We start from the raw sequence: 40,562 nt of genomic DNA, 5'->3' as shown, positions 1-40,562 counted from the left end.
AAGGGCGCGAAGCGCCGCATTTTTTGACTGGTTTGTCAAGTGTTTTTGAGAAAAAAGTGGGTGATTTTTGAAAAATAGGTTCTGAAAGCACCATGAAATAAGGGCTGAAGATTCCGAGAAGTTATTTATGAGGAAAGGAGGAAAATGCGAAGTGGATGTCTCCCCCTTTGCAGTATTCCTGAAAAATGACAGATGGAATTATGTGGAGCCGGATGTAATTGTCACCTGCAACAGAGATAAACTGGATGATCAGGGCTGTCATGGTGCGCCGGACTGGGTCATGGAAGTGCTGTCACCTTCCAGTGTTGTCATGGACTGCCGCAGAAAGCTGGAGGCTTACAGAAGCGCCGGAGTCAGAGAGTACTGGATTATTGACCCCGGGCGGGAGACGGTTACAATATATGATTTTGAAAGGGAGGAAGGGGAACCGAAGGTATATGACTTTACGGAGGTTATCAGATCAGAGATTGTGGAAGATCTGGAGCTGGATTTCACGCAGCTTCAGGAGTATCTCAGATGACAGCATACTCTGAACCGTTACAGGTGTGGAAAGTCGAACGGTGACTGTCCGGCTAAATCAGTATTGACAATACACAGCGGGAGGAGTAACGTAACTGTTGATACATGCTTTTGCCGGGTAACAGTTCTGGCAGGCAGCTGAAATTTATGGTTTACACTGCCGCACTGTTGTGCAAAGCAGGATAGAAGATATCGAAATGCAGTTTCGTGGGTGTAATTGCTATGCTCCCACGTGCACAAAAGGAGAAAAAATGAGAGCTTTTAGTTTGTTTTCGGCTGAGCAGGCCCAACAGATTCGCTATGTGCTGTGTGATATTGATGACACCATCACAACCGAAGGAAAGCTGACCGCCGCCGCATATGCGGCTATGTGGAAGCTGCACGACAGCGGGATACAGGTTATCCCGGTGACGGGAAGGCCTGCGGGATGGTGTGATATGATTGTACGACAATGGCCGGTGCGCGCTGTTGTAGGTGAAAATGGTGCATTTGTCTATTATTTTGAGGATAAACATCTGAAAAGCTTTCTGCATCCTGCCGTATCCGGCGGCGATGTCCGGGAGAAACTGCAGGCTGTGACCAAAGCATGTCTGGAGGGGGTGCCGGGCTGCCGTCCGGCCAGAGACCAGTTTGCACGGATTTATGACGTGGCCATTGATTTCAATGAGGACCCTCCATATCTGGGATTTGAGGCGGCGGAGAAAATCAAGGCCATATGTGAAAGTATGGGCGCCGTGGCAAAGGTAAGTTCTATTCATGTGAACACATGGTTCGGAGATTACAACAAAGTGAGTATGACCCGGCTGTTTTTTGAGACTGTGCTGGGAGTGACGGAAGAAGAAATGAAGCGCAGTGTGGTGTTTTTTGGGGATTCTCCCAATGATGAGCCGATGTTTGCATATTTTCCCCAGTCTGTTGCCGTGGCAAATATTCAGCCTTTTGTGGACAAACTGCAGCATTTGCCGGCCTACAGAACGCAGCTGTGCTCCGGAGAGGGCTTTGCGGATGCGGTGGAATATCTGCTGAGCCTTCGAAGCAGAGACCGCTGACTGGAAATTGCAGACTGGGAAGAGCGTATTTCAGTGATAAAGGAAATGCGTGAATTGCCCAGGCGCTGCTTTGGGGGGAGGGAAGAAAGAAGCTGTGAAGAGCTGAAAATATAATGATTAAAGAGGGAAAAATAAAAATGACAGAGGGCTGCCGGAAACGGGCAGTCCCCCTGTCAAGTCAGGTACAGTCTGAATTTAATCCCGATATGCTGTCCGAAAATATCAGCTTTTTACCAGAGCTTTTTCCCTGCGTCTCTGCCGTCGGCAAAGGGACCAGGCAATGCCGCAATGCCTCTGTGCTCACCGAAATAATCTTCGTTAAAGAGAATAGCGGTTCCGTCCGGATTCTCGAATCGCTGTTCCGGTTCAAAGGCGCATCCCAGAATATCACTGTTAATGATTCCCGTCTCGAAATCTTTCAGGAAATCATACAGATTGGTTTTCAGGGAATAACTGCCGTTCTTTTCTTCCAGTTCCACATAAACTTTGTCAGTCTGATTCACCAGATTTTCTGCTTCTTTTTTCCAGGGTTTGGCTCCGTTAAAGTAGGCATTTCCATTTGCCCAGACCGGAAGATGGGAGAAGTGATATTTCTCCAGCGCTCCCATATCCGCAGGCTTGTCCAGCTCAAAATGACTGATCCATTCCTCATAGGTGGGATATTCGTCGAATACGTGGGTGCCAACCTCCTGATTCTCCTGCTCTTTTGCGTCAGGTTCCACAGGCCAGTTCTGGACGAATATGTTGTTATAAAAACGGTCGTCTCCGTGGAGAATGGTCATAAAGCCTGCCACTTCCGTGCGGTGGTGAATATGATAGGGCGTGTAGCGCGCCCGATTGACACCTTCCACTATACTGTCAGTGCCTTTGCCCACCAACGCAAATTTACCCAGCATCAGGTTGTGAACGAGAGCCACACCCTCTGTGGCAAGCGTGACACTCACTTTGGAAAGCATGATATTGTTGTCAATCAGCGTCGGTCCGTGTCCCACCTCTATAAAGATGTCCTGACTGAACATGGAACCGGCGGCTCTGGGCGTATTGTCCGGCACATGATTGTCATGCAGAAGATTCTGGGTAATGCGTGTTCCCTGGGCCTGCCAGTCGCACCAGATTCCCATGGTGGAATGGTGGATATGATTGCGGCGCATTACCACATCTATGGCTGCATGCAGTTTAATACCGGCTATTTCAGCGCCGCCCAGCTGCTGCATGTTGTTGATATGGTGGATGTGGTTATCCTCGATGAGGCTGAACACAGCGCCCATGCGCCCCACGATACCAGTCTGTTCACAGTGATGAATATGACAGCGACGGACAATATGACTTCCTATCTTTTCCTTGGTCCATCCGTGATACTGGCCACGGCATACGGCGTCACGCTCCATCTGGGTAGGACTTTTTACGTGTTTTCTGGTAAAATAATGGTCATTTTCCGGGTCATAATATTTTCCCAGAGAGATACCGCAGCATTTGCTGTTGCTGATATCACAGTCCTCGATAATCCATCCCTTTGACCAGTGCGGACCGATCATTCCGTCCTGATAAGCCGCGGGAGGAGCCCAGGTAGTCGCTGCTTTTTCCACGGTGAAACCGCTGAATGTAATGTAGTTCACGCCTGTCCTGGAAGGCATAAAGCAGTTTCTGCGCACATTGATTTCCACAGTTTCTTCATTTGGATTTTTCCCCTGGAAATTGGCGTAGATTACAGTTTCGTCTCCATCCTGCTCTGTATACCATTTGTATACGGACCATTCCGGCTCCCAGGACGGTGCATAGACTTCTCCTTTGACACATTCCTCCAGAGACTCTGCTTCGTACAGCTGACGGCCGTTGAGATAAACGGCACCGGTGTGACGCACTACCGGCGCGAAGTACCAGTCTCCGCCTATCATTGTGGTGTAAGGGTTGTAGCTTCCGAATACGCCGTTATTGACACGGCAGACCCATACACTGCCTTCATAATGCTTCCAGTCTTTCATGTCTTCCGCACCGGTAATCACCGCGCCCAGCGGTTTCTCACTGCGGTACACGATTCTGGAATCTTCGGTTCCTCCGTTTACCGGGTCCACATACTCATGATACACGCCGGGCGCCACGAGAATCTCGTCTCCGGGCACCGCGATTTTTGCCGCATCATTGATATGCCTGAAGGGCATTTCTTTGCTGCCGTTTCCGTTTTTCGGCGCGGCATTGCTGACATAGATAACCATAGTCTGACCTCCTGTTTTGTTTCTCTTTTATTAAGTATAGTACAGCCTCGGGGAAAGAACCAGTTACTTTTTGACTTATGTCACTCAAATATTGCGCTATCTGGAAAAGGACCGCTGAGGCTTTCTCGAAGGAAGCACTGGCACAGGAGAATCTTCTATGATAATATATAGGAAATACAGGCTGTCTGCCGAGGTGAAAGGAACATAAAATGAAAGCAGTTTATGAGGATGCGGGCAAAATATTTGCGGAGCTGGTAGAGATTGATTCTCCTTCTTTAAAAGAAAAAAAGATGGCGGAGCATATCAGAGAAATGTTCCGCAGGCTGGGAGTAGAGCTGACAGAAGATGACAGCGCAGAGGTGACAGGTTCCGATGCAGGTAATCTTTACGGCTGTGTTAAGGGTGGAAAAGAAGGAAAGCCGATCCTTCTGTCCGCGCATATGGATACGGTTATGCCGGCTTATGGGAAGAAGGCGATTTTCGGGGCCAACGGGGAGGTGCGCAGCGACGGGACAACTGTGTTGGGTGCGGATGACCTGGCCGGCGTTACAGCTATTTATGAGGCGGTAAAATATCTGAGAGAAAATCAGATAACTCACTGTGACATAGAGCTTCTGTTTACCACAGGAGAAGAGATTTACGGCAAAGGAGCAAAGGCATTTGACTACGGCAGACTGAACGCAGACAGGGCGTATGTTCTGGATTTAAGCGGGAGGATAGGGGACGCGGCATATGCGGCTCCCTCCATTCTTTCCTTCACTGCCTGTATGGAGGGAAAAGCAGCTCATGCGGGATTCTGTCCGGAGGAAGGGGTCAATGCCATTGCGGCGGCTTCGCGGGTCATAGCTTCTCTCCGGCAGGGGAGAATTGACGAGGAGACCACGGCTAATATTGGTATGATTTCCGGGGGCAGGGGAATTAATATTGTGTCGCCGGAGTGTGTGGTGAGAGGGGAGGTACGCAGCCTGAAGCATGAAAAGGCTGTGGAATTTCTCAGGGAATATCGGGAAGCCTTTGAAAAGGCGGCGGAGGAATCCGGGGGCAGGCTGTATTGGGAAGAGTCTGTGGACATCCGGGCCTATGAGACAGGACTTGACAGCCAGACTGTGACAGCCTATCGGAAAGCGGCGGAAAAAGCAGGTATAGAGGCCAGGATGGTGAAGACTTTCGGAGGAAGTGACGAGAATGTGTACTTTCAATATGGAATAGAGGGAATTGTAATGGCCACCTCCATGAACTGTGTCCACAGCTGCCGGGAATATACGAATATCCATGAAATCGTGTCCGTAACGGAAATCCTGATTCATCTGCTGACAGGGGAAAATGAATGAAACCGTTTGTACGGTCGCGTTTTGGCTCCGCAACAGGAAGATATCCCCTTTAACAGGCGGCAGGTTGCGGGAATGCGGCATGTCTGCAGGGGATATCAGGTATAAATGACCGCGGAACCAAATTATTCCAGCGCCATTTTTTTGACTCTTGCGAAGGCATTCTGCACATAGGGAACAGCCAGAATGACCAAAGTGACGGCGGCCTCTGTGTAGATATAAATGCCATTGTAGACCAGGGAATAGGGCAGAGGTGCCCAGCCCTCCCAGGCATATTCGGCAAAGAAAATCCAGCCGGATACTGTGGCAAAGATCCATCGTCCCACAACACCTGCCAGGTAGCCTTTGATCAGCCCTCTTTTTTGAGCGGAGAACAGACCGGAGAGACCGAAGGCGCCAAACGCCAGAATATAGTCTACCAGCAGCTGGGCAGGATGAATCACAAAAGGGTCCATGAGCAGCTGCAGAATACCGTAGGCAACGGCGGTAATCAGACCGGCTCCGAGACCGAACCAATAGCCGGGAAGGCAGACGAACAGCATGGAGAGCAATGTGACTGACCCTCCGAAGGGAAAGCGGTAAAGCTTTACATTGGACAGCACTGTGCCCAGAGCGATGGAAACGGCACAGAAGGCCAGCTGTTTGGCACTCAGCTTCAGAGAGCCTTTTCCGGAGGCTTTTTTCCCGGCAAAGGCCACAGCGGCGGCCAGAAGGGCGACAAAGACGATAATGAGCATTGCACTGCCCAGGGTGGTGGGGATATAACTGATGTTATTCCCCTCTGAAATGACATTGTACAACATAAAAAATCCTCCTTACCTTTGGCTAAGGAGGAACGACATCGGCAACTGCAGTGTACAGAAGCTGTGGGAAATCCGTTTGTTCTGTATGGTCCTGGCGCGATTCATATACGCGTTTTCGTTGCTCTGCTTCCTTACGCCGGTATTATCCGGTTCAAGTAGTGAGGGTTAGAAGCGATGCGCGGCATCGTTTCAATCTCAGCGATGTGCTCCCCTAGCGGTTATTATTTTATTTATGTTTTAATATAGGGTATTTCAGCTGCCGTGTCAAGTCATTTTTATGGCGGTTTCAGTGACCTGTCTGAACTGTCCCTGTCACGCAGATCTAAATTGCAGGGAATGGGCATTGGCAAAATGACGGAAAGCTGTCGTTGCCTTGGAGAGCAGAGACCTGTATAATAGGTTTCAGATCACAGAATCCTGATTCTGGAAAATAATACGCTTCGGCTGCCGGGGCGGAGCACTGTGGAAAACAGTGAGGGATTACGACTGAAAACAGAGAGGAATCAATATATGCACGGTAACAAATTAGTTGTGGGTATCCTGGCCCATGTGGACGCGGGCAAGACCACTCTTGCGGAAGGGCTTTTGTACACCTGTGGCCGTATCAGAAAGCTGGGCAGAGTGGACCATAAAGATGCATTTCTGGATAATTTTTCTCTGGAAAGGGAGAGAGGCATTACAATTTTCTCCAAACAGGCGCAGATTCAGTGGGAAGGGCTGGACATTACTCTGCTGGACACACCGGGACATGTGGACTTCAGCGCGGAGATGGAGCGTACCCTGCAGGTGCTGGATTATGCGTTGCTGGTAATCAGCGGCTCGGACGGCGTGCAGAGCCATGTGCAGACACTCTGGCGCCTTCTGGGGCAGTATGGAATTCCGGTATTCCTTTTTGTCAACAAGATGGACCAGCCGGGAACGGACAGGGAGAAACTGCTGGAAGAGCTGCAGACAAAGTTGGAAGGCGGCTGTCAGGCATTTGGACCGAAGGCGGAGGAGAAAGGAGAGAATTTTTGGGAGGAGCTTTCCCTGTGCGATGAAAGTCTGCTGGAGGAATATCTGGAAACGGGGTGTCTGGAGGAGCATTCTCTGGCGGAAGCAATCAGAAAGAGACATCTGTTTCCCTGCTATTTCGGTTCGGCGCTGCATTTGGACGGTGTGGAGGAGTTGCTGCGGGGAATGCACAGATATGCTGTCTGCCCCGGGTATCCCGAGGCATTCGGGGCCAGAGTCTATAAAATTTCCAGAGATGCTTCCGGAAATCGGCTGACTCATCTGAAGGTTACAGGGGGAAAACTGAGGGTAAAAATGCCTGTGAGCAATTCCGGCAGTGCGGGAACAGAGTCGGAAATCTGGGAGGAGAAGGCGGATCAGCTGCGCATTTACGGCGGCGCCCAGTATACAACAGCGGAATGTGTGGAGGCCGGGGGAATTTGTGCCGTGACGGGATTGGACAGAACTTTTGCCGGACAGGGGCTGGGCCGGGAAAAGCACAACGAACTTCCGATTCTGGAACCTGTGCTGACCTATGGACTGATATTGCCGGAGGGCAGCGACGCCGTGAAGGTGCTGGGACAGCTGCGCAGACTGGAAGAAGAGGAGCCCCAGCTTCATGTAGTCTGGCAGGAGGCGTCAGGAGGAAGCAGGCGGGTTCCGGAGATCCATCTGCAGGTTATGGGAGAGGTGCAGATTGAAATCCTGAAAAGGCTGATACTGGAACGTTTTGACCTGGAAGTTGAATTTACAGACGGACAGATAGTATATAAGGAGACCATCAGAAACGCTGTGGAGGGAATCGGACATTTTGAACCGCTGCGTCACTATGCGGAGGTGCATCTGCTGATGGAACCGGGGGAGCCGGGCAGCGGGCTGGAGTTTGCCTCTGCATGCAGTGAGGACATTCTGGACAGGAACTGGCAGCGGCTGATTCTCACGCATTTGGAAGAGCGCACACATCCGGGAGTGCTGACAGGTTCTCCTGTGACAGATATGAAGATTACACTGCTCACAGGGCGGGCGCATCTCAAGCATACGGAAGGAGGAGATTTCAGACAGGCTACTTACCGGGCATTGCGCCAGGGACTGATGCAAAGTGAAAGTGTACTTCTGGAACCGGTATTTTCTTTTATACTGGAGGTGCCCACAGCACAGATGGGCAGAGCCATGTCGGACATCCGGAGGATGTACGGCAGTTTTGACACTCCCCGGACCCAGGGGGAGTATACGACGATTACCGGCAGTGCTCCGGCGGCAACCATGAGAAGCTATCAGAAGGAAGTGAATGCCTACACCAGAGGTCTGGGGAGGCTGAGCTGTGTACTGAAAGGATATGAACCCTGCCACAATACGGAGGAAGTACTGGAACAGTCCGGCTATGAGCCGGAGGCAGATACGGAGAATCCGGCTTCCTCGGTATTCTGTGCCCATGGGGCAGGCTTTATGGTACCGTGGGACAGGGTGTCCGAGTACGCCCATCTGGAAAGCGGATGGGATCCGGAAGAGTGGGAGTGCAGAAAAAGAGAAGCAGGTGCGTTCCACAGGGGAGACGCCTGTAGGGGGAATGAAGACGGTCACATGGATGCTGGTACCGGGAGTGCGACAGGAGGCGGGCGCAGAGGACACAGAAACGGTACGGACAGCAGGGAATCGGGATCGGATTACATTACACAGGAAGAAATTGAAGAGATTTTTCTGCGCACTTACGGCAAGGCAAAGCGGGATTATGAGCCCTACCGGTATCATCAGCGGAATACGGGAAGCGGAGGCGGCCGGGAGGAGAGCATGGGATCGGAGAAGAATGCGACGGAACAGTCTGCTTCGCAGGAGACCGGAAAGGACCGGGGAGGATCTGCAGCCGGAAGGTCTGCCTGGTCTGCCGCACAGAAGGCTGGTGGTAAAAAGGAAGAATATCTTCTGGTGGATGGCTACAATATCATATTTGCCTGGGAGGATCTGCATGAGTTGGCCGAGCTGAACATTGACAGCGCCAGGGACAGGCTTATGGATATCTGCAGCAATTATCAGGGGTTTACAGGCTGTACGCTGATTCTGGTCTTTGATGCCTATAAGGTGAAAGGCAATCCCGGTTCCGTGCAGCGGTATCACAATATTTATGTGGTTTATACAAAAGAGGCGGAGACCGCGGATCAGTATATCGAGAAGACAGTCCATGAAATCGGCAGAAAACACCTTGTGACAGTGGCTACTTCGGATCGAATGGAGCAGATGATTATCTGGGGAGACGGGGCGGTGCGCCTGTCCGCACAGGGCTTTCGGGAGGCTGTGGACAGAACATCCCGGCAGATACGGGAGCAGTATACACAGGAGAATATGCGGCAGCGGAAAGAGGCGGGAAACCGGCCGTTTGAGGGTCTTGCGGATTTAACGGAAAATCCGGATTGACAAATGCGACATGTCATGATAGAATAAGTACATTCTGATGAGAGAGGTGAAAAAATGCGGAATTAGTCTACTTTTGATTACATGAAGGTTTCGACAGTGGGAAGAAATCAGCTGCTGTTTTGTCATGTTGCCAAAAGTGGATTATGTTCTCATAGCCTCTCTTTTTGTGTGCAAATCCGCCGTACTTTGGCATGGGCTGCAGTATTTGCTCTGAATTTATGAGGCTATGGTATGTAATGGAACTGTTTGGCGACAGACAGTTCTTTTTTTATGCTGTTGGACTGGAACCTGGGAGAACATGAAAATGGAAAAAGAGAAGGAGAGAGCTGTGTACAACATTTTTATAGAGGGAATACAGGGAACGGGAAAGTCAACTCTCCTGCAGGCAATTGCAGAAAAGAGGCCGGATATGCATGTGTGCCGGGAAGGAGACTATTCCCCTGTGGAGCTTGCATGGTGCAGCTGGATGACGGAAGAAGAATACCGTGCCGCAGGAGAGAGATACCCTTCTCTGAAAAAGGAGCTGGAGGCCAACGCGTTCAGAGAAGGTGACCGCCGCATTGTCACCTACACCAGAATTCTGACCGAGATTCCGGGCTTTCATAAGGACCTGGAGCGGTTTGAAATCTACAATGGCAGAAAGTCGGTGGAGGAGCTGGAGGAGATTGTGCGCATGAGGTATCGCCGGTTTTCGGAGACAGGATATCTGTTTGAATGTGCATTTCTGCAGAATATTGTGGAAGATCTGATTTTATATCACCGGTTGTCCGAGGATGAAATTGTGGCCTTTTACCGAAGGCTGTACGGTCAGGTCCAAAAGGAGAATTTTCGCCTGCTGTATCTGTATGGTGACAAACTGGAGGAAAGCACGGAAATCATCAGAAAGGAACGCTGTGACAGCGGGGGAAGAGAAATGTGGTATCCCCTGATGCTGAAGTATCTCACAGAATCTCCTTATGGAAGGGAGCGGGGCTGTTCGGGTTTTGAAGATCTGGTTATGCATTTCAGGCACAGGCAGCAGGTGGAACTGCGTATTCTGAGAGAGGTAGTTGGAGAACAGGCGGTGATTCTGCCCTCCAAAGGCTGGAAGAAAGAAGAGCTTACAGGGCTCCTCTCCGGGCGGTAATAAGCCGTTGGGTGAGGGAGCGGGCCGAAACTGGCTGAAAGGAAAGGAGATGAGGGATTATGCTGCAGATAAAAGAGCTGACAGTGACACATAAAAAAGATCTGAGAACTATTGTGGAGAAATTCAGCTTTGTGCTGAATGCCGGCCAAAAGGCTGTGCTGATCGGCGAGGAGGGCAACGGGAAATCTACTATCCTGAAATGGATTTACAGCCCGGATGCCATAGAGACGTATGCGGAGGCAGAGGGCAGCTGTATTCATACAGGGGAAAAACTGGGGTATCTGCCTCAGGAGCTGGAGCCGGAAGCACGGGGAAAGAGTGTCTGTGAATTTTTTGCAGAAGAGGAGCTGTTCTGGGAATATGATCCGAAGGAATTGAATGATCTGGCCAGAAAGCTGCATTTTTCGCCTGAATTATTTTACAGTGAACAGAAGATGGGAACGCTGTCCGGTGGGGAAAGGGTGAAAGTACAGCTGGCAAGAATACTGACAGGAAGGCCCACGATCCTGCTGCTGGACGAACCGTCCAATGACATTGACATTGAGACCCTGGAATGGCTGGAAGAATTTATCCGGGAATCCCCACTGCCGGTTTTGTATGTTTCCCACGACGAGATCCTGATTGAACGGACGGCCAATACGGTCATTCACCTGGAACAGATCAGGCGGAAAACCGTGTGCCGTTATACTGTGGCACATATGTCCTACAGAGAATATATGGAGCAGAGAGAGACGGGGATGGAGAAACAGCTGCAGGAGGCGCAAAACGACAGAAGACAGGAGAATATCAGGCAGGAGAAGCTGCGCAGGATTATGGATAAGGTAGACCATGATCAGGAGAATATTACCAGGCAGAATCCCAGCGGAGGCCGTCTGCTGAAGAAAAAAATGAAGGCAGTGAAATCCATGGAGAGGAGATTTGACAGGGAAGCGGAAAATATGACGCAGATGCCGGAAAAAGAGGAGGCTATTTTCCTGAAATTCGGACAGGATATCCGGATGCCTGCGGGAAAGGTGGTTCTGGATTTTCATTGTGATAGACTGACAGCCGGAGGGGCGGCAGAAGGGTATGACAGGGACACAGGCCGGAGGGGCGGCGAGAGCGGCAGTGACGGGAAGGAGCCCCGGGGAAATGGAAGCGGCGGCTCCGGGGGAGGCCTGGAGGAGAATGGACAGGAAGCGCCGGAAAGTGAGGAAAAAATTCTGGCGGAACAGATTGATCTGTTTGTGAAAGGTGCGGAGAAGGTCTGCATTACAGGAAGAAACGGCGCGGGCAAGACCACTCTGCTGCGGCGGATTGCGGCGGAACTTCTGGCCAGAGATGATATTCATGCCGCTTATATGCCCCAGAACTATGAGGAACTTATGGATATGTCCCGGACACCGGTGGAGTATTTATGTACCACCGGTGAGAAAGAGGAGCTGACACGGATACGGACATATCTGGGTTCCATGAAATATACCGCAGATGAAATGAGCCATCCGACGGCGGAACTGTCCGGAGGGCAGAAGGCGAAAGTATTTTTGCTGAAATTGAGTCTGTCAGGGGCGGATGTGCTGATTCTGGATGAGCCCACCCGGAATTTTTCACCCTTGTCCAACCCGGTGATCCGCAGTGTCCTTAAGGCGTACGGCGGAACGATTATCAGTGTCTCCCACGACAGAAAATATATTGAGGAAGTGTGTGATACCGTGTATGAACTGACGCCCCGGGGATTGCTGAGAACGTGATGCTTCTGTTGCCGTTTCCGCCTCTCCCGGCAACAGGGGCAGTATATTAGTGCGACAGAACTGGTATTTGATTGCATTTACGATTTTTTTGTGATAAAATCGTAATATTCGTACAAGCTCTATAAGAAAAGAAACAGCACAATGGTGCGGATGGGAGTCATATGTTATACGCTGTTGTATCGGAAAAGTATTCGTCTCTGCTTGCGCTGGGAGGTATCCTGTTTGCGTTTGTGGCCACGGTAGTTGCCACGGTGAAGCTGGAATCGCATCTGCCGAAAGATGCCGGGCGTGAATTTGCCCATGACGGCAAGCTCTCGGCCGGCAAACCCAGGGGAGCCGGAATTATCTTTGTACTGGCTTTTACGGCGGCGGCGTTGCTTTTTACCCCATTGAAGGCGGAGATTATCATCTATCTGATTCTGATTGTCATCTGCATGATGACAGGATTTCTGGATGATGCCTCGAAAATGCCCTGGGGCGAATTCAGAAAGGGATTTCTGGATTTATGTGTGGCGGCATTGACGGCCATGACTTTTCTGAAATATAATTCCAATGCCATAGAACTGGCCTTTTTTCATATGGGAATTGTGATACCGAAGGGACTGTTCGCCGTGCTGGCGGTGATTCTGGTGTGGGTGTCTGTGAATGTGACCAACTGCTCCGACGGGGTGGACGGGCTTTCCGGTACCCTGGCGATTATTTCCATGACAACTATTTATCTGGTGGACCGGATTCTGGAGGCAGGGCAGGACTTTTCATTTCTGATATTGCTTTTTGCGGCCTGTATCCTGGGCTATCTGTGGTATAATGCCACTCCCAGCCGGCTGCTGATGGGAGATGCGGGATCCCGGGCCATGGGACTTTTTATCAGCATTGCCGTGCTGAAAACGGGCAGACCCCTTCTGTATATTCCGGTGGCGCTGGTGCTGATTCTGGACGGCGGTCTGGGGCTGATTAAGGTGTCGCTGCTTCGTATGGGGAAGATCCGCATTCTGAAGAAAGTGCGTACGCCCCTTCATGATCATGTGCGGAAGATATGGGGCTGGTCCAATACGCAGACGGTATTCCGTTTTGCCATTATTCAGATTATACTGGCCGTGGCGGTTGTGTACGGCATCGGAATGTAGAAAGGGAAAGAAGGAAAGGAATCGCGGGAATTTACTCCGGAAAGACAGAAGAATGCAGAAGCGGACATAGAAGCGCAGGGGGAAGAAAAAGGGAGCGCGGTTCCGGAAGAGGAGCGGGAGACTGAATTATGTATGATGAACTGACACCCGGTGATATCAGGAAGATGGAAGAGGAGATAGAGCACCGGAAGCTGGTGGTGCGTCCCAAAGCGCTGGAGGATGTAAAAGAGGCAAGGGCCCAGGGAGACCTGAGCGAAAATTTTGAATATTATGCGGCGAAGAAATTCAAGAACCAGAATGAGAGCCGGATTCGCTATCTGGAGAGAATGATCAGGACGGCAAAGGTGATTTCCGAGGAGTCCGCGGAGGATGAGGTTGGCATCAACAATACTGTCACGGTGGAATTCGCAGACGATGGTTCCGTGGAGACCTATAAAATTGTAACCACAGTCAGAGGAAATTCTCTGGAAAATCTGATCAGCAATGAAAGTCCTCTGGGCAAGGCGCTGTTGGGGAAAAAGGAAGGAGATACCGTTTCTGTGCAGGTAAACGCGTCCACTGGCTATGAGGTGAAAATAATCCGTATCGATAAATCCACAGATGACGGAAATGATAAGATTAGGAGTTTTTAAATGAAAAATTATCTTTTATTTGACCTGGATGGAACATTGACAGACCCCAAAGAAGGGATCTGTACCTGTGTACAGTATGCGCTGTCTTCTTTTGGAATTGATGAGCCTGATCTGGACAGGCTGGAGCCTTTTATCGGGCCGCCCCTGAAGGACAGTTTTATGGAATTTTATCAGATGGACGAAGTGCAGGCGGAAGCTGCAATCGAGAAATACAGGGAGCGTTTCCGGGATAAGGGGATTTTCGAGAATGAATTGTATACCTGGGTCCCCGAGATGCTGCGGGCGCTGAATTCCAAAGGAATGTTTATGGCGGTTGCCTCCAGTAAACCCACTGTGTTTGTGCAGCAGATTCTGGAGCATTTCAACATTGCCAAATACTTTAAAGTCGTGGTGGGAAGCGAGCTGGACGGAACCAGAACGGATAAGGCTGAAGTGGTGGAGGAAGCCGTGCGTCAGCTGTTTGGTGAGAAGCCGGTGGACAAGAGCAAAGTATACATGATCGGCGACCGCCGCCATGATGTGGAAGGCGCTCATGCTTACGGTGTGGAAGCAGTGGGTGTCGCCTACGGTTATGGCAGTATGGATGAGCTGAAGGAGGCCAGAGCCGATTACATTGTCCGTTCTGTGGGAGAGCTGCAGAAATTCCTTCTGCGGGGAACGGAAGAGACGGAGAAGCTTACGACTTTTCAGCGGATATGGCAGCTGGCGCTTCCGTTTCTGCTGTTTGTCATGGTGAGAAATATTGGTCTGAATATCGGTGTCGTGATTCTGGCCACGCTGGGCAACAGCATTTCAGGAGGAGATTTTCTGTTTATACGCAATGCGGAAGGGGCGTTGGAGCAGGTGACGGGAAACGGTTCTGCGATTATCTCGACGATCGGGATCCTGGCCGGTGCGGCAGCTGTCTTCGGTATTGCGAAAAAGACGCTTGCCAGAACAGCCAATGACATGAAGCTGACCCACATCAAGGAGGAGCCGGGGAAAAGCTATCTGTTTATGGGGATTGCGTCCGTGGGACTGGCAGTGGGTCTGAATGCACTTCTGGAACTGACAGGGGTTATCAACAGTTCGGAGACCTATCAGACGGTAGCGGAGAAGCAATATGCGGTGGCGCTTCCTCTGGGGCTGATCTGCTTCGGCATTATTGCCCCCATTGCCGAGGAGCTTCTGTTTCGGGGGATTATTTACAGCTGTGTGAGGCGGTATATGAAGCCCATTGCGGCCATGGTTATGTCAGCCGCTTTTTTTGCCATGTACCACGGCAATTCAGTGCAGGGGATTTATGCTTTTGCCATGGGGTGCCTCATGGTGTATGCATTTGAATACTTTGGAGATTTCCGGATGCCGGTAGCCGTACATATTATCTCCAATGTGCTGATTTACAGTATCAGCTATCAGCCGGGTACGGCAGCTGTGTTCGTGAACTGGCCGGTATGCCTTGTATGCCTGGCGTTCGGTGTGGGAGGCGTATGGCTGCTGAACAGGGAGAAGAAGATATACGGATAGCATGTGTGCTGTGGATATATGAAACAGTGCCGGCAATAGTTTGGAGGAAGACAGTGATGGATACAGGTAATGAAAGGATAGAAGCGGTATCATGAAATTTTCTGTGATTACAGTTTGTCTGAATCCGGGAGAAAAACTGAATGCCACATTGGAAAGCGTGTTGAGTCAGAGCTGTCCGGATGTGGAGATTGTGCTGAAGGACGGATGCAGCACGGATGGAAGCGTGGAAAACTGGCAGAGGGAAAACGCATCCCGCCCTGAGGCAGAGAGGGTAAAGGTCTATACGGAAAAGGATTCGGGGATTTATGACGCCATGAATCAGGCCGTGGCTCATGCGGAGGGAGAGTTCCTGCTTTTTCTGAACTGCGGGGATGTGCTGCCGGAGGATGAGGTCCTGGAGCGGACCCGGCAGGTATTGGAACAGGAGAAGAAGGCAGGGACAGATATGGATCGGCTGGTACTGTATGGGGATACCTGCAGCGGGAAAAATCATGTGACGATTGCCTCCGCTCCTGTCATCAGCGGTTTTACCTGTTATCGGAATATCCCCTGTCATCAGTCCTGCTTTTACAGCGCGGCTCTTTGCAGGGAGAAGCCGTACGATCTGCAGTATAAAATCCGTGCGGATTATGACCATTTTCTCTGGTGTTTTTATAAGGCAGGAGCGAAAATGCGTCATATGGATTTCCCGGTGGCCTTCTATGAGGGCCGGGGCTTTTCGGAAAGCCCGGAGAATCAGAAGCGGGATAAGCAGGAGCACAGACGGATTACATCGAATTATATGAGCAGGAGGGAGCTCTTCAAATATCGCGGGGCTATGATCGTGACTCTGGCGCCGCTGCGCAGAGCCATGGCGGAGAGTAAACTTTTTTCCGGGGTGTATCACTGGGTGAAAAAAAGAATTTATTCTGCATAAAAAAGATAATAATGGCGGAGAAGAGTACCGGCAGATTCCCATAGCCTTAAGTTCCGGCCGCCATACCCAGGAAGTATCTGTGAATCCGCAAATCCTCATCCAGTTCCGGGTGAAAGGCAGTGACCAGCTGATTCTTTTGTCTGGCGGCCACAATGCGGCCGTCCGCCCGGGCCAGGACTTTTGTGTCCTCACGGGCAGCGGCGATATAGGGAGCGCGGATGAACGTCATGGGAACAGTCCCAATGCCGGAGAAATTGTCTTCCGTATGGAAACTGCCAAGCTGCCTGCCGTAGGCATTTCTTTTTGCAGTGATATCCATGGTTCCAAAGTGGACCGCACCGCCGTCCACTTCTTTTGCCAGGAGTATCAGTCCGGCGCAGGTTCCGAAGACGGGCAGGCCGGACTGAATCATTTCTTTCAGGGGCTTGTAAAGCGCCAGTTCCCGCAGCAGCTTTCCCATGACAGTGCTTTCACCGCCGGGCAGAATGAGGCCGTCAAAAGGACGCTCCAAATCGGAAGGTCGGCGGATTTCAAAATGGGTCGTGTCTAATCTGTCCAGCATACGGGCATGCTCGGCAAAAGCGCCCTGCAGAGCAAGAATGGCAATGGTCATTTCTATTTCCCTCTCTCTTCCATAATCAGGGCGATCTCCTGTTCATTGATCCCTACCATGGCGTCTCCCAGATCTTCCGATAATTCTGCGATCAGTTTTGCATCGGTATAGTTTGTAACTGCCTGTACGATGGCGGCGGCACGTTTTGCCGGATCGCCGGATTTGAAGATGCCGGATCCCACGAAGACACCTTCCGCGCCCAGCTGCATCATTAAGGCTGCGTCTGCGGGGGTTGCCACACCTCCTGCGGCAAAGTTGACCACGGGCAGCTGCCCGGTTTCGTGAACCTGACGGAGCAGGTCACAGGGGACTTCCAGCTGTTTTGCCGCTTCAAAAAGCTCATCTTCCCTGAGATTCTGTACTCTTCTGATCTCTGCGTTCATGGCACGCATATGGCGGACGGCCTGAACAATGTCGCCGGTTCCGGGCTCGCCCTTCGTGCGGATCATGGAGGCGCCTTCGGCGATACGCCGCAGAGCCTCACCCAGATCTCTGGCGCCGCAGACAAAAGGGACTCTGAAGCGGGTTTTGTCAATATGGTATTTGTCGTCTGCAGGAGATAAGACTTCGCTCTCGTCAATATAGTCGATTTCAATGGCTTCCAGGATCTGAGCCTCCACAAAATGACCGATGCGGCATTTTGCCATGACAGGGATGGAGACTGCCTGCTGGATGCCTTTGATCATTTTGGGGTCGCTCATCCGGGAGACCCCGCCTGCCGCGCGGATGTCTGCCGGGATTCTCTCCAGTGCCATGACGGCGCAGGCCCCGGCATTCTGGGCGATTCTGGCCTGCTCCGGTGTGGTGACATCCATGATGACACCGCCTTTCAGCATCTGCGCCAACTGTTTATTCAGTTCATATCGGTTCTGATTTTCACTCATTTCCATACCTCTCTGTGATTCGAATTTTGGTGATAAAACAGGTCGGCCGGCCTGTATAGAGAATAATATAAATGTGGCATGATGGAAAGTGCCACTTTTTGAAAAAATAACCATGCCACAATTGCATCCACTCTCTGTACTGATGCGGAAGAGAAGCTTTTTACATTTTACACAGATACTGTTTTGACAGAAATATATAACTTTTTTAAAATAGTATATTGCAATATATAATACCATGTGATAAAATGAACTGGTCAAAAGGCAGTACTGATTAGAATTCAGAGATGTTAATTTTCAGGCAGAAAGGAAGGAGGATCTGGATGAATACACAATTTAAAAAAGGCGCACTGGAGCTCTGTGTGCTCTCACAGCTGGTGTGGGGTGACAAATATGGATATGAACTGACGGAAAAAATATCCGGTGAAATGTCCATTGCCAGCGGCACGCTGTACCCTATTCTCAGGAAGCTGAAGGAAGATGACTATGTAACCACTTATCTGGTGGAATCGGAATCCGGCCCGGCGAGAAAATATTACCAGCTGACGGAGAAGGGAAAGCAGTATCAGACATCGGTAAAGCAGGAATGGGAAGTATTTATCAATGCGGTAAACCAGCTGATCCTGGGATAAGGTAACGGCACAGTGCAGGAAAATGTGCAATGTGGGAGACGTGTGGTGCACATGGCAGAACTGAAACGGAAAGGAGAGGTTATGAATAAGCAGGAATATATGAAGAAGCTGCAGGAGAGGCTTGAAAGCTTTGGAAAAGAACTGCAGGAAGAGATTATGGAAGATTACAGGCAGCACTTTGCCGAAGGGGAGAATGAAGGAAAATCAGAGGAGGAAATCATAGAGGAGCTGGGGAATATCGAGGAGATGATCCGCGAGCTGTCAGAGGATGAACTGCCGGAGGGATTTGCCCAGAGGACACGGGAAGCCGCCGATGTATCCGAAGGCAATGGAAAAGAAGTGGCAGAGACAGAGGAAAATGATGATAAATTCGAAGAGACGGAGATGAAGAGGGCGTTTTCCTACTCCGGATATTATAAGGCTGTGGTACTGGAAGGAAAGGTGGCGGATATCTATGTGACCCAGTCCGAGAATGATCAGATTCATGTGGACTATGAGGCCAAAGGGCTGAGCAGCCAGCAGAATTACGAGTATTATCAGTATGAAGAGGATGGAGCTTTCTACGCAGGTGTGAAGCGCAAAAAGGGCATCCGGGAAGAGGGAGACAGCGACGAGAAGATGGTAAAGGTGACGCTCTTCGGACGGACGATTATTTCCTATGGCACTATCGGGAACGTCTGCAGTATGGGACAGAGCATTACGCTCACGGTGAGAGTGCCGAAGGGCATACCGAAGCTGACGGCAAAAGTGGGAAGTGGAAATGTGAGCATGTCCGGAATCGAACTGGAAGCGCTGGAGGCCACAAGCGGAAGCGGAAATGTAGGGCTGAAGGAGATTGTGGCGGACAGGATGAAAGCCCACACGGGAAGCGGTAATATAGCGGCACATCATACAGAGTTCATTTCCGGAGCACTGGAGACCGGAAGCGGTAATATCAAGGCGGAAGGGGTAAAGGGCAGAGAGCTGCGCTGCGGCACCGGAAGCGGCAATATCAAAGGGGAAGCCTCCGTGGGAGAATATCATCTGTCCAGCGGAAGCGGCAATATCAAGATAAAAGCCGACGGCAATGCGGAGAGAATCAGTATGTCAACCGGAAGCGGCAGCATTAAGCTGGAGCTGGAAGGCGTCAGAGGAATGGAGACCACCGTGCGGACAGGATCGGGCGGCGTGCGTGTGGCGTGGAATGACGATGAAGGACAGAAGGTGAAGAATGGCAATTACACCTATGGAAACGGTGCCTGCAAGATCAAGGCCAATACAGGAAGCGGCAGTATCAAGATCTGGGGCAGAGAAGAAGGATGATTTGAAAGTCAAAGCGGGAGAGGAGTACAGGAATACGAAAGAAATCCTGCAATCGGAATTGGTCTGGGTTGTCTGTGCAAGGGAAGCAGGTGGCCGCAGGCCTTTTCCTTTTATGGCAGGAAAGCCTTTCCTGACGAAAGGACAATAGCGGCTGGAGCGGGCGGTCTGGAGCCTGTTGCTGGCCAGCGGATATTTGAAAGTACTTTCCTATGAGGACTATTTTGAGATTCCGGAGGACGCACAGCCGGAGTATGAGCTGACTCTGACCAATCTGGAGGTAAGGCGGATGTTCCAGAGCATGATCCGGGAATGGTTCAGAGAGGCAGAGCCGGACTACAATGATTTTATCAAGGCGCTGCTGAGCGGGGATAAGAAGGCGATGAATGTCTATATGAACCGTGTGGCACTGAATGTATTCAGTATCATTACTTCCAACAGAGAAAGCGGCTTCGGAAGATATGATGTGGTGCTGGAGCCGAGGACATCCGGAGAGGACGGCGGCAGCCGGAAAAATTCCGGCAAAGATGCCGCCGGTAATCACAACGGATATGCGATCGCAAATATAGCCTGACGCATCCCTATTTTTTCACCACAGGTATCCATACTTCATACTGTGCGTTTTGAGGGTCCGGATTCAGGTAAACCTCCACATCGGGAGCATTGCCATATTCATATCCTGAAGTGGGCAGCCACTCTGTTACAATGCGCCGTTCCAGTTCCTGAATGGACTGATTCGTACCCTGCCCGGAAAAGATTGCCCAGGTGGCCGCCGGGACGGTATATTCTTCAAGGTCATCCTTTTCCTGTGAGGTAGAGACCGCAATATAATATCTCCAGGGCTCCGCATCATTACATGTGCTGATGCCAAGTACTCCCATAGGCGGCGTATCCATCAGGGCTATCAATCTCTGCAAGGTTCCGTTGGCAGGAAATATCCTTATCCGGGGGCACGGACACACCTACAATACGGAAAGCATCTTTTGTTTCGATTCGATAATTCATTTCTTCCACTCCTTTGACTGTGATTTTAAACAGGATCGGCGGGAAGGATTTTACGGACACGCCCTCATTTTTTACAGCAGAGGGGGCGATACCATGCACAGACTGAAAGGCTCTGTTATTTCTGCACAAAAAAGAGAGATCACATGTTCTGGGTTCTCCAGGGCCTGGCTTTGCCGAGCCAGCCCTGTCGGGCCCAATACGCTCCGTCCAGATATGCAGGGTCGTTTTTATGGAGTGACTGCTGCATTCCGCGGCAAACGAAAAATTTCATTTTGGTCATGAGATTCGTATGGGCAGGCTTTGTGTAATCTATCTGTGCAAATTTATGAGACAGCTTTCTCACCTTTCCGGTCAGTTCCATCTGCTTCTTCCCGGAAAGCTTTTCCCACACAATATCCCCCATCAAAGCGCCGGTGAATACCCCGATTTTGGAAATGCCCCACCAGGACAAACTGTGCCTGATATCCTTCGCCGCAGATTTTGCGCCTGCCCCCAGGCACTGGGTAAGAATCACAGCCCGTTTCCCAAACATTTCGGGAGCAGGACGGTGGGGCAGCCAGCGGTAAGCAAAATGGTCGAGAAATGCTTTCATTGCACCCGTAGCGTGAAACACATAGGCCGGAGAAGTCATTACGATCAAATCCGCTTCCAAAAGCGACTGATCAATTCTGCCGATGTATTCTGCGTCTTTGCAGGTATTTTCGCCGTTTATCAGACAGCTTATACAGCCGCTGCAGAAATGGGGACAATCCTTTGGAAGATCGAATTCCGTAATGTTCGCCCGCTCCTTAAACTCTGCTAAAAACAGCTCTTTCAGGCGGCAGGTCACACCATGCTTTTCCGTGCCGTTTATGACAGTGATATTCATTCTCTACACCTCCAGAATGTCGTGGAGAATCTGCGAATGCCACGCTTTGCGGTTTTCCTTTTTCGTCAAATCAACTTCCATTACCCTTGACACCGTGCCAACCCGCAGAAACATCTGCTGCATAACCGTAATCAGGCAAAAGGTTTTTCTCCTGACACCGGATTCATCAAGGTCGGGGCGGCAGGCTGCAACCAGCGGCAGAAAGGCCAGATACGTCCGGTTTGTATTGTCATAGTCTTTCGGCACCCGCATATCGGTAAGAATGGAAATTCTGGACACCGCACAATGTTCAAACAGAAAATCAAGGGTCATATTGCCAAGGAACTCCAGTTTCTCAAAAGGCGTAAGGCTCTGTGTGTTCTCCTGGATATGCTGAAACCGTTCCACAATTCCATTTATCATACGCTCAATACATTGCTCCATGAGTCTGTCCTTATTTCCAAAATGATAATTTACGAGACCCAATCCGACCCCTGCTCTATTGCATATCTCACGGACTGTAATCTCTTCTGAATGCCCGTCGTTTTCCACAATGAGTTCTATCGCCGCCTGTATGATTGCCTCTTTATGATCCACACCCTGCCTCCTGCTGAACGTTGTTCAAATTCATTATACTGAACACTGTTCAAAAAGTCAAATAAATTTTCAGTGATTTTTTCGGTATCTCCATTCAGGGCTGTCTGCCTGAAGTCAAATGGAACTCTGTGTTTCATTTCTGAGAAGTTGACATATCATTTCAAATGATATATAATAGATATATCATTTGATTCTGAGGTACAGGAATGGAAAAGGAATATTTCTATCAGAAAATATACAGCGATCTTTTACAGGGAATAAGGACCGGAAGTTTTCCGTCCGGGAGCAGAGTGCCTTCCGAAAAAGAACTGGCGGAGCAGTATGGTGTGAGTCGTATCACCACCAAGAAAGCTCTGGAAATGCTGGCGGAGCAGAAGCTGATCGAGAGGATGCCGGGCAGGGGTTCCTTTGTGCTGGAGCATGATGGGGAAAGCCGGGAGAGCGAAAAAATGGAGAATTTACTTCGGGAAAATAATAAAACCATCCCTGACAATCCCGGAAACGGCAGAAGTGAGTACGGCAGAGAGGAAAGCAGTCAAAGAGAAAGCAGTCAAAAGGAAGGCAGCCAAAGGGAAAGCGGTCGAAGGGAAAGCAGTCAAAAAAAAGGCGGGCGGGAAGAAGGCCTTCCGGACAAAGGCGGCGTGGACAGCAGTAAAAGGCTGATAGGAGTGATTCTGGACAGCTTCGGCGTTTCGTATGGGTGCGGTCTGGTGAACGGCATGGAACGCGAGTGTGGGAAACGGGGATTCCATATGATTCTGAAATGTACCCGCGGAAGTATGGAGGAAGAAAGCAGGGCTGTTGACGATCTGATTGCCCTGGGAGTACAGGGAATTATTCTCATGTGTGTGCAGGGGGAAAATTACAATGCAAATGTGCTCAGACTGTCTCTGGAGCATTTTCCCATTGTCCTGGTGGACAGAGAGCTGACGGGACTTCCCATTCCCTGCGTGAGCACGGACCATTATCAGGCGTCCAGAGAGCTGATGGAAAGACTGATTGAGAAGGGACATACCGGAATATGCTTTCTCTCTCATCCCTTCATGCAGACATCGTCTGTGGCGGCTCGATTTTCCGGTTATCTGGATGCCATGCTGGAGCATGGACTGATGACCAATGAGGAGATCTGGCTGAAGAATCTGTGCGGTATGAACTCTGAGGCGGAGGCCAGGAAAAAGGAAGAAGCGGATATAGAGCAGATAGAGACGTTTATCCGAGAGCATCCCGAAATAACCGGTTTCTTTGCGGTGGACCAGCTGCTGGGTATCCTGGCTTACAAGATTCTGTGCAGAATGGGGCTGGAAAAGGAAAAAGAAGTAGTCTTTTTCGACGGTCCGGAGGATACAGGAGATTTTGGCTTCCGGCTGGACTATGTGGTACAGGATGAAGAGCTGATCGGCGTCAGGGCGGTGGGGATGCTGACAGATTTGATGGAAGGAAGAGAAGTCCCGAAAAAAAGCTTTGTTCCCCATAAGATTGTAGCCATGCGGGCAGGGTGCGTTATTCGGTCAAACGAAGAACCGTCATGAATCTGTGGGAGGAAGGAAGAGAAAAAGAAAGCTGGATATTCATATTGACATATCATTATATAATATATATAATATGCCATATGGAATGCGGAATCGGGTGAGCTGATTCAGGTCAGGAAAAGGCCGGATGGCCACCCAATGCTCAGAACAGACATAAGGGCAAGGAAGAGGCAGACAGAAAGGAGACAGACATGAAATTAATGCATTCAGAATGGCAGGGACGGCTTGAGCACTGGCTGCGTACCCTGAGAGACGATTTTTACGAATCCCTGGGGGAGATTTCCTGGGAGGCGTTTCGGACTATGGAACAGCTTTCCATGGAGGAGGCACAGACCAGGGAATTCGTGCCGGTACAGCCGGGATTTACCTGGGGAAATATCTGGGAATACTGCTGGTTCAGAGGCAGCATCACTTTGCCGGAGCAGGCAAAAGGACAGCGGATTGTGATGAATCTGAAGCCCGGAGGAGAGTCCGCTTTGTTTGTAAATGGGAAATCCTTTGGCACCTATCGGGCTGACTGGCTGGATGTGCCTCATCATTATATGGAAGACAATGTGCTGACCCCCTGTGCGGAGGGAAAGGAACATTTTGATATCCTGATGGAGACATATGCGGGACATTTCTATCCGGAGGCGCCTACGGGAGGCTGTGCCACAGGCCCGGTTCTGCCCGGCTCCTATGAGGACCCCGCGAAAGAGGGAGAGCGCAGAAAGCTGGAGAAATGTACTTATGGCATCTGGAATGAGGCGGCATATCAGCTGTATATGGATGTGGACACGCTGGCTCGTCTGCTGACCACGCTGGATGAAAAGTCTCTGCGGGCGGCAAAGATTGCAAAAGCCCTGGAGAAATTTACGCTGACAGTAGATTTCGAACAGCCAAAAGAGGCAAGAATTGCCTCCTATCTGAAAGCGAGAGAGGAACTGCGCCCTGTGATGGAGGCGAAGAACGGCTCCACCGCGCCTGTATTTTATGCCATCGGGAACGCCCATATCGACCTGGCCTGGCTGTGGCCCATGGCGGAAACCTACCGCAAGACGGAGCGGACCTTTGCGGCCCAGCTGCGGTTGATAGAGGAGTATCCGGAATACAAATTCATCCAGAGCCAGCCTGCGGCCTATGAGATGTGCCGGAAGTATTATCCGGAACTTTTTGAGAGAATCAGGGAAGCCGTAAAGGGCGGACAGTGGATTGCCGACGGCGCCATGTGGGTGGAGCCGGATACCAATGTGGCCGGAGGAGAAGCGCTGATTCGTCAGCTGGTGCACGGGAAACGGTACTATAAAGAAATGTTCGACGTGGACAGCCGGGTACTGTGGCTGCCGGATACCTTCGGCTATACAGCCGCGCTGCCTCAGATTCTGAAGGGCTGCGGCGTGGATTATCTGGTGACCCAGAAGATATTCTGGTCTTATAACGAGGGAGATCAGTTCCCCTATCACTATTTTACCTGGCAGGGAATGGACGGCTCTCAGATTGTTTCCTTCCTGCCCACCAGCTATACTTACCGTACGGATCCGGTGGAAGCCAACACCATCTGGAAGGAAAGGACACAGATGCAGGATCTGGACGCTTTCCTGATGCCTTACGGCTATGGAGACGGCGGCGGCGGTCCGGCCAGAGATTTTGTGGAGTATGCGAAGCGCCAGGAAGATCTGGAGGGCAGCGTGAAAATGAAGATGGCAGGCCCGCTGGAATTCTTCGAAGATATGGAAAAGCAGGGCGGTCCTGTGAACACCTATGTGGGAGAACTGTATTTCAGTGCTCACAGAGGAACTTATACCTCTCAGGCGGCTGTGAAGAAGAATAACCGCCGCAGCGAGCTGGCTATGCGGGAGCTGGAATTGTGGAGTTCTCTGGCTTTAAGTCATGGACTGGAATATGATCTGCCGGAAGCTGACGCACTGTGGAAAGAGATTCTGCTGCACCAGTTCCACGATATCCTTCCCGGTTCCTGCATCGGACGGGTGTACGAGGAAGCCAGGGAAGCCCACGGGAAGATTCTGGAGGGGGCTGAGAAGCTGCAAAGCAAAGCGTTGGAGGCGCTGACAGAACCCGGGGACACACCGGCGGTGACTGTCTGGAATTCCTTAAGCTTCGAGCGGGAAGCCCTGGTGGAACTGCCGGAGGCTTTTGCAGAAGGGGCACAGACCCTGGAAGGGGAGAAGGTTCCCGTACAGCAGACGGAAGGAAAGGTGAAGGCCCTGGTCCGCATTCCTTCCTGCGGCGCGGTGTCACTGATTCCCGGGGCCGGAGCGCAGAATTGTGCGGAGAACTGCACAGCTGGAAAGAATGCAGAAAAAGCAGTGCTTGTAAAGGAAACCGGAGAAAATTATCTGCTGGAAAATAATAAGGTGAAGGCCGTTATCAATGGCAAAGGCGAGATTACATCCTTTGTACTGAAGGAATCCGGCAGAGAATTCGCCGCAGGCCCGCTGAACAGACTCCGCCTGTATAAGGATGTTCCCCGCCTGTTTGACGCATGGGACATTGATTCCAACTATATTGAACAGGAAGTGGAAGCGCTGACAGACGCTCATGTGGAGGTCGTGACAGAGGGGCTGGAAGGCGTACTGAAGGTCAGCGGCAGAATCAGCGAATCCCCGTTTGTACAGTATATCCGCCTTGCGGCAGACAGCGAAAGGATTGTATTCGAGACGGAGATTGACTGGAAGGAACTGCACCGGCTGCTGAAAGCCGCCTTCCCGGTGAATGTATATGCGGAAAACGGAATCAATGAGATGCAGTTCGGCTATGTGGAACGCCCCGCTCATCGCTCCAGACTGTATGACAAGGACCGCTTTGAAGTGTGCAATCATCGTTACAGTGCATTCTGCGACGGCTCTCACGGAGCGGCAGTGCTCAATGACTGCAAATACGGCATCAGCATGAACGACAACGCGCTGGAACTGACCCTTCTGCGTGCGGCGGCCACACCGGAAATGCGCGCAGATAACGGTATGCAGACCTTCACCTATGCCTTTACAGCCTGGGAGGGAAGCTTTGCGGACTGCGACGTGGTGCGCCAGGGCTATGAACTGAATGTGACGCCGCCGGTGACAGCCGGTTCTGTAAACAGATTCAGCGGCCTGAACATAGACCGGGCCAATGTGATTCTGGATACCATGAAGCCTGCGGAGGATGGAAGCGGAGACGTTATCTTACGTCTGTATGAAGCCAAGAAGGCTGCCACAGATGCCGAAATCAGTTTTGGGTTCGATGTATCCGGTGCTTCTGCGTGCGACATGCTGGAAAATGTAACGGAAGAGCTTAAGGTGGTGGACGGAAAGCTGAAGCTGTCCTTCAGAGCCTTTGAGATTAAGACCATTCGGGTGAAACGCTGAATAAGCACAGACTCTCCGGCAATCGATCTGATCTGCCGGAGGGTACACTGTAAAGGAAAGTCTATGAGAAAGTGGTTCTGGAACTTAAATCTGAAAAAGAAGTTTTCTTTACTGATTTTCATGATGATAATTGTCACGATGACGCTGGAAACCCTGAATCGGCGGGCTGCATATGACACTTATAATCAACTGCTTTACGAGGACAATGCCCGGGTTCTGATGCTTTACATGGATTATGTTGAAAATGTCTTTGCCCGGATGGAAAATATCACTTATCTGATGATTGCGGACACAAATCTACAGGAAAATCTGATGTACCTGAGAGACCACTATGGGGAAGAGGAGTGGATATCGCGTAAGGCGGCAGTCAGTGGAAAAGTGAGCAGCTACGCATACAGAGAAAGGTATTTCAGTGCCTTTCTGCTGAAAACGGAATCTCTCATATTCGGATTCGGAGGCAGCGGCCTTGGAATGCAGGATGACCTGAGTCCCTTTATAGAGAAGGCGGCGGATGCAAACGGTCAGATGCGCCTGATTTCCGGAGAAGAGCAGCTGATTCTTGTGCGGGAAATCCGGCAGGCTGCAAAATTGGAATTATCTAACCTGGGATACATTGTGGCCCAGGTTAATTTTAATGGAATTTTAAATGATATGGGAAGAACTTTCCGACATGCAGATATGCCCATTGATATTTCTGTGTATGACGGGGGGGTCTGTCTGTATGCCAGCCGTCCGGATTTGACATTTGCGGGGGAGACGGAGAAGGGATGGTATATAGACGGAGACGAATTTATCACTGCCTATACCAGTGAAACGCTGGGATTTACCATGGTGATTCGGACGCCTTATGAAGGGATTGAGAAAACCATTCAGGGAGTGTATCGGCGTTCCCTTCTGCTGTCCCTTCTGATTGCACTGCTTGCACTGACATTCGGCAGTACCTGGGTGAAGATCGTGATTCGGGACATTTACGGATTGATCGACAAAATGGATGCGTTCGGCGCCGGGAAACCATTGAATCCGCAGGAAGAGAAGCAGTATCAGCACCGGTTGGATGAAGTCGGAAAAATGTATCGCCATTTTTACCGAATGGCATCGGATTATAAAAGGCTGATGGAGGAATACTATGACAACCAGCTGCTTTTGAAGGAAGCGGAGTTTTCCCGGATGCAGAAACAGATTCAGCCGCATTTCCTTTTCAATACCCTCACGGCGATCACATGGATGGCCTACAGCAATCAGGATACAGAGACCGCCAATATGGCCGAGACTCTGGGGAGAATGATGCGCATGGTCACAGACAGCAAGCAGGTGCTTACCTCTGTGGAAAGTGATTTACAGATGGCGGAAGATTATCTGTTTATCCAGCAGATTCGGTTTCAGAACCGGCTGCAGGTAAGGATAGAGATATCACCGGAAACGAAGGCTCTGTTGATTCCCAGAATATCCATACAGCCGCTGGTGGAAAATTCGGTTACCTATGCCATGGAAGAAAGGATTTCCTGTTGCGAGATCAGAATTTTTGACCGCATGGAACAAAACAGTACGGAAATTGTGGTGGAGGATAACGGACCGGGTTTTGCGGAGGACATTCTGCAGAGGCTGGAGAGCGGAGAACAGGAAGCCAGGGGAACCGGCACAGCGCTGCAGAATATTCAGAAGCGTCTTCAATATACTTTTTCAGCGGAATACGGACTTTCCTTTCATCGGCTGGAGGAAGGAATGCAGGTAATCATACGTCTGCCCAATGATTGGGAAGAAGCAGGGAGGAATGCGTATGGGGGAGAAGATAAAGCTGTTGCTGGTGGATGATGAGAGCTTTCTGTGCGAACAGATCTGTTCCAATATAAACTGGGACAGCTTTGGAGTGGAGCTGATCGGCAGCTGTGAGAATGCCATGGATGCACTGGAACAGATGATAGATGAAATGCCGGACATTCTGATTACTGACATTAAAATGCCGGTGATGACCGGATTGGAGCTGATTGCCAGGGCCAGGCAGATGAATCCGGCTCTGCAGTGTGTGATTTTGTCGGGATACGGGGAGTTCACGCTGGCTCAGGCGGCTATAGAGCAGGGCGTGCAGAGTTACCTTCTGAAACCGTTTTCCAAAGCTGAGTTTGAGAGTACTTTGGGAAAGTGCTGTGAACTGGTTGAGAGAGAACGTTCTGGAAAAAGTATGGAGCTGAAAGAGCGGACAGAAAATGTCTCCAGACTGTTCCAGGATCTGAGAGGACTGAAGGAGAATAATGTCGCTGTAGAACCGGAACAGATCCAGAAGATAATGCTGACTTATCCGGATTTGGTCATGCTGCGGGAAGCTATGGTTCTGGCCTCTGTCTATGAGGACGGGAGAAGTGAGTTCGGGAAGAAATGGATTCCGAGATTCTATGAGGAAGGGGATATCCTGAAGACAGCTGCGGAAGCATTGAATGACATGCTGCCCAAAAAGGAAAAAGAATCGGAACTGGTCCGAAAGATCAAGGCATATGTGCAGCAGCATTATATGGACGAGACATTGAATCTGCAGCTGATTGCGGAGCAGGTGGTGCATCTGGGGGTAAAGTATATCGGCAGATGCTTTTACAGAGAAACGGAAGTCAAATTCAGTCAGTACCTTCTGGAGATTCGTATGGAGAAGGCGAAAAAGATGTTAAAGGATACAGAGGATAACAAAATTGAGGAAATTGCGGAGGCCATTGGCCTGGGACATGATGTTCCCTATTTTTATCAGCTGTTTAAGAGATATACAGGTATGACGCCAAAAGAATATAAAAAGGTATAATTTTTATCTTTTTTCTAATAAATGTGATCCAAATTCAATTTTATTGTCTGATTTTATATGCTAACATTCTCTTATCAGGTTGTTGATTCTGCAGATTGACTAACATATGAGAAGAAAGTAAGGGAATGGAGTGAAAATGATGAAAAAGAAAATGGCATGGATGTTATGTGCGTTCCTTGTGGCAGGTCTGGCCGGCTGCGGCGACAACAATAACGGTTCTTCGACTGTTGAAAATCCGGGAGACAGTTCCGTGAATGAGACAGGTTCCCCGGCGGAAAACAATTCGGCAGAAGCGGATGGTTCCGGAAGCGGAACTGCCGGCACAGAAGAGGCAAAGGACTACAGCGATACGGAATTCCGGATTGCCTGGTGGGGAGGCGATGCCAGAAACACCCAGACAGTGGAAATCATTGAGAATTTTGAAAAGAAGTATCCAAATCTGAAGATTGACGTGGAATATGCCACTTACGGGGATTATTTTACCAATCTAACCACTCAGGCTACCGCGGGAAATCTGCCGGATGTCTACATGATGGATTATTCCAGAATCAATGAATTCGTGGACGCGGGACAGATGGAACAGCTGGATTCCTATATAGAAGCGGGAAGTATTAACCTGTCTGATGTGGATGATTCTCTGGTGGCGGGAGGTATCGTGAACGGAGGAATGTATGCCATAGCCACAGGAACCAACGCACCCTGCGGGTTTTACGATGCCACAGTGCTGGAAGAGCTTGATATTTCGCTGAGTCAGGTGCCCACATGGAGTGAATTCAGCGATGTAATCACGCAGGTTTATGAGAAGACGGGAAAACGTGCCTTCATCAATCCGAATACCGGAAATCTGCAGTCCTATATGCGCTCTGTCGGAAAGGACACTTATGCTGCGGACGGCGCAGGCTATGGGTTTGCGCCGGAAGATATGGTGGAGTATCTGACGTATATTTACGATCTGTATGAAAGCGGAGCGGCGGTGAGCAGCGCAGAGTACGAGGGCGAGGAGGGAGCCAGCCTGCGGGACGGCAATGATATCTGGCTGAAGCAGAACGGAGCCGAGTTCAGCAATCAGCTGATGGCTGAGGAGGACGGGGCAGGAAAAAGGCTTACCCTGGTTGCACACCCCTCTGCAGAGAACTCTGTGGTAAGCGGTACCTATCTGAAACCGGTTATGCTGTGGGGCATTTCCTCCACATCACTGAATAAGGAGATTGCAGCAGATTTTATCAATTATTTCGTGAATGAACCTTCTGTGTATGATGTGTGTGGCGCGGACAGAGGCATTCCCATCAGCGCGGCCATGCGGGATCACCTGGTGAAATCCATGAGCGAGAGCGAAGCCCATGTGCTGGAGTTCATCAGCTATCTGTCCGACGGAGTCGCCACAGCCATTTCCCCGGCAGCACCCACAGGCAGCGCGGAAGCTGATACCTATCTGAATGAGCTTATGGAACAGCTCCAGTACAAACAGTTGAAAAAAGAGCAGCTGCTGGATGCGGTGACCACAGCAGTGGAAGAAGGTGCGGCAGTTTTAAAACAGGCGGCCGCCGGCGAATAAGAAGCGGCAATCTGTAGAGAACGCAACGGGAAAGAGCAGGAATTTATCTGCTCTTTCTTTAAACCAGGAGACAGTTCAGTCAGAGGCCTGAACTGCTGTTACAATCGACATTGACAAGGAGGATATCCATGCAGGCTTTGAGAGCAGACAAAAAGACGCCGGCCGGCAGAAGGAAAGAATGGAAGAATATGGCAGTTGGATATGCCTTTATCTTTCCTGTGGTGGTTGGTCTGGTGGTTTTCACGGCAATTCCTTTTTTTTATTCTCTGTATCTTGCATTTACGGATTTTAACGGACTGAAACAGCCGAATTGGGTTGGAATCAGGAATTTTGCAACCATGTTTTTTCAGGACGATAAATTCTGGCTGTCTTTAAAAATTACGTTTAAATTTGCTTTCGTGCAGGTTCCGCTGAAGCTGGGATTTGCGCTGCTTGTGGCGGTACTTTTATCGAAAGCGTCAAAAGGCGTGGGCTTTTACCGTGTGGCGTATTATGTTCCGTCTGTTCTGGGAGGAAGCGTGGCGGTGGCTATGACCTGGAAAGTGCTCTGGGCAAATAACGGGGCCATCAACAGCCTGCTGAAAGTGTTCGGGATAGAGCCGGTATATTGGCTGAAGGATACCAGAACGGCTCTGTATGTGCTGGTTCTGCTGGGGGTGTGGCAGTTTGGTTCCTCCATGCTGATATTCCTGGCAGGTCTGAAGGACATTCCCCGGAGCTATTATGAAGCGGCTATTATGGATGGGGCAGGTCCCTGGCAGCGATTTCAGAAAATAACGCTGCCTCTGCTGACGCCCAGTATTTTCTTCAATCTGGTAAACGGAATCATCGGCTCTCTCCAGGCGTTTAATTCGGCTTATCTGGTTACTTCCGGCGGCCCTATGAATTCCACGCTGTATTATGGGCTCAATGTATATAATCAGGCGTTTAACTACAACAAATTCGGTTATGCAAGTGCCATGGCCTGGTTTATGCTCCTGATAATTACAGCGCTGACAGCGATTGTCTTCCGCTCTTCGTCCGGATGGGTTTATTATCAGAGCGAACAGAATTGAAAATGAGGAAGTATAACTGTTGACGACAGGAAAGGATACCAGTACAATGAAAAAAAGATTTATGACAGTGCTCTATCATACGGGTATGATAATGGGCAGCTTTATTATGCTCTATCCGCTGCTCTGGCTGTTGGGTTCCTCATTGAAAACCAATGAAGAGTATTTTGCGTCTCCTTACAGCCTGATACCGACCACATGGGCATTTTCGAATTACATAGAAGGCTGGGGCGGATTTGCCCGGCTGACATTTACTACTTTTTTCCGGAATTCCATATTGATTGCGGCAGTCTCCACACTGGGGACCGTAGTGTCCTGTTCCCTGGCTGCCTATGGCTTTTCCCGAATCCAATTCAGAACCAGGAAATTCTGGTTTGGAGCCATGCTTCTCACTATGTGCCTGCCCTCTCAGGTGCTGATGGTTCCGCAATATCTGCTGTACAATTCGCTGGGATGGGTGGGGACCTATCTTCCCCTGATGGTTCCCAGCTTTTGCGGCAATGCATTTAATGTCTTTCTGCTGATGCAGTTTATGAAAAATATTCCCGGGGAGATTGATGAGGCGGCTGTCATGGATGGGTGCAGTCGGCTTCAGCTGTTCGGACGTATAATGCTGCCCCTGGTAAAGCCGGCGGTGGCCACGGTGGCAGTGCTGAGCTTCATGGGTTCCTGGTCAGACTTTATGGGCACTTTGCTGTACCTGAACAAGCCGAGAATGTATCCTGTCTCTTTCGCTCTGCGGCTGTTCAGCGATGAGAGCGGGACGAATTACGGGCCTATGTTTGCCATGTCGGTGGCTTCCCTTGTGCCTGTGCTGGTTTTGTTTTTCATTTTTCAGAAGAGCCTGGTGGAAGGAATCAGCACCACGGGCGTAAAGGGGTGAGGCAGACGAAGATGAGAAGCGACTGTGAGAAAGTATCACTGTTATTGGTGGGAATCGGCGGCTTTGGCAATTTCTATATCAGGGAGCTGCTGTACGGTGCCAGAGCAGAAGTGTTTCAGATTGTGGGAGCTGTGGACCCGTATGCAGGTACAGGAGAGACGGCCCGGGAGCTTCATGACAGAGGAATTCCGGTTTTTGACACGTTGGAGGAGTTCTACCGGATACACAGGGCGGAGCTGGCTGTCCTTGTGACTCCCATCCATCTGCACGCCGGCCAGGCCTGCTATTGTATGGAACATGGCAGCGATGTTCTGTGTGAGAAACCGATCTGTGCTTTTCCGGGAGATGCCTGGGCTATGATAGAAGCCAGGAATCGTACCGGCCGTAAGCTGGCCATCGGTTTTCAGTGGTCCTTTGACGAGGCGATTCTGAGGTTGAAACAGGATATTATGGATGGCGTGTATGGCAAAATCCGCAGGATGCGCACCATAGTCTTTTTCCCCCGGGGGCTGACATATTATCGGCGGGGGAGCGGCTGGGCGGGGAGGAGAAAGCTGGATACAGGCCAGTGGATTCTGGACAGTGTGGCATCTAATGCCGCGGCCCATTACCTTCATAATATGCTGTTTCTGTGCGGCAGCCGGATTTCGGAGAGCGCGGAACCCAGGGTGATGGAAGCCGAGGTGTATCGCGCCAATCCCATTGAAATGTTTGACACCTGTGCGCTGCGTGTCAGTGTCACAGATGGCGCGGAGCTGTTGTTCTATGCCACCCATGCGGTTCCCGGGGCCCAGGCCCGTGAACCTGAGTTTGTCCTGGAGGGAGAAAAGGGGACAGTGACATTGGGATACCGGGAGGGAGAGACCGCTATGTGGGGATGCACTGCCGATGGACGGGTGACGGTGTATGAGAAGCCGGGAGCCGACGGGATGGGCAAGCTTTCCTGTATGGAGGGGGCCATCCGGAAGGGGGAACCGCTGTCCTGTGTGGCGGAGACTGCGCTGCCGCATCTGAAGTGTATCTGGGGACTGGCGGAAAGTTTTCCGGAGACACCCCGTTTTCCGGAGCGGTATATTGAGTATGAGGAAGACGGGGAGCAATATACCTGCAGGGGGCTGGGAGAAGCTCTGGACAATTGCTGGCAGAAGGGCAGTCTGCCTTATGAAGAAGAGATGGCCTGGGCACGGAAGCCCCATGAGATATTTTTGGGGAACACATTTTATCATGAATAAACAGGTTGTCAGGCGGAGACAACGGAATGGAGATGAGTATGGCTAAAATGTATCCGGAATTGGTATTTGACGACGGCATCTGCTGGGATGTACAGGAGAAGCCGTTTCTGACAGTGGAGTGCATGGCCACGGCAAAACTGGAGGACCTGATTGGACTGTGCAAATAAAAGAAAGACATAGGTAGAAAAAGCATGAAGCATGAGAGATTTACATACAAAAGCTTGGAGGAAATCAGGGCGAAGGCAGAGGAACTGCAGATTCACCTTCCCTTTGGGGCGGACACCCATGTGCTGAGGGAGAAGGTTTCTTTCGGGAATGTCACCCTGGAAAACCGCATGGGCATTGCTCCCATGGAAGGCGCGGACGGACTGCCCGACGGCTCACCCTCTGAGCTGACACTGCGGAGGTATGTGCGGGAGGCGGAAGGAGCCAGCGGCATGATCTGGTTCGAGGCCATTTCCATTGTGCCGGAAGGCCGTTCCGGCGCCCATCAGCTGATGCTGACCAGAGACAACCTTGAGAACTATAAAAAGCTTACTTCCGCTGTCAAAGAGGCGGGTATCCGGGCCAACGGCTTTGCGCCTTATCTGGTCATGCAGGCCAATCACAGCGGCCGCTACTCCAACCCTCAGGGCCGTCCGGCGCCCCTGATTGCCTACAGACATCCGGAGTATGAGAAGCTGCGTCCGGCGGACGATAGCTGCATTGTCTGTGACGATTATCTGAAAGGTCTGGAGGAAAAGTTCGGGGAGGCGGCTCTGCTGGCGAAAGAAGCCGGTTTCGATGCCGTGGACGTAAAAGCCTGTCACGGCTACCTTCTCATGGAGCTTTTATCTGCGTATCATCGGCCCGGTCTGTACGGCGGAAGCTTCGAGAACCGGACCCGCCTTCTGAGAAACGGCATAAGCGCCGCAAAAGTCCATGAGGACAGTGATTTTCTGGTGACAGCCAGAATCGGTATCTATGACGGCTTTGCCTGGCCCTATGGCTTTGGCGTGAAGGAAGGAGCAGGAGCCGCGCCGGATATGGAGGAACCCATCCGGCTGATTCGGCTGCTTCACGAAGCGTACGGCCTGCCCATGGTGAACCTGACTATGGGAAATCCTTACGTCAGCACCCATGTGACCCGTCCCTTTGACGGAGGCAAATACATTCCGGAGGAACACCCGCTGTACGGCGTGGCAAGAATCATTCGTGGCATAGGGGAAGTGAAGAAAGCGGTGCCGGGGATGTTCATCTCCGCTTCCGGTCCTTCCTATCTGCGCCAGTACTCTGATTTGTACGCGGCTGGAGCCGTGGAGGAAGGGCTGTGCGACAATATGCTGTTCGGCCGGATGTCCTTTGCCAATCCGGCATTTCCCAGGCAGATTCTGGAGAGCGGCCGGATAGACGCCCGGATGACATGTGTGGCCTGTGGAAAATGCGGAGATTTGATTCGGGCCGGGAAACCCACCGGTTGTATTGTGCGGGATGCGGGGACTTATCTGGAGTATTACAGGGAATATCAGAAGGAAATCCAATAAAGAGAAGGAACGGGGAGAAGACAAAATGGAAAAAGCAGCCATTGTCACAGGCGCAAGCAGAGGAATCGGTTATGCCATTGCCAGGAGGCTGGGGCTGGACGGATACAGCATTGTGATGCTGGCCACAGGCGCACAGGAAAAATATGAGGAAGCGTTAGGAGAACTGACGAAGCTGGGTATCCGCTGGCATTACGTGCAGGGCAGCATTGCCTCGGCCGAAGACAGGAAGAGGCTTCTGGAGGAGACGCTCAGGGTGTTCGGAAGGGTGGACGTGCTGGTGAACAACGCCGGGGTGGCCCCGCTGAAGCGGAAGGACCTGCTGGAAATGGAGGAGGAAAGCTTTGACCGGGTGATGGGAATCAACACGAAGGGGACTTTGTTCCTGACCCAGCTTGTGGCAAAACAAATGTTGAAGCAGGAGCAGACGGGGAAAAAGAGGGGCACCATTATCAATATCGGCTCCTGTTCTGCGGAGGTGTCTTCCATTTCCAGGGGAGAATACTGTATATCAAAAGCAGGCGTTGCCATGATTACCCGGCTTTTTGCGGACAGACTGGCGCCGGAGGGCATTCTGGTTCATGAGATCCGGCCGGGGGTGATTGCCACCGATATGACCGGGGCGGTAAAGGAAAAGTATGACGCCATGATAGAAGAGGGGGCCTTTCCCATCAGGCGCTGGGGAACGCCGGAGGATGTGGCCGATGCGGTGAGCGTGTTCTGCTCCGACCAGATTCTGTATACTACCGGAAGTTTCCTGGACGTGGATGGCGGATTTCATATCCGGCGGCTGTAGACTTTTGTCGGGAAAAGTGCAGGTGCATAATCTGTTGACAGCCGGGAATACGGTCATTCCCATTGAGGTAAAGTCCAAACGAGGGGCCACAATTTCCCTGAACCATTTCATGGATGAATTCATCCCGCCTTATGCCTATAAGCTGGTGGCGGGGAATGTGGAGGTCAGCGATACTAAAATCACACTGCCGCTGTATATGGCTATGTTCCTCTGAGGGCTGTTCTTTTAACGCCGGATCATGTCAGCGAATTTTTGTCCAGCCTCCTGACTTTGCTCTGTCAGATTGTGTTGCAGATGGATATGTTTAAGGGGATTTCTTTTATTACAACGGAACTGGAACAGGAGAAGATATGATATCACTGAGAGAAACGGAAATCCGCACTGTGGTTGTGGGAACAGGAGCCGCCGGCTACCATGCGGCCGTACGGCTGCACCGGTACGGAGAGAAGGACCTGGCTATTCTGGCGGAGCATGTGACGGCGGGAACTTCCCGCAATACCGGCTCCGATAAGCAGACCTATTACAAACTGTCTCTGGCAGGAGAGGACAGGGACTGTGTCCGCGGGCTGGCGGAGGATCTGTTCCGGGGACAGTGTGTGGACGGAGATCTGGCATTGTGTGAGGCGGCTTTGTCCACCAGATGTTTCTATCATCTGGTGGAGCTGGGGGTTCCCTTCCCGGATAATGAATATGGAGAATATGTGGGGTATAAGACAGACCATGACAGGGGCCGCAGAGCCACCAGTGTGGGGCCTTATACCTCGAAATTTATGACGGAATGCCTGGAGCGGGAAGCTCTGTCCCGGGGGATTCCCGTTCTGGATCATATGCAGATGGTGAAGCTCCTTGTAAGAGAAAATCAGGTGCGGGGAGTGCTGTGCCTGGACACAGAGAATACAACCTGCTGTAACTTCCTTCTGATCTGGTGCGAAAATGTAGTGCTTGCCACGGGAGGCCCGGCAGGCATGTATCGTGACAGCGTGTATCCGGCGTCCCAGCTGGGAAGCAGCGGCATTGCTTTCGAGGCCGGCGTCCTGGGGAAAAATCTCACGGAATGGCAGTTTGGAATTGCCTCTCTGCGGCCCAGGTGGAATGTGAGCGGCACTTATATGCAGGCACTGCCCCGCCTGATTTCCACTGACAGGCAGGGAGGAGAGGAAAGAGAATTCCTGCTGGAATATTATGAGGATACGGCTCAAATGCAGTATATGACCTTTTTGAAAGGATACCAGTGGCCCTTTGACGTGGAGAAGATTTTCGGAGGTTCGTCTGTGATAGACCTGCTGGTCTATCAGGAAACGGTTTTGCGGGGACGTCGGGTTTTCCTGGATTTTATGCACAATCCGGGTGGGGAGAAGGTAGACTTTGACAGACTTTCGGCACAAGCCCGGGACTATCTGCGCTCTGCGGGGGCATGTTTTGGCACGCCCATAGAACGGCTGGAGTGTATGAATGAACCTGCGGTACAGTTTTACCGGGAACATGGGGTGGACCTGGGAAAGGAGATGCTGGAAATTGCCGTCTGCGTGCAGCACAACAACGGAGGGCTTTCCACAGATGCCAACTGGCAGACCAACGTCCGGGGGATTTTCGCAGTGGGGGAGGTATGCGGAAGCCATGGTGTAACCCGGCCGGGAGGCAGCGCTCTGAATGCGGGACAGGTGGGAGCACTTCGGGCCGCGGAGTATATTGCCCGGACAGGGAATGCCTCAGGGAAAGAGGTGGACGGGCAGGAAGCAATAGCAATTCAGGAAGAGAGGACCCGGGAATTGGGCCGGGAGGCGGCGAAAGCCCATATAAGGATGCTTCTGCCGGGAGATACCGAATGGGAATGGGAAGAGAAGCAGAGAGTGGAGGAACTGTGGGAGAAGGCGGCGAAGCGCATGAGCAGGGCAGGAGGCATGGTTCGGAAAGAAGAAGGCCTGCGGCAGGCACTTTCGGAAGTGAAGGAGGACCTGAGACACTTTGGAAGGGACCTTTTTATCTCCAGTCCGGCACAGGCCGCCCGGTTTTATCATTTGTATGATATGCTGATATCACAGCAGGTGTATCTGACTGCCATGCTGGATTATGTGCTGCAGGGCGGTGGGAGCAGAGGCTCGGCCCTGTATACCTGCCCGGATGGGGAAAAGCCAGGGGAAGGGCTGCCGGATTTATTTCGCTGCAGACCGGACAGAGGGGCGTTGGGCGGCATGATTCAGGAAATCGGGTTGTGGCGGCAGAAAGGTGCCGTGAATTCTTTCACATGTCAGACAAACTGGAGAAAAGTGCGTCCCATACCGAATCCGGATACTTTTTTTGAGACGCAATGGAAGGCTTATCGGGAGAGGTGGAATTATTTGTGATGGCTTGCGCATTTACAGACAGGATTCATTTCTGATGGAAATGCTGTTCCGTATTCAACAATGACACAGACAAAATAAGCCGACAGCCCCATGGTTGTGATGAGATACCGTGACTGCCGGCTTTTTCTGCCAGGCAAAATTGTTGCGGAATTTTGTGTTACTGCTTTACCGTTTTCAGCTCCTCATATACTCGGCTATCACTCCACTCGGGATGATGCTTAAGTATATCACAGATTTCCCTAATCAGGGCGATATCCTCTTCCAGCATCTCCGCAATCTCTTCCGGGGACTTACCCTTTGTAACCTTCTTCCTCACAAGGCTGATTACTTTTTGATTTCCTCCTTCTATTCTGCCCTCTTCCCGGGCTTCTTTTTTCAGCCATGCCATCACTTTTTTCTCATTATACTCTGTCAGCAGCATTTTCTTTACCTCCGCACTCAACGGTATCAGAATATCCGTCAGGATTCCATGTCCTATGCAGTATGATACTGAGGCATCCACAGCCTCTTTTGTGGAACCATACTTTTTCTGATACTCTTTCAGCTTCGCCACAAAGCAGGAATATTCCTCCAGCTTCCGGCATCCTGCCATCAGCTCCTGATTGCGGCCATGATTGATATTCAACACGCGTACCGTAAGTTCCAGACAGGATTCCTTCTCCCCTGGGTTTTCCATAAAGGCATCCGTTAGCCGGAGAATGCGTTCGTCCTCCAGCTCGGCATCTCCATTGTACCATGTGCGCCGAAAATCAAGCGGCTCCGAAGGAGACACTTGATTTTCAAGCCATGGATTAATATAATGCGCCACGAAGGGGCGTCAAGCCAGCCTAAGCTGGCTTGAATTCTGCGAATGCAGAATCATTATAGAACACGACACATCGGGGCGCCGGAAGCTTAAATTAATTTGTAGTATATATTGACTGTTTAACACACAAAAGCTACAATGATTGTAGAAACTATTGATTATATTTTGATGAACAGGGAGCTTGTGACTGTATGAATTTGACAGAGGTTGCGAGATTGTTTTTGGGTTTACGTGCTGCCGGATGGACGGAAAAAGAAATCAATGACTTTGTGCTGTACATTGCATCCGGAGAAGAACAGTATAAACCCAAGCCCAGAATTGAGAAAGAATAAGACGAAAGTAATTGAATTATCCCGAGAGGGAACACGACAAACGCATGAGTAAATAAAATGTGAACAAACTGCTCCATTATCCGTTATAATGGAAATAAAAACGGAGATGGTGATATGGAGCAGTTACTGGAATGGATGGAGATCATCGAGGATGTCAGG

Annotated in this window: 34 protein-coding genes, 1 pseudogene and 1 riboswitch; of the genes and pseudogenes, 27 read left to right on the top strand and 8 right to left on the bottom strand. The window is 50.9% G+C overall.

Annotated elements, in window-relative coordinates; genetic code table 11:
• The first annotated feature begins 127 nt into the window (after nt 1–127).
• Nucleotides 128–520 (top strand): Uma2 family endonuclease, encoded by a 393-nt coding sequence (locus NSB25_RS24825; RefSeq protein ID WP_103242059.1) that lies wholly within the window; start codon nt 128–130, stop codon nt 518–520.
• 250 nt (nt 521–770) lie between these two features.
• The gene (locus NSB25_RS24820) at nt 771–1,568 is read left to right on the top strand and encodes an HAD family hydrolase (RefSeq protein ID WP_103242058.1); all 798 of its coding nucleotides are present in this window, start codon (nt 771–773) and stop codon (nt 1,566–1,568) included.
• A 230-nt stretch (nt 1,569–1,798) separates the two neighbouring features.
• Here the strand turns inward: NSB25_RS24820 and NSB25_RS24815 are convergent, their stop codons facing one another.
• Entirely contained in the window at nt 1,799–3,781 is a 1,983-nt protein-coding gene (locus tag NSB25_RS24815) for a right-handed parallel beta-helix repeat-containing protein (RefSeq protein ID WP_103242057.1), read from the bottom strand.
• A 209-nt stretch (nt 3,782–3,990) separates the two neighbouring features.
• Here NSB25_RS24815 and NSB25_RS24810 point away from each other — a divergent pair, with 209 nt between their 5' ends.
• Nucleotides 3,991–5,112 carry a M20/M25/M40 family metallo-hydrolase gene (locus tag NSB25_RS24810; protein ID WP_103242056.1) on the top strand — a complete coding sequence of 374 codons (1,122 nt, stop codon included), beginning with the start codon at nt 3,991–3,993 and terminating at the stop codon, nt 5,110–5,112.
• A gap of 122 nt (nt 5,113–5,234) precedes the next feature.
• Here NSB25_RS24810 and NSB25_RS24805 read toward each other — a convergent pair whose 3' ends face one another.
• Nucleotides 5,235–5,912, bottom strand: coding sequence for an energy-coupled thiamine transporter ThiT (locus NSB25_RS24805; protein ID WP_103242055.1), 678 nt, complete (start codon nt 5,910–5,912; stop codon nt 5,235–5,237).
• 111 nt (nt 5,913–6,023) lie between these two features.
• A riboswitch (TPP riboswitch) is annotated at nt 6,024–6,135 on the bottom strand.
• Between the two features lie 287 nt (nt 6,136–6,422).
• Between NSB25_RS24805 and NSB25_RS24800 the strand changes: the two genes are divergently transcribed.
• The 7 genes from NSB25_RS24800 (at nt 6,423) to NSB25_RS24765 (ending at nt 16,351) form a co-directional block, all read left to right on the top strand.
• A complete protein-coding gene (locus NSB25_RS24800) occupies nt 6,423–9,314 on the top strand; it encodes a translation factor GTPase family protein (RefSeq protein WP_242982596.1) in 2,892 nt (963 codons plus the stop codon).
• A gap of 304 nt (nt 9,315–9,618) precedes the next feature.
• Nucleotides 9,619–10,440, top strand: a complete 822-nt coding sequence (locus NSB25_RS24795) for a P-loop NTPase family protein (RefSeq protein WP_103242054.1) — start codon at nt 9,619–9,621, stop codon at nt 10,438–10,440.
• Nucleotides 10,441–10,499: 59 nt separating this feature from the next.
• Entirely contained in the window at nt 10,500–12,170 is a 1,671-nt protein-coding gene (locus tag NSB25_RS24790; protein WP_242982595.1) for an ATP-binding cassette domain-containing protein, read from the top strand.
• 161 nt (nt 12,171–12,331) lie between these two features.
• Nucleotides 12,332–13,297: an MraY family glycosyltransferase gene (locus NSB25_RS24785; protein WP_103242053.1), complete on the top strand. Its 966-nt coding sequence runs from the start codon at nt 12,332–12,334 to the stop codon at nt 13,295–13,297.
• A 128-nt stretch (nt 13,298–13,425) separates the two neighbouring features.
• Nucleotides 13,426–13,929, top strand: a complete 504-nt coding sequence (gene greA / locus NSB25_RS24780; protein ID WP_103242052.1) for a transcription elongation factor GreA — start codon at nt 13,426–13,428, stop codon at nt 13,927–13,929.
• On the top strand, nt 13,930–15,435 hold the full coding sequence (locus NSB25_RS29310) for an HAD hydrolase-like protein (protein WP_103242051.1): 1,506 nt from the start codon (nt 13,930–13,932) through the stop codon (nt 15,433–15,435).
• A 91-nt stretch (nt 15,436–15,526) separates the two neighbouring features.
• Nucleotides 15,527–16,351: a glycosyltransferase gene (locus NSB25_RS24765; protein ID WP_103242050.1), complete on the top strand. Its 825-nt coding sequence runs from the start codon at nt 15,527–15,529 to the stop codon at nt 16,349–16,351.
• 46 nt (nt 16,352–16,397) lie between these two features.
• Here the strand turns inward: NSB25_RS24765 and pdxT are convergent, their stop codons facing one another.
• Together pdxT and pdxS are read right to left on the bottom strand one after the other, a co-directional pair.
• Nucleotides 16,398–16,964 carry a pyridoxal 5'-phosphate synthase glutaminase subunit PdxT gene (gene pdxT / locus NSB25_RS24760; RefSeq protein WP_103242049.1) on the bottom strand — a complete coding sequence of 189 codons (567 nt, stop codon included), beginning with the start codon at nt 16,962–16,964 and terminating at the stop codon, nt 16,398–16,400.
• 2 nt (nt 16,965–16,966) lie between these two features.
• Nucleotides 16,967–17,848, bottom strand: coding sequence for a pyridoxal 5'-phosphate synthase lyase subunit PdxS (gene pdxS, locus NSB25_RS24755; protein WP_103242048.1), 882 nt, complete (start codon nt 17,846–17,848; stop codon nt 16,967–16,969).
• Between the two features lie 320 nt (nt 17,849–18,168).
• On the opposite strand from pdxS, the gene NSB25_RS24750 reads away from it, so the two are divergent.
• From NSB25_RS24750 to NSB25_RS24740, 3 genes are all read left to right on the top strand, one after another.
• On the top strand, nt 18,169–18,477 hold the full coding sequence (locus tag NSB25_RS24750; protein ID WP_103242047.1) for a PadR family transcriptional regulator: 309 nt from the start codon (nt 18,169–18,171) through the stop codon (nt 18,475–18,477).
• Nucleotides 18,478–18,528: 51 nt separating this feature from the next.
• On the top strand, nt 18,529–19,779 hold the full coding sequence (locus tag NSB25_RS24745) for a DUF4097 family beta strand repeat-containing protein (protein ID WP_103242046.1): 1,251 nt from the start codon (nt 18,529–18,531) through the stop codon (nt 19,777–19,779).
• A gap of 175 nt (nt 19,780–19,954) precedes the next feature.
• Entirely contained in the window at nt 19,955–20,350 is a 396-nt protein-coding gene (locus NSB25_RS24740; protein WP_207656186.1) for a hypothetical protein, read from the top strand.
• A 7-nt stretch (nt 20,351–20,357) separates the two neighbouring features.
• Here the strand turns inward: NSB25_RS24740 and NSB25_RS29780 are convergent.
• The 3 genes and pseudogenes from NSB25_RS29780 to NSB25_RS24725 all read right to left on the bottom strand — a co-directional run.
• Nucleotides 20,358–20,898, bottom strand: a pseudogene (locus NSB25_RS29780) (GyrI-like domain-containing protein); the annotation flags it as partial.
• Nucleotides 20,899–20,920: 22 nt separating this feature from the next.
• Nucleotides 20,921–21,649 carry a flavodoxin family protein gene (locus NSB25_RS24730; RefSeq protein ID WP_103242045.1) on the bottom strand — a complete coding sequence of 243 codons (729 nt, stop codon included), beginning with the start codon at nt 21,647–21,649 and terminating at the stop codon, nt 20,921–20,923.
• Nucleotides 21,650–21,652: 3 nt separating this feature from the next.
• Entirely contained in the window at nt 21,653–22,225 is a 573-nt protein-coding gene (locus NSB25_RS24725; protein ID WP_103242044.1) for a TetR/AcrR family transcriptional regulator, read from the bottom strand.
• A gap of 206 nt (nt 22,226–22,431) precedes the next feature.
• Between NSB25_RS24725 and NSB25_RS24720 the strand changes: the two genes are divergently transcribed.
• The 13 genes from NSB25_RS24720 to NSB25_RS24660 all read left to right on the top strand — a co-directional run bounded on the left by NSB25_RS24720 (nt 22,432) and on the right by NSB25_RS24660 (nt 39,266).
• On the top strand, nt 22,432–23,754 hold the full coding sequence (locus tag NSB25_RS24720) for a GntR family transcriptional regulator (protein WP_103242043.1): 1,323 nt from the start codon (nt 22,432–22,434) through the stop codon (nt 23,752–23,754).
• Between the two features lie 191 nt (nt 23,755–23,945).
• Nucleotides 23,946–27,098 (top strand): alpha-mannosidase, encoded by a 3,153-nt coding sequence (locus tag NSB25_RS24715; protein ID WP_103242042.1) that lies wholly within the window; start codon nt 23,946–23,948, stop codon nt 27,096–27,098.
• 63 nt (nt 27,099–27,161) lie between these two features.
• Nucleotides 27,162–28,910: a sensor histidine kinase gene (locus NSB25_RS24710; RefSeq protein ID WP_103242041.1), complete on the top strand. Its 1,749-nt coding sequence runs from the start codon at nt 27,162–27,164 to the stop codon at nt 28,908–28,910.
• On the top strand, nt 28,876–29,883 hold the full coding sequence (locus NSB25_RS24705) for a response regulator transcription factor (RefSeq protein ID WP_172455272.1): 1,008 nt from the start codon (nt 28,876–28,878) through the stop codon (nt 29,881–29,883). The genes NSB25_RS24710 and NSB25_RS24705 overlap by 35 nt, the downstream gene beginning before the upstream one ends.
• 136 nt (nt 29,884–30,019) lie before the next feature.
• Nucleotides 30,020–31,438, top strand: coding sequence for an ABC transporter substrate-binding protein (locus NSB25_RS24700; RefSeq protein WP_103242039.1), 1,419 nt, complete (start codon nt 30,020–30,022; stop codon nt 31,436–31,438).
• Between the two features lie 128 nt (nt 31,439–31,566).
• A complete protein-coding gene (locus tag NSB25_RS24695) occupies nt 31,567–32,493 on the top strand; it encodes a carbohydrate ABC transporter permease (RefSeq protein WP_103242038.1) in 927 nt (308 codons plus the stop codon).
• A gap of 46 nt (nt 32,494–32,539) precedes the next feature.
• Nucleotides 32,540–33,373, top strand: coding sequence for a carbohydrate ABC transporter permease (locus tag NSB25_RS24690; protein WP_103242037.1), 834 nt, complete (start codon nt 32,540–32,542; stop codon nt 33,371–33,373).
• Nucleotides 33,374–33,384: 11 nt separating this feature from the next.
• Entirely contained in the window at nt 33,385–34,605 is a 1,221-nt protein-coding gene (locus tag NSB25_RS24685; RefSeq protein ID WP_146040180.1) for a Gfo/Idh/MocA family protein, read from the top strand.
• A gap of 26 nt (nt 34,606–34,631) precedes the next feature.
• Nucleotides 34,632–34,772, top strand: coding sequence for a hypothetical protein (locus tag NSB25_RS24680; RefSeq protein WP_172455271.1), 141 nt, complete (start codon nt 34,632–34,634; stop codon nt 34,770–34,772).
• A gap of 24 nt (nt 34,773–34,796) precedes the next feature.
• Nucleotides 34,797–36,128: an oxidoreductase gene (locus NSB25_RS24675; protein WP_103242035.1), complete on the top strand. Its 1,332-nt coding sequence runs from the start codon at nt 34,797–34,799 to the stop codon at nt 36,126–36,128.
• A gap of 25 nt (nt 36,129–36,153) precedes the next feature.
• Nucleotides 36,154–36,921: a 3-ketoacyl-ACP reductase gene (locus NSB25_RS24670; RefSeq protein ID WP_103242060.1), complete on the top strand. Its 768-nt coding sequence runs from the start codon at nt 36,154–36,156 to the stop codon at nt 36,919–36,921.
• On the top strand, nt 36,893–37,135 hold the full coding sequence (locus tag NSB25_RS24665; RefSeq protein WP_103242034.1) for a hypothetical protein: 243 nt from the start codon (nt 36,893–36,895) through the stop codon (nt 37,133–37,135). Before NSB25_RS24670 ends, NSB25_RS24665 begins: the two co-directional genes overlap by 29 nt.
• Before the next feature lie 136 nt (nt 37,136–37,271).
• Entirely contained in the window at nt 37,272–39,266 is a 1,995-nt protein-coding gene (locus NSB25_RS24660) for an FAD-dependent oxidoreductase (protein WP_103242033.1), read from the top strand.
• A 157-nt stretch (nt 39,267–39,423) separates the two neighbouring features.
• On the opposite strand, the gene NSB25_RS24655 is transcribed toward NSB25_RS24660, so the two are convergent.
• On the bottom strand, nt 39,424–40,074 hold the full coding sequence (locus NSB25_RS24655) for a hypothetical protein (RefSeq protein ID WP_103242032.1): 651 nt from the start codon (nt 40,072–40,074) through the stop codon (nt 39,424–39,426).
• A gap of 188 nt (nt 40,075–40,262) precedes the next feature.
• On the opposite strand from NSB25_RS24655, the gene NSB25_RS24650 reads away from it, so the two are divergent.
• Nucleotides 40,263–40,403: a hypothetical protein gene (locus NSB25_RS24650; RefSeq protein ID WP_172455270.1), complete on the top strand. Its 141-nt coding sequence runs from the start codon at nt 40,263–40,265 to the stop codon at nt 40,401–40,403.
• Nucleotides 40,404–40,562: the final 159 nt, after the last annotated feature.

The sequence above is a fragment of the Acetatifactor muris genome, from assembly GCF_024623325.1.
GTDB lineage: Bacteria > Bacillota > Clostridia > Lachnospirales > Lachnospiraceae > Acetatifactor > Acetatifactor muris.
Note: the sequence above shows the minus strand (reverse complement) of the source record. Positions and strands in the feature narration are given on the sequence as shown.

Excerpts from the sequence above, each read along its gene's own strand:
- NSB25_RS24695 (WP_103242038.1), top strand. The coding sequence starts at position 31,567 with ATGCAGGCTTTGAGAGCAGACAAAAAGACGCCGGCCGGCAGAAGGAAA.
- pdxT (WP_103242049.1), bottom strand. The coding sequence starts at position 16,964 with ATGACCATTGCCATTCTTGCTCTGCAGGGCGCTTTTGCCGAGCATGCC.
- NSB25_RS24720 (WP_103242043.1), top strand. The coding sequence starts at position 22,432 with ATGGAAAAGGAATATTTCTATCAGAAAATATACAGCGATCTTTTACAG.
- NSB25_RS24680 (WP_172455271.1), top strand. The coding sequence starts at position 34,632 with ATGGAGATGAGTATGGCTAAAATGTATCCGGAATTGGTATTTGACGAC.
- NSB25_RS24715 (WP_103242042.1), top strand. The coding sequence starts at position 23,946 with ATGAAATTAATGCATTCAGAATGGCAGGGACGGCTTGAGCACTGGCTG.
- NSB25_RS24820 (WP_103242058.1), top strand. The coding sequence starts at position 771 with ATGAGAGCTTTTAGTTTGTTTTCGGCTGAGCAGGCCCAACAGATTCGC.
- NSB25_RS24700 (WP_103242039.1), top strand. The coding sequence starts at position 30,020 with ATGATGAAAAAGAAAATGGCATGGATGTTATGTGCGTTCCTTGTGGCA.
- NSB25_RS24825 (WP_103242059.1), top strand. The coding sequence starts at position 128 with ATGAGGAAAGGAGGAAAATGCGAAGTGGATGTCTCCCCCTTTGCAGTA.
- NSB25_RS24730 (WP_103242045.1), bottom strand. The coding sequence starts at position 21,649 with ATGAATATCACTGTCATAAACGGCACGGAAAAGCATGGTGTGACCTGC.
- NSB25_RS24670 (WP_103242060.1), top strand. The coding sequence starts at position 36,154 with ATGGAAAAAGCAGCCATTGTCACAGGCGCAAGCAGAGGAATCGGTTAT.
- NSB25_RS24675 (WP_103242035.1), top strand. The coding sequence starts at position 34,797 with ATGAAGCATGAGAGATTTACATACAAAAGCTTGGAGGAAATCAGGGCG.
- NSB25_RS24790 (WP_242982595.1), top strand. The coding sequence starts at position 10,500 with ATGCTGCAGATAAAAGAGCTGACAGTGACACATAAAAAAGATCTGAGA.
- NSB25_RS24785 (WP_103242053.1), top strand. The coding sequence starts at position 12,332 with ATGTTATACGCTGTTGTATCGGAAAAGTATTCGTCTCTGCTTGCGCTG.
- NSB25_RS24800 (WP_242982596.1), top strand. The coding sequence starts at position 6,423 with ATGCACGGTAACAAATTAGTTGTGGGTATCCTGGCCCATGTGGACGCG.
- NSB25_RS24705 (WP_172455272.1), top strand. The coding sequence starts at position 28,876 with ATGGGGGAGAAGATAAAGCTGTTGCTGGTGGATGATGAGAGCTTTCTG.
- NSB25_RS24665 (WP_103242034.1), top strand. The coding sequence starts at position 36,893 with ATGGCGGATTTCATATCCGGCGGCTGTAGACTTTTGTCGGGAAAAGTG.
- NSB25_RS24805 (WP_103242055.1), bottom strand. The coding sequence starts at position 5,912 with ATGTTGTACAATGTCATTTCAGAGGGGAATAACATCAGTTATATCCCC.
- NSB25_RS24685 (WP_146040180.1), top strand. The coding sequence starts at position 33,385 with ATGAGAAGCGACTGTGAGAAAGTATCACTGTTATTGGTGGGAATCGGC.
- NSB25_RS24650 (WP_172455270.1), top strand. The coding sequence starts at position 40,263 with ATGAATTTGACAGAGGTTGCGAGATTGTTTTTGGGTTTACGTGCTGCC.
- NSB25_RS24660 (WP_103242033.1), top strand. The coding sequence starts at position 37,272 with ATGATATCACTGAGAGAAACGGAAATCCGCACTGTGGTTGTGGGAACA.
- pdxS (WP_103242048.1), bottom strand. The coding sequence starts at position 17,848 with ATGAGTGAAAATCAGAACCGATATGAACTGAATAAACAGTTGGCGCAG.
- NSB25_RS24710 (WP_103242041.1), top strand. The coding sequence starts at position 27,162 with ATGAGAAAGTGGTTCTGGAACTTAAATCTGAAAAAGAAGTTTTCTTTA.
- NSB25_RS29310 (WP_103242051.1), top strand. The coding sequence starts at position 13,930 with ATGAAAAATTATCTTTTATTTGACCTGGATGGAACATTGACAGACCCC.
- NSB25_RS24795 (WP_103242054.1), top strand. The coding sequence starts at position 9,619 with ATGGAAAAAGAGAAGGAGAGAGCTGTGTACAACATTTTTATAGAGGGA.
- greA (WP_103242052.1), top strand. The coding sequence starts at position 13,426 with ATGTATGATGAACTGACACCCGGTGATATCAGGAAGATGGAAGAGGAG.
- NSB25_RS24810 (WP_103242056.1), top strand. The coding sequence starts at position 3,991 with ATGAAAGCAGTTTATGAGGATGCGGGCAAAATATTTGCGGAGCTGGTA.
- NSB25_RS24750 (WP_103242047.1), top strand. The coding sequence starts at position 18,169 with ATGAATACACAATTTAAAAAAGGCGCACTGGAGCTCTGTGTGCTCTCA.
- NSB25_RS24815 (WP_103242057.1), bottom strand. The coding sequence starts at position 3,781 with ATGGTTATCTATGTCAGCAATGCCGCGCCGAAAAACGGAAACGGCAGC.
- NSB25_RS24690 (WP_103242037.1), top strand. The coding sequence starts at position 32,540 with ATGAAAAAAAGATTTATGACAGTGCTCTATCATACGGGTATGATAATG.
- NSB25_RS24745 (WP_103242046.1), top strand. The coding sequence starts at position 18,529 with ATGGCAGAACTGAAACGGAAAGGAGAGGTTATGAATAAGCAGGAATAT.
- NSB25_RS24765 (WP_103242050.1), top strand. The coding sequence starts at position 15,527 with ATGAAATTTTCTGTGATTACAGTTTGTCTGAATCCGGGAGAAAAACTG.